The following is a 42,887-nucleotide window of genomic DNA, read 5'->3' on the forward strand; positions in this document are numbered from 1 at the left end:
TCCTCGGCGTGGATGCGCGGATTGCGCCAGTCGATGCGCCAGCGGGCCGTCGCACGGCACCCGGCGCGCGAGCACGTGGTGTCGGTGGCGCCGGTCATGCGGAATCCTTCTCGACGGGCCCGGTCGCGTCGTGCGGGCCCTCGTCGACAGCGCGGGCCTCGTTCAGCCGGATGACGGTGGGACCGCCGGCGGCGGTGGGCGACGCCTGCGACGGCAGGGCGAGCTCGGGCGACTCCGACGTCGTGCGGTTCGTGCTCTTGCTCACGTTGGCCGTGACGACCGCGAAGTAGGGCAGGAACACCGCGGCCGCACCGAGCACCCACGTGTACCAGCCGTAGGGGGTGATCGCGACCATCAGCACGAAGCACGCGACCCGCACGCCCATCGTGATGAGGTAGTGCTTCGCGCGGTCGCTCGTGTCGTCGTGCGGCGACGCGGGGAGCGAAGTCGCAGACTGCCGCGCAGACGAGTTCCTCACCCATCCAGCGTACGCCGCTTCGCCCGCGGCGGATCAGCGGAAAGACGACTGCGTGGCGGCGAAGGGGATGAACGCCAGGAAGAAGAGCACACCCAGCACGAGGAAGGCCAGGCCGACCCAGCCCACGATGACGCCGGCCAGGGCCATGCCGCGACCCTTCTCGCCCGTGCGCGCGATCTGCTTGAGCGAGATGTGACCCATGATGGCGCCGGCGAGCGAGCCGACGAAGGGAAGGATCCAGATGAATCCGGCGATGCTCGCGATCATCGAGATGATGGCGAGGACGTTCGTCTTGACAGCGGCGTAGCCATAGGCGGGAGCGGCCCCGTACGGGCCCGCCGGGGCACCGTACGCGGGCGCGCTGGGATACTGCGGCTGCGCGTACCCGCCGTAGGCGGGGTAGGCGCCGGGCGCCTGCGGGGGTGCGTCCGCCGCGGGCGGCGCCGGCGCTTCGGCCGGAGGAGTGTAGGCGGGCGGCGCGCTGTACGCGGGAGGCGGCGTGTAGGCCGGAGGAGCGTACGTCGGACGCGCGTCGTCGTGGTCGTCGTTAGAGGGGTTCTCCGGGGTGCTCACGGTCGCGCCTTTCGTCGATGCTGCCTCCAGCGTTCCAGCGCGGGCGGCATAGGTCAAACGACGCGCCGCTAGGCTGGGGCGGTTCGTCGTCATCCCGAGGGAGCTGTCATGTTCACCGATCGCGTCGTGCTCGTCACCGGCGGAAACCGCGGCATCGGTCGCGCCATTGCGGAGCGCTTCGTCGCCGCGGGATACCGGGTCGCCGTCACGGCGCGCTCCGGCGAGGGTCCCGAGGGCACGCTGACGGTGCGCGCCGACGTCACGGATGCGGCATCCGTCGATGTCGCCTTCACACAGGTCGAGCAGGAGCTCGGTCCGGTCGGGATCGTCGTGGCCAACGCCGGCATCACGAAGGACATGCTGCTGCTGCGCATGACCGAGGACGACTTCGACTCGGTCGTCGCGACGAACCTCGGCGGTGCGTTCCGTGTCGTCAAGCGCGCATCGAAGGGGATGCTGCGTGCGCGCTGGGGACGCGTCATCCTCATCTCGTCGGTCGTGGGCCTCTACGGCTCGCCCGGGCAGATCAACTACTCCTCGTCCAAGAGCGGCCTCGTCGGGTTCGCCCGGTCGCTCACGCGGGAGCTCGGCGGGCGCGGCATCACCGCGAACGTCGTCGCTCCGGGCTTCGTCGAGACCGACATGACGGCGCAGCTCGCGCCCGAGACGCAGGCGGAGTACAAGAAGAACATCCCCGCCGGCCGCTTCGGGGCCCCCGACGAGATCGCGGGCGTCGTCACGTGGCTCGCGTCGGACGACGCCGCCTACATCTCCGGCGCCGTGATCCCCGTCGACGGCGGCCTCGGCATGGGGCACTGACCCGCACCGACCCCGCCGCGTCAGCGCGCGATCGCCTCGACGATCGCCGCCGCCACCGCACCGGGGCGTGAGAACTGCGGCCAGTGGCCCGTGGGCTCACCGTCGGGCACGATCTGCACGATGTTCAGGTTCTCGAGCGCGGCGAGCTCGGCCGCCCACGCCGGCGCCTGCGCGATGTGCGCGCGGATCTGCGCCTCGGGCACCGTCGAGGTGATCATCGTCGCGGGCACGCTGCGGCGCCGCTCATCCGTGAGACGGATCGGGTCGGTCGGCACGCGCACGGGAACCGTCTGCGCGCCGGCACCGATCGCCGCGCGGAGATCGTCGGCGAGGTCGGCGGTGTCGGAGGCGTCGAAGAAGCTCCAGCCGGGGAAGGGGACGACCCCGTCGACGGCCGGGAACTCCCAGATGGAACCCCCGTCGCCGGGCGGGAAGGTGTCGAGGAACACGATGTGCTGCACGCGCTCGGGGCGGGCGTCTGCCGCGCCGTAGGCGACGTTGCCGCCGCCGCTGTGGCCGACGAGCACGACGGGACCGTCGATCCGGTCGATCTCGGACACCGTCGCGGCGACCCAGTCCGCGATGCCGATGTCGCCCGATGCCGGCGCGGGCTCGCCGACCCCCGGCATCGTGAGCGGATGCGGCGTGTGCCCCGCGCGCTCGAGCGCGGGGGTCACCGCACGCCAGGAGGATGCGTCCAGCCAGAGTCCCGGGATGAGCACGATGTCCATGGCACAGACGGTACGCCGGACCTCGGACATCCGTCAGGGCAGCAGCGGAATGACCTCGCGCAGGTCGACGGGACCGATCACGAGGTCGGCGAGCTCCCGCACGGCGGGCTTCGCGTTGAACGCCAGGCCCAGCCCCGCGGCCGCCATCATGAGCAGGTCGTTCGCGCCGTCGCCGACGGCGATCGTGCGCGACAGCGGGACACCGGCTGCGGCGGCCCATTCGCCGAGTGCGGTGGCTTTGCCCGCGGCATCCACGATCTCGCCGTCGACGAGCCCCGTGAGGGCGCCCTCGGCGGCCTGGAGACGGTTCGCGCGCCAGATGTCGACGCCGAGCTGCGGAGCGACCGTGTCGAGGATCTCGTGGAAGCCGCCCGAGACGACGCCGAACCGGCCGCCGCGCTCGTGCACGGCGGCGATCAGTTCGTGCACGCCCGGCGTCGGCTCGACGCGCGCGAGCACGCGGGCGAACGCCGCGACAGGCACGCCCTCGAGGGTGGCGACACGCGAGCGCAGACTCGTCGCGAAGTCGACTTCGCCGCGCATCGCGGCCTCGGTCGCCTCGGCGACCTCGGCGCCGCGCCCCGCCTCATCGGCGATGAGCTCGATGACCTCGTTGCGGATGAGCGTGGAATCGGCGTCGAGAACGACGAGGAAACGGGCGTCCTGAAGCGGCATCCCTCCACGCTAGCGTCGCGCGAGTGCCGCGCCGGACACGTCAGCGCTCGACGCGGATGCCCTTGCCGACGACCGTGATGCCGCTGTCGGTCACGGTGTAGCCGCGCGCCAGATCGCGTTCGACGTCGACGCCGACGGTCGCGCCGTCGTCGAGGAAGACGTTCTTGTCGAGGATGGCGCGGTGCACGCGCGCGCCCGCCCCGACGCGGACATGGTCGAACAGCACGGAGTCGGTGATCGTCGATCCACCCCCGGCGAGCGTCCAGGGCCCCACGACGCTGCGTTCGATATGCGTGCCCGAGAGCACCGAGCCCAGCGACACGACCGAGTCGATCGCGTTGCCGATGCGTCCGTCCGCGTCGCGCACGAATTTGGCGGGCGGGGAGTTGACGGCCTGCGAGTGGATCGGCCACTGCATGTTGTAGAGGTTGAAGATCGGCAGCGTCGAGATCAGGTCGCGGTGGGCGTCGAAGAACGACTCGATCGTGCCGACATCGCGCCAGTAGTACCGGTCGCGGTCGGTCGAGCCCGGCACGTCGTTGCGATTCATGTCGTACACGCCCGCCTCGCCGCGTTCGACGAAGTACGGCACGATGTCGCCGCCCATGTCGTGGTTCGAGGTCGGCAGCTCGCCATCGGACTCGACGGCCTCGATGAGCGCGTCGGTGTCGAAGATGTAGTTGCCCATCGACGCGAGCACTTCGCCGGGGGAGTCGGCGAGCCCGGTCGGGTCCTGCGGCTTCTCGAGGAACTCGCGGATGCGGCCGGGATCGGCCGGGTCGACGTCGATCACCCCGAACTGGTTGGCGAGCCCGATGGGCTGGCGGATGCCGGCGACGGTCGCCCGCGCGCCGGACTCGACGTGCGCGCCGAGCATCTGCCGGAAATCCATGCGGTAGACGTGGTCGGCGCCGATCACGATGACGATGTCCGGCTTCTCGTCGGTGATGAGGTTGAGGCTCTGCAGGATCGCGTCGGCCGATCCCGAGAACCAGCGCTTCCCGAGTCGCTGCTGAGCGGGTACGGAGGCGACGTAGGAGTCCAGCAGCGGCGACATGCGCCATGTCTGGGAGATGTGGCGGTCGAGGCTGTGCGACTTGTACTGCGTGAGCACGACGATCTGGCGCAGGCCGGAGTTGATCAGGTTCGAGATCGCGAAATCGATGAGCCGGTACTGGCCCGCGAACGGCACCGCCGGTTTGGCGCGATCGGCCGTGAGAGGCATGAGTCGCTTGCCCTCGCCCCCCGCGAGGATGATTCCGAAGACCTTCGGCGCTGCAGGCATGGCACCACCCTAGGGGCGCCGCGCGGCGAGGTATAGCGACTGTCACAGGAACGTCTCGTGTACTAGGTTTCGTGCCATGCGCGTCGACATCGTGACCAAGGAGTACCCGCCGGAGATCTACGGTGGCGCGGGCGTGCACGTGACCGAGCTCGTCGCGGCCCTGCGCCGGAGCATGGACGTGCGAGTGCGCGCGTTCGGGGCAGACCGCGACGAAGCGGGCACGACGTCGTACGGCGTGCCCGCCGAACTGGCGGATGCCAATGCCGCGATCCGGACACTCGGCACCGACCTCGAGATCGTGGGCGATGTCGCCGGTGCCGACGTCGTGCACTCCCACACCTGGTATGCGAACTTCGCCGGGCACCTCGCGTCCCTGCTGCACGGGATCCCGCACATCGTGACGGCGCATTCGCTCGAGCCGCTGCGCCCCTGGAAAGCCGAGCAGCTCGGCGGCGGGTACGCCGTGTCGAGCTACATCGAGAAGACGGCGTACGAGTCGGCCGCCGCCGTCATCGCCGTGAGCGGGGGCATGCGCGACGACATCCTGCGCAGCTACCCGGCGCTGGATGCCGCCAAGGTGCACGTCGTCTACAACGGCATCGACGTCGAGGGGTGGCATCCCGTCGATGATCCCGCCCTGCTCGCCGAGCTCGGGGTCGACGCGTCCCGCCCGTCGGTCGTGTTCGTCGGGCGCATCACGCGGCAGAAGGGACTGCCGTACTTCCTGCGCGCCGCCCAGCTGCTGCCGCCCGACGTGCAGGTCATCCTGTGCGCGGGCGCACCGGACACACCGCAGATCATGTCCGAGGTCGAGGACCTCGTGCGTGGCCTCCAACGCACGCGCGACGGCGTCGTGTGGATCGATCGGATGCTCTCGCGGCACGAGCTGTGCACGATCCTCACGGCGGCCACGACGTTCGTCTGCCCGTCGATCTACGAACCGCTGGGCATCGTCAACCTCGAGGCGATGGCGTGCGGCGCCGCCGTCGTCGGCACCGCGACCGGCGGCATCCCCGAGGTCGTCGTCGACGGGGTGACGGGCCGGCTCGTGCCGATCGACCAGGTGCAGGACGGGACCGGGACCCCGACCGACCCCGACCGGTTCGTCGCCGACCTCGCGCGCGTCCTGGCCGAGGTCGTGAGCGATCCGGCTCGCGCCGCCGGTTACGGTGCAGCGGGGCGCGAGCGCGCGGGCAAGGACTTCAGCTGGGCGCGCATCGCGGAGCAGACGGCGGCGCTCTACGCCGAGGTCGCCGCGTCGGGCCGTTAGGCTGGGCGTCATGCCCCAGGTGCTCGATTTCTCCGACGTCATCGTCCGCCGAAACTCCCGCAACATCGTCGATCGCCTCGACTGGACGGTGGAGGACGACGAACGATGGGTCATCCTCGGCCCGAACGGCGCCGGCAAGACGACGGTGCTGCAGCTCGCCGACACGCTCCTGCACCCCACGTCCGGCGTCGTGACGATCCTCGGTGAGCGACTCGGTCGCACCGACGTGTTCGAGCTGCGTCCGCGCATCGGCTTCGCCTCGTCCGCCATGGCACGCCGTGTGCCGCCGGAGGAGACCGTCGTCGATGTCGTGCTGACGGCGGCGTTCTCGGTGCTCGGGCGCTGGCGCGAAGACTACGAGGACATCGACGAGAGGCGCGCGCTGCGCGTGCTCGCGGAGTGGAAGCTCGACCACCTCGCCGATCGCACGTTCGGCACGCTCAGCGACGGCGAGCAGAAGCGCGTGCAGATCGCGCGTGCCGTCATGACCGACCCCGAGATGCTGCTGCTGGACGAGCCGACCGCGAGCCTCGACCTCGGGGCGCGGGAAGAGCTCCTCGCGCTCCTCAGCGGATACGCGCAGGCGCCCACGACCCCGGCGATGATCATGGTGACCCACCATGTCGAAGAGATCCCGGTCGGCTTCACGCACGTGCTGCTGCTGCGCGACGGACGCGCTGTCGCACAGGGCCCGATCGCCGAAGCGCTCACGGCAGAGTCGCTCACCGAAACGTTCGGCGTGCCGATCATCCTGTCCGAGGCCGACGGCCGGTACGCGGCGCGCGCGGAGTCGGTTTCCTGATAGAATCGCTCCTTGGTGCACTCGCACCACGGACCCTGGTCCCTGGTTCTCAGCAGGGACGCCATCCCCTTAAGGACTTTTCATGAAGACTGACATCCACCCCGAATACCGGGCCATCGTTTTCCGCGACCTCGGTTCGGGCGAGACCTTCCTCACCCGTTCGACGGTCACGAGCGACAAGACGATCGAGCTCGACGGCGTCGAGTACCCCGTCATCGACGTCGAGATCTCGTCGGCATCGCACCCGTTCTACACGGGCAAGCAGCGCATCATGGACTCGGCCGGTCGCGTCGAGAAGTTCAACCAGCGCTTCAAGAACTTCGGCAAGTAACAGCCGACGTGCGAAAGCCCCGCTCCGGCGGGGCTTTCGTCGTCTGTGCGCGTCAGCGCACGGGCCACACGCCGTCGAGGGCGTCGCCGGGGTCGAGACGCCCGATCTGGATGAAGTACTCGGTGAGGCTCGCCGTCTGCGCGCGCGCCCAGGAGATCTGACTCGTGTGCAGCTCGTGCGGTGTGGCGGGCAGGCGCGTGGAGTAGCGCGTGACGAGCGCCTGTGCCACGCGGCCCGCGGCGACGGCGTCGGATGCCGCTTCGTGCGCGCTCGCGAGCGGCACGGCGTAGTGCGCCGCGACGGCCTCGAGCGTGCGCTTGCCGCGGCGATAGCGGTCGCAGTGCTTGTCGATCACGAACGGATCGATGACGGGCGACGGCGTGGCGATGCCGGCGATGCCGTGGCGCTCGGCCTCGTGCTTGAGCAGCGAGAAGTCGTATGCCGCGTTGTAGGCGACGACCGGGATGCCGGCGTCGAGCATCGCGCGGAGCGCTTCGACGACCTCGCCGACGACATCGCGCGCGGCGCGGCCCTCGGCGCGGGCCCGGGCGGTGGTGACCCCGTGGATCGCAGCGGCGCCCTCGGGGATCTCGACCCCGGGATCGGCGAGCCAGTCTCGCGCGCGCACGACGGCTCCCGTGCCGTCGAGCAGTCCCACGTAGGCCGTCACGATGCGATCGGTGCGGACGTCGACGCCCGTCGTCTCGAGATCGAACACGCCCACGGCGGTGGACCAGTGCGGATGCACCGGGGGAGCGGGCGCGGCGTGCGTGGGCTGCATGCCGCCCACGGTATGCGACACCCCCGACATCGCGCGCGAGGCGCTCCGCGTGCGACAGGCGGCCTGGTCCTGCCCGCACTCGTAGACTCGTCCGGTGCCCGCGTTCAACCCCTATGCCGCCCTGCTCGAGCAGATCCCCGTCGAGCGGCATGAGGTCGAGGTGCTCGGTGGCACGACGGCGTACTGGGACTACGGTCCGCACGACGCCGAGACGACGATCATCGCCGTGCACGGGTTCCGCGGCGACCACCACGGGCTGGAACCGGTGATCGCCCAACTGCGCGGCATCCGCGTCATCTCGCCCGATCTCCCCGGCTTCGGAGAGACACCTCCGCTGCCGGGCCGCACGCACGATCTCGAGGCCTACGCCCAGTGGCTCACGCGCTTCGCGCAGACGGTCGCCCCCGGCGCCGTGATCCTCGGGCATTCCTTCGGCTCGATCGTCGCCTCGGCGGCGGTCGCCGGCGGCTTGGCCACGCCCCGCCTCATCCTGATCAATCCGATCGGCGCTCCCGCGCTCGAGGGCCCGCGGGGCGTGCTGACGCGGCTCGCCGTCCTCTACTACTGGGCCGGTGCGAAGCTGCCCGCGGCGATCGGCGAAGCGCTGCTGCGCAATGGCCTCATCGTGCGGGTCATGAGCGTGTCGATGGCCAAGACGAAGGATGCCGCGCTGCGGCGCTTCGTGCACGATCAGCACGACACCTACTTCTCACGCTTCGCCGACCGCGATGTGCTGCACGACGCGTTCGTGACGTCGGTGTCGCACGATGTCCGCGAGGCGGCACCGCGCATCGACGTGCCGACGCTGCTCATCGCCGCCGTGCGCGATGACATCACCCCGATCCAGGCGCAGCGCCACCTCGCGACGCTGTTCGCCGACGTCGAGCTCGTCGAGATCCCCGATGTCGGGCATCTGATCCACTACGAGACCCCGGAACCCGCGGCCGCAGCGATCAGGCGCTTTCTCGCGCCTTCCGTTCCCGGTACGCGATGACGTTCATGCGGTTGCCGCAGTTTCCGGTGTCGCAGTAGCGCTTCGATCCGTTGCGCGAATAGTCGATGTAGACCGCGTCGCAGTCATCGGCCTCGCACACCCGCACGCGATCGTACGAGTCGCTGCGGATCACCTCGACGAAGGCCATCGCCGCTTCGACCATGATGCGCGTCGCGATGGGGGCGTCGTCGGGAGTCGCGTGGATATGCCAGTCGTGTTCGCCGTGGATGACCAGCCGCGGCACGGCCTCGCCGTCGCGCAGCATGTCGTTGATGAGCGGCACGGCTCCTTCGCGGTCGACCTCCCACAGCTTCCGCACCCGGGCGCGCACCTGGCGGATCTCCTCGACCGTCGCTCGATCGCGCCGGACGGTACCCGAATACGGGTGATCGGCGAGGTAGGAATCGAGGTCGGCGACCGTGGTCATGGTGTCCTCGCCGTCGCACAGCGGGAGCGTGTTCACGAGGGCGGCGGCGGCTTCGAGACTCTGTCTCGTGTCACGGATGAAGACCATGTTGACTCCTGACATTCGACTCGGATACTGTCACCAGTGTAATCACCCTTCACTCCTGACAGCCGGATGCCGCCCATGACCTCGACCGCACCCATCCCGATCATCCGCGACATCGCCCCGCCGACGAGACTCAGCACGACGGGCCTCGTCCTGGCGGTCGCCTCGGCCCTCGCCTTCTCATCGAGCGGGCCGTTCATCAAGCCGCTCCTCGAAGCGGGCTGGTCGGTCGGCGCAGCGCTCATCGTCCGGATCGGCCTCGCGGGGCTGCTGCTCTCGCCCGCGCTGTTCGTCGCGATGCGACGACAGCGGTCGTTCCTGCGTCGCCACGGTCTGCTCATGGTCGGGTTCGGGGTGACCGCCGTCGTCGGATGCCAGCTGTTCTACTTCCTGGCGATGCAGCGGATGCCGGTGGCCGTGGCGCTGCTCATCCAGTTCCTCGCCCCCGTCATGCTCGTTCTGCTGGCCTGGGTGCGCACGAAGCGCGCGCCGTCCACGCTCGTCATCGTGGGATCGGTCGTGGCCGTTGCGGGTCTCGTGCTCGTCGTGGACATCTCGGGGGTGAGCTTCGACTTCGTCGGCACGCTCTTCGCCCTCTGCGCCGCCGTCTGCGTCATGGCCTACTACCTGATCGCCGAGAAGTCGCGCGACGATCTGCCGCCCCTCGCGCTCGCGGCGGGAGGACTGCTCGCCGGCGCCCTGTTCATGGGGGTCCTCGTGGTCATCGGCGTCCTGCCGTTCCACGCTCCACCGGTCTCGGTCGAGCTCGCCGGCATCGAGGTGCCGTGGTTCGTGCCGCTGCTGTGGGTCGCGTGCGTCGCGACGACGCTCGGATACGGTCTGGGTGTCATGGCGATCCCGCGCATCGGATCGCGGGTCGGGTCCTTCGTCGGGCTGTCCGAAGTGCTCTTCGCTCTGGGGTTCGCCTGGCTCCTGCTGGCCGAGGTGCCCGCGCCCGTCCAGTTCGTGGGCGGCGCGCTCATCCTCGTCGGCGTCGTGCTCGTGCGCCTCGATGCCTCGGCGGGCACGGGGCGGCGGGGGCGCGCCGGGAAGGCTATCTCTCCCGCCGTGCCAGCTCCATGAGCGGCATCAGGCGGTACGGGATGACCTCGTCCATCACGAGCGATGTCTCGGTGCGCTCGACGCCGTCGATCGCGAGGATGCGCGCGTCCGTATCGAACAGATGCTGGGTGTCTCGACAGGCGACGCGCACGAGCAGATCGATCTGACCGCTCAGTCCGTGCGCCTGCACGATCTCGGGGATCGCAGCGAGGTCTTCCGTGATGCGCGGCAGGTCTGCCTGCCGGACGATGACGCTGATGAACGCCTCGATCGGGTAGCCGAGAGCGGCCGACGAGAGAGCACGCTCATACGACAGGAACACGTCGGCGCGGTCGAGACGCGACATGCGCGCCTGGACGGTGTTGCGTGACAGGCCGAGTCTCTCGGCCAAGGCGACCACGGTCGCGCGCGGGTCGGTCGACAGGGCCGCGAGCAGGTCGAGGTCTACCTGGTCCAGGGTGCTCATAGTGCGCAACGTTAGCACGCCGTATTTTCAAATGAATGCGCAACATGCTCAAGTACTCTTCGTTAGCTTGAGCTAGGTGCAATGTCGACGTAAGGTCTGGCTTGTCGGCGAAGCAGCTGACGACCACGACGAGCCCCCACGAGGATGGCTCCCGAGGAGGGATGACGATGACGCACACCCTGACACCGACCGCCGAGCGAGCGACCGACGTCGACGACGTCGCGCGGCTCGTGAACCCCGACGGGGAGCGGGTCTCCGATCCCGACCTGGAGCGCTGGGTCGCCGACGTCGACGCGACGGCGCTGCGTGAGCTCTACCGCGACATGGTGCTCGTGCGTCGCGTGGACACCGAGGGCGTCGCGCTGCAGCGCCAGGGGCAGCTGGGCCTGTGGGCTCCCTGCCAGGGTCAAGAGGCGACGCAGGTCGGCACCGCTCGCGCATTCCGGGCCGACGACTTCGTCTTCCCCAGCTACCGGGAGATCGGGGTCAACCTCGTGCGCGGCGCGAAGCCGGCCGACTTCGTGCTCGCGTGGCGCGGTGAGTCGCACTCGACCTACAACCCCTACGACATAAACACCGCCACGCCGCAGATCATCATCGGCGCGCAGGCCCTGCACGCCGTGGGCTACGCCATGGGCATCCAGCGCGACGGCACCGACCAGGTCTCGGCGGCGTACTTCGGCGACGGAGCGACCAGCCAGGGTGACGTGAACGAGGCGATGGTCTTCGCCTCATCCTTCCGCTCGCCCGTCGTCTTCGTGTGCACGAACAACCAGTGGGCGATCTCGGAGCCCGTCACGGTGCAGGCGAAGTTCCCGATCGCCGGGCGTGCACCGGGCTTCGGCATCCCCAGCATGCGGGTCGACGGCAACGACGTGCTGGCGTGCCTGGCCGCGATGCGCTGGGCGATCGACAATGCCCGCAAGGGCAACGGTCCCGCCTTCATCGAGGCCGTCACCTACCGGATCGGCCCGCACACGACGTCGGATGACCCGACCCGGTACCGCGACAAGGACGAGGTCGAGCGCTGGCGTCAGCGCGACCCGATCGCGCGCATCGAAGCACTCCTGCGCGCCGAGGGCGCGTTCGACGACGCGTTCGCGGCCGAGGTCGCCGCCGACGCGGACCAGCTCGGAGCCGAGGTGCGCGCCGCCACGCTCGGCGCCGTGACCCGCCCCGCGATCGAGGTGCTCGACGACGTCTACGCCGAGCCGCACACGGGGCTCGCAGAGCAGCGCGAATGGTACGGCGCGTACCTCGGCGGCTTCGACACGGAGGAGACGGCACGATGACACAGCTCACGATGGTGAAGGCGATCAACGAAGGTCTGCGTCGCGCCATGGCCGACGACCCGAAGGTCCTGCTCATGGGCGAGGACATCGGCAAGCTCGGCGGTGTGTTCCGCATCACCGACGGCCTGATCGACGAGTTCGGCGCGCAGCGCGTCATCGACACCCCGCTCGCGGAGTCCGGCATCATGGGCGCCGCCGTGGGGCTGGCGTTCCGCGGCTACCGCCCCGTCGTCGAGATCCAGTTCGACGGGTTCGTCTACCCGGCCTTCGACCAGATCGTCTGCCAGGTCGCGAAGCTGCACTACCGCACGCGCGGCAACGTCAAGATGCCGATCACGATCCGCATCCCGTGGGCCGGGGGCGTGGGCGCCGCCGAGCACCACTCGGAGTCGCCCGAGGCGTACTTCGTGCACACGTCGGGCCTGCGCGTCGTCGCGGTGTCGAACCCGCAGGACGCGCACGTCATGCTGCGTCAGGCGATCGCGAGCGACGACCCGGTCGTCTACTTCGAGCCGAAGCGGCTCTATCACACGAAGGGCGAGGTCGATTTCGACACCGACCTGGCCGACGCGCCGCCGATGGGTCTCGCCCGGGTCGCGCGCGAAGGCAGCGACGTGACGATCCTGACCTACGGCGCCCAGGTGCCGGTCGCCCTCGACGCGGCGATGGCCGCCGAAGACGACGGTCTCTCGATCGAGGTCATCGACCTGCGCTCGCTCTCGCCCGTCGACTACCGCACCGTGACGGCATCCGTCCGCAAGACCGGTCGCGTCGTCGTGACCCACGAAGCGGCGCGCGAAGCGGGCGTCGGCGCCGAGCTCATCGCGAGCGTCACCGAGCGCTGCTTCAACCACCTCGAAGCCGCGCCTGCGCGCGTCACGGGCCACGACATCCCGTACCCGCCGGCCAAGCTCGAGAAGCAGCACGTGCCCGATCTCGACCGGATCCTCGACGCGGTCGACCGCGTGCTCGACCGCCCGAACAGCCTGACAGGAGTGGAGCTGTGATCCAGGACTTCCGCCTGCCCGACCTCGGCGAAGGTCTGCCGGAGGCCGAGCTCGTCCAGTGGCTCGTCGCCGAGGGCGACACGGTCGCCCTCAACCAGACGATCGCCGAGGTCGAGACCGCGAAGGCCGTCGTCGAGCTCCCCAGCCCCCACGCGGGCATCGTGCAGAACCTCCACGCCGCCGCGGGCGATGTCGTCGAGGTCGGCTCGGTGCTCATCTCGTTCCAGCTCGAGGGGGAGCACGCCGCACCCGAGGCGGCGCCCGAGGCGGCGGCATCCGCTCCCGCCGAAGCGGAGGATGCCGGTGAGAAGGCGCAGCCGAACCTCGTCGGCTACGGCGCGGCGCCCCGCTCGTCGGGTCGCCCGCAGCGGCGTGCCCGCGCTGCCGGGGGCCGGAAGGAGCCGGCCGACACCGCCGTGCTCGAAGCGGCCCCGCACGACGCGGTGCACTCGCAAGAGGTCATCGAGCGCCCGCTCGAGCGCCCCCGCTCGACGCCGCCGGTGCGCATGCTCGCCAAGAAGCTCGGCATCGACCTCGCTCTCGTCGAGGCGGGCGGCGCGACGGGCATCATCACGCGCGACGACGTGGAGGCGTACGCCGCCCGCGTCGGGGCCGCCCCGGCCGCCCCCGCTGCGCCTGCGCAGCCGGCGCCGGTCCGCGAGACCGGCGAGCGCACGACCCGCACCCCGATCCGCGGTGTACGCAAGCACACGGCGGCCGCGATGGTGCAGAGCGCCTTCACGGCACCGCACGTCACGACGTTCCTCACGGTCGACGTCACGGCCACGAGCGAGCTGATCGCCTCGCTCAAGGCCGACCGTCGCCTGCAGGATCACCGCATCGGCGTGCTCACGGTCGCGGCGAAGGCCGTGTGCCTCGCGCTGGGCACGCACCCCGAACTGAACTCCAAGTGGGATGAGGCAGCGGGCGAGATCGTCCAGCACCATTACGTCAACCTCGGGATCGCCGCCGCGACGGGCCGCGGCCTGGTCGTGCCGAACATCCGCGACGCCCAGGAGCTGTCGCTCACCGAGATGGCGGACGCCATCCGGGCGCTGGCCGAGACGGCGCGTGCCGGCAAGACCTCGCCCGCCGAGATGATGGGCGGAACGTTCTCGATCACGAACGTCGGCGTCTTCGGCGTGGATGCGGGAACCCCCATCCTCAACCCCGGCGAGGCGGGCATCCTCGCGATCGGCGCGGTGCGCCGTCAGCCGTGGGAGCACCGCGGCGAGATCGCCCTGCGCGACGTCATGACGCTCGCGCTGTCGTTCGATCACCGACTCGTCGACGGGGAGCAGGGCTCGAAGTTCCTCGCCGACGTCGCGGGCGTGCTGCGCGAACCCGGACGCGCGTTGCTTCTGCGCTGACGACGACGGGCCCGCCCGCGACGACCGGGCGGGCCCGTCGTCCTTCGGCGTCAGGCGCTGAGCGCCGCGATCGCCATCGATTCCAGGATGCCGCGGATGTCGGGCGCGTCCGGCGCCGAGCGCAGGCCGTGCACGCTGTGCGGCGTCGAGTTGATGAGACCGAAGCACGCGTGCGCGCGTACGCGCAGGTCGCTCGCGTCCCGGTCGGGATGCAGATCGGTCAGCACGGCGATCCACAGCTCGACGTATTCGCGCTGCAGACGGCGCACGGTGTGTCGATCGTCATCGGCGAGACTCGCGAGATCGCGGTCCTGCACGCGGATGACGTCGGCGTCGGCGAGGGCGAAGTCGACGTGGAAGCGCACGAGCCCTGTCAGACGATCCCGCGCTGTGCGGTGCTCGGCGAGCACGGCGCGTCCGCCCGCGAGGAGTCGCTCGCTGACCCGCACGAGGATCGCCGCGAGCAGGGCCTGCTTGTTGACGAAGTGCCGATAGACGGCGGGTCCGCTGACCCCGACGGCGGCGCCCAGATCCTCCAGGCTCACGCCGCTGTATCCGCGCTCGGCGAACAGCCGCGCCGCCTCGTGGAGGAGCGCGGCCTGACGGTCTGCCTTCGCGCGCTCGCGCTCCGTGACACCGCTTGTCATTTCAGTTAACCCTCGCTAACCTGGTACCTCGGTTAGTGAACACTAACCAGTTCGGATCCTCCACCGCTCGAAGCGTGATCCGATCGTGACGTCGACGGAGATGACATGACCACACTCGGGACCGAGATCGTCGCCGACGAGGCGTTCACCCGAACACGCGAGGCCCAGGCGGACCTCGCGCAGGAACTGCGCGACAAGCTCGCAGCCGCGGCGCTCGGGGGACCGCAAGCCTCGCGGGAGCGCCATGTCGCGCGCGGCAAGCTGCTTCCCCGTGAGCGGGTCGCACGGCTGCTCGACGAAGGCAGCCCCTTCCTCGAAGTGAGCGCACTGGCCGCAGACGGGGTCTACGGCGGAGATGCTCCCGCGGCGGGCGTCATCGCGGGCATCGGCCTCGTGCACGGACGACACGTCATGGTGGTCTGCAACGACGCGACCGTCAAGGGCGGCACCTACTATCCCCTCACGGTCAAGAAGCACCTGCGCGCACAGGAGATCGCCCTCGAAAACCGCTTGCCGTGCGTCTACCTCGTGGACTCCGGCGGTGCCTTCCTGCCGATGCAGGACGAAGTCTTCCCCGACCGCGACCACTTCGGACGCATCTTCTTCAACCAGGCGCGCATGTCCGCCGCGGGCGTTCCCCAGATCGCCGCCGTCATGGGATCGTGCACCGCCGGAGGCGCCTACGTGCCGGCGATGAGCGATGAGACGGTCATCGTGCGCGACCAGGGCACGATCTTCCTCGGTGGTCCGCCCCTCGTGAAGGCCGCGATCGGCGAGATCGTCACGGCCGAGGAGCTCGGTGGCGGCGAACTGCACGCGAAGCGCTCCGGCGTCGTCGACCACCTCGCCGAAGACGACGAGCACGCCCTGCAGATCGTGCGCGACATCGTCGCGACGCTGCCCCCGCCCGCTGAGCCCGCCTGGGAGGTGCGACCCGCGGCAGACCCCACCGTCGACGCGTCCGACCTGTACGGCGTCGTGCCCGTCGACGTCAATCAGCCGTACGACGTGCGCGAGGTGATCGCGCGCATGGTCGACCGCAGCGAGTTCCACGAGTTCAAGCGCGAATACGGCGAGACGCTCGTGACGGGGTTCGCCCGCCTGCACGGCCACCCCGTCGGCATCGTCGCGAACAACGGCGTGCTGTTCAGCGAGTCCGCTCAGAAGGGGGCCCACTTCATCGAGCTGTGCGACCAGCGCGGCATCCCGCTGCTGTTCCTGCAGAACATCTCGGGCTTCATGGTCGGGCGTGACGCCGAGGCCGGCGGGATCGCGAAGGACGGCGCGAAGATGGTCACCGCCGTCGCGACGACGCGCGTGCCCAAGCTCACGGTCGTGATCGGCGGATCGTTCGGCGCCGGGAACTACTCGATGTGCGGGCGGGCGTACTCGCCGAGGTTCCTGTGGACCTGGCCCGCGAGCCGCATCTCGGTGATGGGCGGTCCCCAGGCGGCATCCGTCCTCTCGACGGTCAAGCGCGATCAGATCGAGGCGCGGGGCGAGGAGTGGTCCGCCGAGGCGCAGAGCGACTTCGAGGGGCCCATCCGCGAGCAGTACGAGCGCCAGGGCAGTCCGTATTACGCGACGGCCCGGCTGTGGGACGACGGCATCGTCGATCCTGCCGATACCCGTGACCTGCTGGGGCTCGCGCTCGACGTCGTGTCGCGCACGCCGCTCCCCGAACCGCGCTTCGGCGTCTTCCGGATGTGATCATGATGAACACCGAAGTGAACGCTGTCCCCGAGCTCGTCGAACGGCTCGACGTCGTGCTCGTCGCGAATCGCGGCGAGATCGCGCGCCGGGTCATCCGCACGCTGCGCCGTCTGGGCATCCGGTCGGTCGCGGTCTACAGCGACGCCGACGCCGATGCTCCGCACGTGCGCGAGGCCGACGAGGCCGTACGCATCGGACCCGCCGCCGCATCCGCGTCGTATCTCGACATCGACGCGGTCGTCCGCGCCGCCGTCGAGACGGGCGCGCAGGCGGTGCATCCGGGGTACGGGTTCCTCTCCGAGAACGTCGCCTTCGCGCGCGCCTGCGCTGCCGCGGGCATCGTCTTCATCGGTCCCGGCGAGCGCGCCCTGGACGTCATGGGCGACAAGATCCGCTCGAAAGAGCACGTCATCGGTCACGGCGTGCCGACGGTGCCGGGATTCAGCGCGGCAGGTATGACGGATGCCGCGATCTCGGCCGCCGCCGAAGAGACCGGCTTCCCGCTGCTGATCAAGCCCTCGGCGGGCGGCGGCGGCAAGGGGATGCAGATCGTGCGCGCCGCCGACGAGCTCGCCGACGCCCTCGCGACGGCCCGTCGCGTCGCGCTGGCGGCATTCGGCGACGACACGCTGCTGCTCGAGAGGCTCATCGAGCGGCCGCGCCACATCGAGGTGCAGGTGCTGGCGGATTCCCACGGTGCGGTCATCCACGTGGGCGAGCGCGAGTGCACGTTGCAGCGTCGTCACCAGAAGGTCGTCGAAGAGGCGCCGTCGCCGATCGTCGACGCCCGAACCCGAGAGCGACTGGGAGCGGCTGCCTGTGCCGCCGCGGCATCCGTGGACTATCGCGGTGCGGGGACGGTCGAGTTCCTCGTCGCGGGGGACCGCCCCGACGAGTTCTTCTTCATCGAGATGAACACGCGCCTGCAGGTCGAGCACCCCGTGACCGAGCTCGTGACGGGGATCGACCTCGTCGAGCAGCAGCTGCGGATCGCGGCGGGACTGCCGCTCGGCATCGCGCAGGACGACATCATCCTCGAAGGGCACGCGATCGAAGCGCGCGTGTACGCCGAGAGTCCCGAGCGCGGATTCCTGCCCGCGACGGGTGACGTGCTGCTGTGGGATGCTGCCGACCCGGCCGACGTGCGCACGGATTCCGCCGTCGAGAGCGGTTCGATCGTGGGTTCGGACTACGACCCCATGATCGCGAAGGTCATCGTGCGCGGCGTCGACCGCGCCGACGCGCTCGCCCGGCTCGACGCGGCGCTGGCCGACACCGTCCTGCTCGGCGTCGACACCAACATCGCGTTCCTGCGCGCTCTGCTCGCCGACCCGGCCGTGCAGGCAGGCGACCTCGACACCGGGCTCATCGACCGGCTGCCGCCCTTCGCCGCGCCGGACCCGTCCGCTGCCGCGCTGAGCGCCGTCGCCGCCGTCGACGAGGGCCGGCACCTCGCGGGACTTCAGCAGGGACGCGCCTCAGCGCTGTGGCGCACGGGCTCCGGCTGGCGGATCGGCGATGGCGCGCCCGCGCGCACGGTCGCCGTGCTGGGCGAGGACGGCGAGGTGCGCACGGCTGCCGTGCCGGATCCCGGCCCGCTCGTCTCGGCGGGAGCGGGGGGATGGCGCGCCGTGTCGCTCGGGCGGGCGCTGCCCGCCGGCGCACAGCTGCGGACCGACCGCGAAGGGTGGTCGTGGGTGCACGCCGACGGCGTCACGCACCGCCTCAAGCCGCTGACGCGCCGCGAAGCCCTCGAACGACGTCTCGCGGCGTCGGCACGCGGTGCCGCGGCCGCGGCACCCGAGCTGCGCGCGCCCATGCCCGGTGCCGTCGTGGCGGTGCACGCCGCCGACGGCGACCGCGTCGAGACGGGCCAGCGCATCGTCACGATCGAGGCGATGAAGATGGAGCATCCCGTCACGGCGCCGCACGGCGGCATCCTGCGCCTCGATGTCGCCGCGGGCGACCAGGTGCGCCGTGACCAGGTCATCGCGCACGTGGCGGCCGACCCCTCGACGAGCTCAGAGATCGACTAAGGAGTGACCATGGACCACCACAACCTCACCGATGACGAGCGCGAGCTCGCCGGCCTCGTGCGCGAGTTCGCCGACGAGGTCGTCGCGCCGCAGGCCTACGAGGCCGACCGCACGAAGACGCTCTCGATGGACGTCGTGCGTCAGATGGGCGAGATGGGCCTGTTCGGTCTGCCCTTCTCCGAAGAGGTCGGCGGACAGGGCGGCGACTACTTCGCGCTCGGTCTCGCGATCGAGGCGCTCGCGCGCGTCGACCAGTCGATCGCGATCACCCTCGAAGCAGGGGTGAGCCTCGGTGCGATGCCGATCTACCGCTTCGGCACCGACGAGCAGAAGCAGACGCTCCTGCCCGACCTGCTCGCCGGCACGGCGCTCGCGGGCTTCGGCCTGACCGAGCCCGAAGCGGGGTCGGACGCCGGCGCGACGCGCACGACGGCGCGGCTCGAGGGCGGCGAGTGGGTCATCAACGGGGCCAAGCAGTTCATCACGAACTCCGGCACGCCGATCACACGCTTCGTCACCGTCACGGCGGTCACGGGCGAGCAGAACGGCCGCAAGGAGATCTCGACGATCATGGTGCCGCACGGCACCGAGGGCTTCACGGTCGAGCCGGCGTACGACAAGGTCGGCTGGCACGCCTCCGACACGCACCCGCTGACCTTCCAGGACGCCCGTGTGCCCGAAGAGAACCTCATCGGCGAGCGCGGCCGCGGGTTCGCGAACTTCCTGCACATCCTCGACGAAGGGCGCATCGCGATCGCGGCTCTCGCGACGGGTGCGGCCGAAGGATGCCTCGAAGCGGCGATCGACTATGCCGGCAAGCGCACGGTCTTCGGCGAAGTGCTCTCGACGCGTCAGAGCATCCAGTTCATGATCGCGCGCATGCAGCTGCGCGTGCACAACGCGCGTCTGGCGTGGCACCACGCGGCGCGACTGCGCGATGCCGGCAAGCCGTTCAAGACCGAGGCGGCCATCGCGAAGCTCACCTCGAGCGACGCCGCGATGGACAACGCGCGCGATGCGACGCAGATCTTCGGCGGCAACGGGTTCATGAACGAGTACCCCGTCGCGCGGCACTACCGCGATTCGAAGATCCTCGAGATCGGCGAGGGCACGAACGAGGTGCAGCTGCTCGTCATCGCCCGTTCGCTCGGGGTAGCGTGAGGCTGTGACCGAGATCGTTCAACGCGGACTGTACGTCGACGAGCTCGAAGTCGGTGCGCGATATGCGCACCGACCGGGACGGACGGCATCCGAAGCCGACAACATCCTCTTCACGACGCTCACGATGAACGGCCAGGCGCTGCACCTGGATGCCGCGTTCGCCGAGACGCAGCCGTTCGGGCAGCGCCTCATGAACTCGATGTGGACGCTGTCGACCCTGGTCGGCGCGTCGGTCGGGCAGATCACGCAGGGCACGCTCGTGGCCCAACTCGGGCTCGGCGACATCACGTTCCCCGCGCCGGTCTTCCACGGGGACACCCTCTATAGCGAGACCGAGATCCTCGACAAGCGCCCGTCGAGCTCGCGTCCCGGTCAGGGGATCGTGACGATGGCGCACACGGGTCGCAATCAGGACGGCGTCGTCGTCGCCACGGCGACGCGCACGGCGCTCATGTGGCTGAACGCGGAGTCGCACGCATGACCGGGTTCGATCTCGGGCCCGCGCTGCTGTTCTGCCCCGCCGATCGCCCGGAGCGCTACGCGAAGGCCTTCGACCGGGCCGACGCGGTCATCCTCGATCTCGAGGACGCCGTCTCGCCATCGGCGAAGGCCGCGGCGCGCGGTGCGCTGATCGAGTCCGAGCTGGATCCTGCCCGCGTCATCGTGCGCGTCAATCCGCCCGAGACCGACGAGTTCGCCGCCGACCTCGCGACCCTGTCGCAGACCGACTACCGCCGCGTCATGATCGCCAAGGCCGAGTCGCCCAAGCGGCTCAAGCGCCTCGACGAGCGGTTCGAGATCATCGCGCTGTGCGAGACGGCGAAGGGCATCGCGCAGGCCGACCGGATCGCGGCGCTGGACAACGTCGTCGCGCTCATGTGGGGTGCCGAAGACCTCGTGGCATCCCTCGGAGGAACCTCGAGCCGCGGCGCGGACGGCCGCTATCGCGACATCGCCCGTCACGCGCGCGCCCGGACACTGCTCGCGGCGGGATCGCGGGGCAAGGGCGCGATCGACGCCGTGCACCTCGACATCGCCGACGTGGCCGGCCTTGCCGACGAGGCGACGGATGCCGCGGCATCCGGATTCACCGCCACGGCGTGCATCCACCCGAGCCAGGTCGCCGTCATCCGCGACGCCTACCGGGCCGACGACGCTTCGGTGACGTGGGCGCGGGCGGTGCTCGCTGCGGCGGACGGGGAGCGCGGGGTCTTCGCGTTCGAGGGGCGCATGGTCGACGAGCCCGTGCTGCGGCATGCGCGCGCCGTGCTGCGCCGCGTCGACGGAGCCTGAGGTCGGCTTTCCCGCGCCGTATGCAGGAGCAGGTGTGACGGGAGTGCCCGTGCGGCGCGGTTCGCGCCGTCGGTCCTGCAGGAGGCGTCGGCGCGTCAGACGAGCGGTGAGCCGGCGTACGAGCGCAGGCTCAGCCGCTCGCGCTCGAGCAGGAACGAGAAGCTCGCGCCGTTCGCGAGGCGTTCGCCCGCGGGCGGCATCTCGCCGGCCGTCGCGTGCATGATGACCTCGCGGATGAGCGCGCCGTGCGCGACGACGACGAGGGCGGGCGAGGCGGGAGCCGTCTCGCGGCGCGCCCGCCGCACGGCTCTGCGCAGACCGAGCACGGCACGCAGGCGCAGATCCTCGCGCGATTCGGCGCCCGGGACCTCGGCGGTGTACCAGTCTCCCCACCGCGCGAAGAACTCGGTCGTCTCGAGGCCCTCGGCCTCGCCGTAGGCGCGCTCGCGCAGCTCGGGGTACGCGTGCGACAGCTCGACCCCGAGCCCCTCGGCCACGATCTCGGCGGTCTCCCGCGCGCGGGAGAGGTCGCTCGAGACGACCACGACGGGGGAGCCGTCGAGCTGCTCGCGCACCGACTGCGCGGCATCCCGAGCCTGCTGGCGTCCGGTGTCGTTGAGCGGGATGTCGGTGCTGCCCTGGATGCGTCGCGCGCGATTCCAGTCGGTCTCGCCGTGGCGCATCAGGATGAGGGTCGTCACCCTTCGAGCCTAACCGCGCTCAACGGTCGGGGAGCCCGGCGGCGAGGGCCTCGAGCACGCTGCTCGCGCTGCCGTCGATCTTGACGGTCGCGCGTGGGTCGGCCCGCGTCTCGCCGCGGTTGACGATGACGATCGGCAGGTGCTGGCGGCGGGCGCGTTCGATGAGGCGGATGCCGCTGTTCACGGTGAGCGAGGAGCCGGCCACGAGCAGGGCGTCGCTCGTGCGCACGAGCTGCTCGGCGTGGCGGAACTTCTCGCGCGGGACGAACTCGCCGAAGAAGACGACGTCGGGCTTGAGCATGCCGCCGCACGCGCTGCACGCCGGCACCCGGAAGCCCTCGGTGCTCTCGGGGAGCACGTCTCCGTCGGGTCCGAGGGCGACGGCGTCGGGCAGGGCGATCCAGGGGTTGTCGGCCTCGACGCGGGCGGCGAGGTCGCGGCGGTCGAAGATCTGGCCGCAGTGCGTGCACAGCACGCGGCGCATCGTGCCGTGCAGCTCGACGACACGGCGGCTGCCGGCGCGCACGTGCAGCCCGTCGACGTTCTGCGTCACGACGCCGGTGGCCAGGGCGCGCTCCTCGAGGCGGCTGATGGCGCGGTGCCCGGGGTTCGGCGGCACCGCGGCGAAGGCGCGCCAGCCCAGGTGGCTGCCGACCCAGTACCGCCGGCGGTCGGCCTCGTCGCCGAGGAAGCGATCGACCGTCATCGGCGTGCGCACGGGGGCGCCCGATCCGCGGTAGTCGGGGATGCCCGAGTCGGTCGAGACGCCGGCGCCCGTGAGCACCGCGATCCGGCGCCCCGCGAGGACCTCGACCGCCCGCGCGATGTCATCCGGCTCCGTCATCCGCACCTCCCGCCCTCGCAGTCTAGGTCGCTCGCTTGACCGCGAGACTGCAACGGGGCGCCGAGACTGCGGGGTTCACCCACGGTCTCGCCCTGCCGTTGCAGTCTCGCGGTCAGTGGGGCTGGGATAGTGGAGGGGTGGGGATCGAGATCGAGACGGCGGACGACCCGCGGCTGGCGGACTACCGGGATCTGACCGACATCGCGCTGCGGCGCGTGCTCGAGCCCGAGGGCGGGCTCTACATCGCCGAGTCGGCCAAGGTCATCGCCCGCGCCCTCGCCGCCGGCCACGTGCCGCGGTCCGTCCTGGTGCAGGACAAGTGGGCGGATGCTGCGCGGGCACTGCTCGCCGAACATCCGGGCGTGCCGCTCTACATCGTCACGTCCGAGGTCGCCGAGAGCCTCACCGGCTACGCCGTGCATCGCGGCGCCCTCGCGGCCATGCACCGACCGCCCCTCCCACCGCTCGGCGAGGTCGTCGACGGCGCGCGGCTGGTCGTCGTGCTCGAGGACATCGTCGACCACACGAACGTCGGTGCCATCTTCCGCGCGGCGGCCGGGCTGGGCGCCGACGCCGTCCTCGTCAGCCCGCGGTGCGCCGACCCGCTGTATCGGCGCAGCGTGCGGGTGAGCATGGGCACGGTCTTCCAGGTGCCGTGGACGCGCCTGCCGGAGTGGTCCGACGCGCAGCGTGAGCTGCACGACCGCGGCTTCCACCTCGCGGCGCTCGCGCTCGACGACGACGCCGTGCCGTTGGATGCGTTCGCCGCCGCGGGCCATGACCGCGTCGCGCTGATGCTCGGCTCCGAGGGCGACGGGCTCTCGCGCCGTGCCCTCGCGGCATCCGACTCCCGCGTGATGATCCCGATGGCCGGTGGGGTCGATTCGCTCAACGTCGCGGCGGCCAGTGCCGTCGCGCTGTGGGAACTGCGGACTCAGACCTGATCGCCGCGCGGTTCGGCGGCATCCGCCTCCGGCGCGAGCGTGACGACCGGCAGCGGTTCGGGGCGCTTGGCCGTGACGTGATCGCCGGATGACTGATGCCGCAGACGCCGCAGCACCCAGGGCACGAGATACTCCCGAGCCCACACGAGGTCGTGTGCGCGTGCGGCGCGCCACGTGCGCCCCGGCAGGGGATCGGGCTGCATCGGCTGCAGATCGTTCGGCACGTTGAGCGACCGCAGCACCATGCGGGCGACTTCGTGGTGTCCGAGCGGGTTGTAGTGCAGTCGGTCGTCGTCGAAGAAGCGCATGTCCTGCACTTCCTTCAACGCCCACTGGTCGGCGACGATGCAGTCGTGCCGGTCGGCGATCGCGCGGATGTTCTCGTTGTAGATCGCGACCTTGCCACGGATGCCACGGAACACGGGCGTGAAGTTCGTGTCGATCCCGGTGAACACGACCAGGGTCGCGCCGCCGCTCGACAGCCGCACGACGGCGTCCTCGAACATCTCGGCGACCGCGTCCGGATCCGAGCCGGGACGGATGACGTCGTTCCCGCCCGCGGAGAACGTGACGAGGTCGGGCTTGAGGGCGATCGCCGGTTCGATCTGGTCATCGACGATCTGCCGGATCAGCTTTCCTCGCACGGCGAGGTTCGCATACGCCAGATCTTCGACCTGCGAGCCGAGGACCTCGGCGACGCGATCGGCCCAGCCGCGGTGCTGATCGGTGCCGGGGATCGGGTCGCCGATCCCCTCGGTGAACGAGTCGCCGATCGCGACGTAGCGTCGCCACGGGTGCTTTTCGACATTGGCGACGTAGGGGCTGCGGTGTGCATCGGTGATCGACATGCGCTCCTCCTCAGGTCGCGGCCGCTTTCGAGCGTAGCGCGCGCGCCGATCATGTCGGCGGCACGGATTAGGGTGGTCAATCGTGCTGTCCGCGGCTGTGGGACGGCCGTCGCGGAAAGGGGAGCCAGTGGACGACGCGATCGCCGCTGCCGAACCGGTGACGACCGACGTGCCCGAGCACTTCGGCAGCTTCGCCGCCGAGCAGCTGTCGCCCGCGTATCCGCAGCGTGCCCCGTGGGGTACGGCTCAGCGACTTCGGGCCTGGCAGGCAGAGGCGCTCGACCTGTACTTCGGTCTCGACGGACCTGACGGTCCCGGCGGCGGTCCGCGGGACTTCCTCGCCGCCGCGACCCCCGGCGCCGGCAAGACGACCTTCGCCCTGCGGCTCGCGAGCGAGCTGCTGCGCCGTGGCATCGTGGAGCGCATCGTCGTCGTCGCGCCGACCGAGCACCTCAAGACCCAGTGGGCGGATGCCGCGGCTCGCGTCTCGATCCGCCTCGATCCGCACTTCAGCAACCGCCACGGTCTGCCGTCGCGGCAGTTCCACGGCGTCGCGGTCACCTACGCGCAGGTCGCCGTCAAATCGTCGGTGCACGAACGGCTCATCCATGACCGGCGCACGCTGGTGATCCTCGACGAGGTCCACCACGGCGGTGACGCGCTCAGCTGGGGCGACGCGCTGCGCGAGGCGTACGGCCGCGCGACGCGGCGGCTGCTGCTGTCGGGGACCCCGTTTCGCAGCGACACCGCACCGATCCCGTTCGTCGAATACCACCCCGACGACAAAGGCATCCGCGTCTCGCGCACCGATTACAACTACGGGTACCGTCGTGCGCTCGAAGACGGCGTCGTGCGGCCCGTGCTCTTCCTCGTCTACGCCGGCCAGATGCGCTGGCGCACCAAGACGGGCGACGAGATGGAGGCGCAGCTCGGGCAGGACAACACGAAGGACGTCACGGCGCAGGCGTGGCGCACGGCGCTCGATCCCGAGGGGGAGTGGATTCCCGCCGTACTGCGCTCGGCCGACCGGCGCCTGAGCGAAGTGCGCGAGCAGGTTCCGGATGCCGGTGGCCTCGTGATCGCGACGGATCAGACCGCCGCACGGGCCTATGCCGAGATCCTCGACCGGCTCACGGGCGAGCCGACGACCGTCGTGCTGTCCGACGAGGAGGGCGCGTCGGCACGCATCGAGCAGTTCGCGAACAACACCCGGCGTTGGATGGTCGCCGTCCGCATGGTGTCGGAGGGTGTCGACGTGCCGCGACTGGCGGTCGGCGTGTATGCCACCAGCGCCTCGACGCCGCTGTTCTTCGCGCAGGCGATCGGTCGCTTCGTCCGCGCGCGGCGCCGCGGCGAGACGGCGAGCGTCTTCCTGCCGAACGTTCCGCAGCTGCTCGCCCTCGCCAACGCCATGGAGGTCGAACGCGATCACGCCCTCGACCGCGAGAGCGAGGATGACGAGTGGGCGCTCGATGACGACCTGCTCGACGCCGCCGAGCAGGGCGACAGCGCTTCGGATGCCCTGACGTACGAGTTCACCTACCAGGCGCTCGGATCCCTCGCCCACTTCGACCGCGTGCTCTACGACGGCAAGGAGTTCGGCCAGCTCGCTGTGCCCGGCACTCCCGAAGAAGAGGAGTTCCTGGGGCTGCCCGGCCTGCTCGAGCCCGAGCACGTGCACGAGCTGCTCGTGCAGCGTCAGGCACGTCAGAGCCGCCACCGTCGGGTTCGCGAATCGCAGCAGCCGGCGCCCGACGATCCCGCGCCGGATGTCCCGCCGGCGGCCCTGCACCGCACGCTGAAGGAGCAGCGCCAGCTGCTGAACAGCCTCGTGGGACTGTATGCGCGGCAATCCGGCGAGCCGCACGGTGCCGTGCACGCCGAGCTGCGCCGCGTGTGCGGAGGCCCGAGCGTCGCACAGGCGACCGTTGCGCAACTGCAGGCCCGCATCGACCTGCTGCGCGCCCGCGTGCGGTCGTGAGCGGCGTTCGGGGGTCCGAAATGCTGGTAATCCGCGCTCTCGCGCCCTCGTCGCCGTCACGGCGTCGCTAGCGTGGAGGCATCCGTCACCCTGCCCGGAGGCCTCGATTGACCGCGCCCGCTGAACCGACCGCCCGCGACCGACGACGGTGGGCACGGTATCTCGTGAACGAGCGCGCCGAGGCCCAGGTCTACCGTCAGCTCGCGACGCGCCGCGATGGTGAAGAGCGCGACATCCTGCTGGCGCTCGCCGAGGCCGAAGGGCGGCACGAGGCGCACTGGCTGCACCTGCTCGGGGGCGAGCCCGTCCATGCGCCCCGGCCCGAGACGCGCACGCTCGTGCTGGGCTGGATGGCGAAGCGGTTCGGGTGGATCTTCGTGCTCGCCCTCGCCCAGAACGCCGAAGCGCGCTCGCCGTACGACGACGAGCCGTTCGCGACACCTCGCATGGCGGCGGATGAGCGCATCCACCACGAGGTCGTGCGGGGGCTCGCCGCGCGCGGGCGCCGCCGTCTGTCCGGCACGTTCCGCGCAGCGGTGTTCGGCGCGAACGACGGACTCGTCTCGAACCTCGCCCTGGTGCTCGGCATCGGCGCGACGGGAGTGGATTCGCGGTTCGTGCTGTTCTCCGGCATCGCCGGCCTCCTCGCGGGTGCCCTGTCGATGGCGGCGGGCGAGTTCGTGTCGGTGCGCTCGCAGCGTGAGCTGCTGGACGCCACCGAACCCAGCGAATATACGGCCGCCGCGCTGCTGGACCTCGACCTCGACGCGAACGAACTCGCGCTGGTGTACCGCACGCGGGGGATGCCCGAGATCGAGGCCCTCGACCGTGCTCGGCGCGCCGTGGCCGCAGCCCAGGCCGGCGACGAGGCGCCCGTTCGACCCGAGCGGGCCCGCGCGCACGACGTCGTCGGAAACGCGTGGAGCGCCGCGCTGTCGAGCTTCCTGTTCTTCGCGTCGGGAGCGATCATCCCCGTGCTGCCGTGGCTCTTCGGGCTGTCCGGGCTCGCGGCCGTGGTCACCGCGCTCGTGCTCGTCGGTGCGGCGCTGCTGTGCACGGGCGCCACGGTGGGGCTGCTGTCCGGCGCGCCGCCGTGGCGGCGTGCTCTGCGCCAGCTGGCGATCGGGTTCGGTGCGGCCGCTGTCACCTACGCGCTCGGTCTGGCCTTCGGCGTCACGCTCGGCTGAGGTCGCTGTCTCGTGCCGCGCACTCTGCTCCGTCGCGGTACTCCGTCGGTGTCACCCCGAAGCGGCGCATGACGTGCACGCGCAGACGGGATGCGCTCGTGAAGCCGGACATGAGCGCGACCTCGGTGATCGACAGGTCGGACTGTTCGCGCAGCAGGTCGCACGCCGTGGCGAGGCGGCGCTCGGCGAGCATGGCGGCGACGCCGTCTCCGCGCGCGAAGCGGTAGAGCTGGCGACGGCTGAAGTGCAGTCTCTGTGCGATGCCGTCCACATCCAGCAGCGGGTCGCGGTGGTGGGCGTCGATGAACGCCTCGAGCTGGGCGGTCAGCGACGAGTCGTCGACCTCGTCGCTTCGGCTCGCGTGCTGCAGCACGACGGCACGGATGAGGCTCAGAGCCACGTCTTCCACGTGCTCGAGATGGTCGCGCTGCGCTGCCAGGTCGCGCTGCAGGCTGCGCAGCATCGAGCGTGAAGCCCGCACGAGCGGGGTCATCGGCAGATGCACCAGGGTCGGAAGAACGTGCAGTCCCACACGTTCCCGCGGCACGGCGAGCGCGACGGCGGGATCGTCGCCGGGCACGGGGAGGGGCAGGTCCGTCTGCGAGAAGAGGAACGTCGACACGATGGGCCGGCTCGGATCTCGCACGTGCTGTCGCTGACGCGTGTGCACCAGCGCGATCTGCGGCAGTGTCAGGTCCCGAGCGGCGCGCACCACGCTCGCCGCCGTTCCCGCCAGGAGGGCGCACGCGGACGAACCGACGAAGAAGGTGGCCTTGGGGATGCTCATCGTCGTCATTACAGCGCGGACGCGCGGTGACCGCCATCGGAGAACCGATGTGTCAGGAGCGGATACACGAAGCAGGGCGTCCCAGCAGCGCCGAGGGGGCGATCCCGTATGCCGCCCGGAAGTGCCCGGCGAACTCGCCGGGGTGGAAGAACCCGCACGCATTCGCGATCGAGGTCACCGTCGTCGATGCCGGGTCTGCCGCCGTGAGCATTCGGTGGGCCCGTTCGAGGCGCTTCGTGCGCAGCCACGCCGACGGTGTCGTGCCGACCGCCTTGCGGAACGCGAGCTGCAGTCCGCGCGGACTCACACCGACCGCCGCAGCGACGGCGGCGAACGAGACGGGCTCGCTCACGCGGTCGAGCATGTACTCCATCGCGGCGCGGACACGCGCGGAACGGACGTCGCCGCGGGCGGGCAGCCGTTCGCGGAAGGACGGGACGCTCAGCAGCAGACTCTCCAGTGCGACGTCTTGCAGTCGATTCCGCAGGTCGGGATCGCCGAGCGGTCCGGTCTCGTCGACGAGGAGAGCGAGTGCTTCCAACATGCGCAGCACGGCGTCGGGTAGGTCGAAGGTCGTCAGCGGCATATCGAGGACGTCGCCGACGTCACCGAGCAGGAGGGATGCCGCGACCCGCTCGATCCGTGAGCGCGATACCGCGACGAGGACCTGCTCGTAATCGGCGTCGATGTCCGAGCGGAACTCGCGGTACGGCGCGATGACCGTCGTATCGCTCGACGCGATCGGTACGCTCTCGTTGCCGTAGCGAAGTCGCGCCGTGCCCGCCATCGAGAGCGGGAACAGGAAGCTGTCGGGCTCGTCGTCGCCCGGGATGACCGAGACATCGGCGCCGTAGGTCACTCGGCTGACGGCGATGTCCCCGAGGGGCAGTGCGGTCAGCCGCGCATCGAGACGGGCGTCGGGCGAGCGGGGCAGGATCGTGTGCGGGCGGGTGACGCGCGTCGCGATCTCGGCGAACTCATCGGCATCGTGCACGTCTTCCACGAGCGTGATTCCTCGGGTATCGACGATCTCGGCAAGACGGGTCACACTCACGGCGCGCATCACTTCTCGGCTCGCTGCCATGATCGCGGTCCTCCCGACCGGCCGCAACCCGGTGTGCGCGACCTGTCCCTCACGAGGGTTCGCGACCGACCCGCGGGGACAAAACAAAAAGGCCCCCTTTCGGGGGCCTTTTCATTTTGTGCGCGAGGGGGGACTTGAACCCCCACGCCCTATACGGGCACTAGCACCTCAAGCTAGCGCGTCTACCAATTCCGCCACCCGCGCGAGGTGGTTTTCGGTTTCGCAACCGAGGGTCGACATTAGCACGTTCCGGCGGACGAAACCGAATCGAGCGGGCAGGTAGGTTAGTCCGCATGCCCACACCCGACACGACGCTGCCGGAGGTCGTCGCGGTCGCACGCGATCTCATCCGCATCGACACGACCAACCACGGCGAAGGCAACGCCCGGGGCGAGCGTGAAGCGGCTGAATACGCCGGGTCATACCTCGAGGGGCTCGGTCTCACGACGCAGTACTTCGAGCCCGTTCCGCGCCGGACCAACGTGTGCGCGCGCGTGCCCGGGCGGGATCGGTCTCGTCCCGCACTCGTGCTGCACGGTCACCTCGATGTCGTACCGGCCATCGCCGAGGACTGGAGCGTCGATCCGTTCGCCGGCGAGATCCGCGACGGCATGCTGTGGGGCCGCGGCGCGGTCGACATGAAGGACATGGACGCCATGATCCTCACCTCGATCGGCGACATCCTGCGCGCGGGGGAGCAGCCCGCGCGCGACATCATCGTGACGTTCTTCGCAGACGAAGAAGCCGGGGGCGCGGAAGGATCCGCGCTCGTCGTGCGCGACCGACCGGAATGGTTCGCGGGCGCGACCGAGGCCATCAGCGAGGTCGGCGGGTACTCCATCGCGACAGGCGACAAGCGCGCCTACCTGCTGCAGACGGGGGAGAAGGCGCTGTGCTGGATCCGACTCCGCGCTCACGGGCGTGCCGGGCACGGCAGTCGAGTGCACCCGGACAACGCCGTGACGCGGCTCGCCGAAGCGGTCGCCGCCCTCGGGCGCACGTCATGGCCGCTCGCGATGACGCCGACGACGCGCCGCATGGTCGACGACCTGGCGATGCTCGCCGATGCCGACCCCGCCGATCCCGATGCCGTCGCCGAGCGGTATGGCGCGGCATCCGCTTTTCTGCGCTCGACGTTCCGCACGACGGCGAACCCGACCGGACTCACTGCCGGATACAAGCACAACGTCATCCCCGACACGGCCGAAGCGCTCATCGACGTGCGCACGCTTCCCGGGCAGGAGGACGCCGTCCTCAGTGAGATCCAGCGCATCGTCGGAGCCGACATCGACGTCGAGACCGTCGTGCGCGACGTCGGCCTCGAGGCATCCTTCGAGGGCGGGCTCGTCGACGCGATGGTCGCCGCCCTCGGCCGCCACGATCCGGGCGTCCCGGTGATCCCGTACCTGCTGGGCGCCGGAACCGACAACAAGGCGCTCGCGAAGCTCGGCATCGCCGGCTACGGCTTCGCGCCGCTGCGGCTGCCCGCCGATCTGGATTTCACCGGCATGTTCCACGGTGTCGACGAACGTGTTCCGCTGGACGCGCTCGTCTTCGGGCAGCGCGTGCTGACCGACCTGCTCCGCACCTACTGAAGGACCCGAATGCACCTTTTCGAGGCGATCATCCTCGGACTCGTCCAGGGACTGACCGAGTTCCTCCCGATCTCGTCCAGCGCCCACCTGCGGATCCTCGGCGAGCTCCTGCCGTCTGCGGAAGACCCGGGCGCGGCCTTCACGGCGATCACGCAGATCGGCACCGAGGCGGCGGTCGTCGTGTTCTTCTGGCACGACATCGTGCGGATCATCGGCAATTGGTGCAGGGCGCTGGCAGGGCGCATCCCGCACAGCGATCCGGACGCCCGGATGGGCTGGCTGATCATCATCGGCAGCATCCCGATCGTCGTGCTGGGGCTGCTGTTCCAGGACCAGATCGAGACGACGTTCCGGTCGCTGTGGCTCGTCGCGGCGATGCTGATCCTCTTCGGTGTGCTGCTGGGCATCGCCGACCATGTCGGGGCGAAGAAGCGCAAGCTCCGCCAGCTGACGGTGGGAGACGGCGTCGTCTACGGGTTCGCGCAGTCGCTCGCGCTCATCCCGGGTGTGTCACGCTCGGGGGGCACGATCACCGCGGGGCTGTTCATGGGATATGAGCGCGCGGCGGCCGCACGCTACGCCTTCCTGCTGGCCATTCCGGCCGTCTTCGGCAGCGGCTTCTATCAGCTGTTCAAGAGCTGGGGCGAGCCGGCGGTGTTCACGCTCGGTGAGACGGCCATCGCGACCGGTGTCGCGTTCGTCGTCGCGCTCGGCGTCATCGCGTTCTTCATGAGCTGGATCTCCAAGCGCAGCTTCCTGCCGTTCGTGATCTACCGCGTCGCGCTCGGCTCACTCGTCCTCGTGCTGCTGAGCACGGGGGTGCTGCAGGCGCAGTGATCGTCCGCCGCTAACGGCGCGGGTCGTCGCGCCCGGGCTTTCCGGGGCCCTCGGACCCCCGGCGCAGGTACTTCTCGAACTCCTGCGCGATCGCGTCGCCCGAGGCCTCGGGTGAGTCCCATGTGTCGCGCGTGTGCTCGAGTTGGCGGATGTACTCGGTCATCTCGTCGTCGTCCGCGGCGGCGGCATCGATCGAGGCCTCCCACGCGGCAGCCTGCGCGGGCAGCTCACCGGGCGAGATCTCGGCCGACGTGAGCTCGCCGAGCCGCTCGAGGAGCGCGAGAGTCGCTTTGGGAGAGGGCGTGTGGCCCGCGACGTAGTGCGGCACGCTCGCCCAGAGGCCGGCAGAGGGGATGCCGGCGGTGTCGGCGGCGTCGGTGAGCACGCTCATGATGCCGACGGGGCCCTCGTACGTGCTGCGTTCGAGCTTGAGCGCCGCACGCAGGCTCTCGTTCTCGCTGCCCGCGAAGATCGAGATCGGTCGTGTGTGCGGCACGTCGGACATCATCGAGCCGAGGCAGACGAGCCCCGAGACGTCTTCTCGCAAAGCGACATCGATGAGTTCGCCGGCGTAGGCCTGCCATGCCCGCGCGGGCTCGACGCCCGTGAGCAGCCACAGCTCGGTGGATCCCGTCGCATGCGTTGGCCGCAGGAGCGTCGTCTCGGGCCAGCGCAGCGACCGCCGGCCCTCGCCGTCGGCCTCGATGTGCGGCCGCGTGTACTGGTAGTCGAAGTACAGTTCGGGGTCGACGGAGAAGACGGGTTCGTACTCGCCCGCCGCACGCAGATGGGCGATGGCCGACGAGGCAGCCTCCCCGGCGTCGTTCCATCCGTCGAACGCAGCGACGACGACTCTCCGACCCAGTCCGGACACACGGCCTCCTCCGCCCGCGGCGCGGGCTTTTACCAGGATAGGCGCCAGCCCCGGCCGCCCGGCAGCCGGTACGCCGCTGGATACGATGGAACGATGACCTCTGCACCTCTTGCCGCCGTCCTGTGGGACATGGACGGAACCCTCGTCGACACCGAGTCGCACTGGATGGCGGCCGAGGCCGCGCTCGTGGGCCGCTTCAGCGGTGAGTGGACGCCGGAGCAGGCGCTGAGCCTGGTGGGACTGGGGCTCGCCGATGCTGCGCGCATCCTGCAGGACGCCGGCGTACGCATGAGCGTCGAGGACATCGTCGACCACCTGACCGACACGGTCATGAGCACCATCGCCGCCGAGGGCGTGCCGTTCCGGCCCGGCGCACGCGAGCTGCTGCGCGATCTGCGCGCCGCCGGAATCAAGACCGGGCTCGTCACGATGTCGATGCGCCGCATGGCGAGCGCGATCGCCGACCTCATCGGCGACGACATGTTCGACGTCGTCGTCGCCGGAGACGACGCCACACGACCGAAGCCCTTCCCCGACCCCTACCTGCAGGCATGCGAGGCGCTCGGGGCCGCCCCCGAGCAGACCGCCGCGATCGAAGACTCCCCGAACGGGATGCGCTCGGCTGTCGCGTCGGGCGCCACGTCGATCGGCGTGCCGCTCATGGTGTCTCTCGAGGGGGTCGGCGCCCACGCGATCTGGCCGACGCTCGAGGGGCGCACGACCGCCGACGTCTCGGCCGTCCACATGTCGCGTCGCACGAGCGGAGACGCCCCGTGACCGAGCAACCCCGCGGGCCCTTCCGGCTCGGCGACCGCGTTCAGCTGACCGGTCCCAAGGGGCGTCTGCACACGATCACGCTGCGCGAGGACGGCGAGCTGCACACCCACCACGGAGTGCTGCCGCACAGCGCGCTCGTCGGGCTGCCGGACGGTTCGGTCGTGGCCAACAGCGCCGGGCACGAATACCTCGCCCTGCGTCCTCTGCTGCGCGACTTCGTCATGTCGATGCCGCGCGGCGCCGCGATCGTCTACCCGAAGGATGCCGCGCAGATCGTCACGCAGGCCGACGTCTTCCCCGGATCCGTCGTCGTCGAAGCGGGTGTCGGGTCGGGTGCGCTGTCGCTGTCGCTGCTGCGTGCGGTCGGCGCGACGGGGCGCGTCGTGTCGTTCGAGCGCCGCGAGGAGTTCGCCGAGGTCGCCACGGCCAACGTCAGCACATTCCTCGGCGGAACGCCCGAGAACTGGCAGGTCGTCGTGGGCGACCTGGTGGCGTCCTTGCCCGCCGCGGTCGCCCAGGGCTCCGTCGATCGCGTCGTGCTCGACATGCTCGCCCCGTGGGAGTGCATCGACGTCGTCGCCGAGGCGCTGACCCCCGGCGGCGTCGTGCTCTGCTATGTCGCGACGGCGACCCAGTTGAGTCGCGTCGCGGAGTACATCCGCGGCACGGGACTGTTCACCGAGCCCGACGCGAACGAGACGATGGTGCGCGGCTGGCACGTCGAGGGACTGGCTGTGCGGCCCGATCATCGCATGGTCGCGCACACCGGCTTCCTGATCTGGGCGCGACGACTGGCCCCCGGAGCAGTCCTGCCCGAGGTCAAACGTCGTGCGTCGAAGTCGAGCTACGGCGACGAGGACGTCGAGCTGTGGACTCCCGGAGCGGTGGGGGACCGCCAGATCTCCGACAAGAATCTGCGCAAGCGCGTGCGCGAGGCGCAGAAGGCCGCCGACGGCGCGCGCATCGCCGCCGAGGGACGCGCGCCCGGCGAGACCACGTCTTCCACTTAGGATGTCCAGGTGCGCAGATTCCCACTGATCCCCGCGGCCGTCTCGGTTCTCGGCCTCGCCGCCGTCGGCCTCGTCGGGTGCACAGCGCCCTCGAGCGCGGCATGCGAGCGTCCTGACCTGGACCGTGCCGTCCTCGACGCGGTGACGGTCTCGACCGACATCGACACCGCCGCCGAGATCTCGGTGTACCCGCAGTTCCGTGCGACCGACATCGCCGTGCGCGACGTCGTGACGGGCGAGGGCATGGCGGTCGAGAACGACGGTCAGCTCGTCGGGCTCAACCTCACGATCGTGAACGGCCGCACGGGCGAGCCCGCTCTCGAGCAGGCCTACAACCCGATTCCGCTCACGGTGCTGCAGGGTGCGATCCCCGCTCTGCCCGAGATCCTGCACTGCGCGACCGAAGGCACCCGCACCGTCGTCGCACTCGCACCCGGTGACATCGAAGAGGGTTCCGCCACCTCGATCGGCATCGGCCCTGACGACTCCGCCGTCGCCGTCATCGACGTACGCACCGTGTACCGCGCCAAGGCCGACGGCGCCGATGTCTTCCAGTCCGGCTTCGGTCTTCCGAGCGTCGTGCGTGCGACCAACGGGCGTCCCGGTGTCACGATCCCGGACGCGGCGCCCCCGACCGAGGTCGTGGTGCAGACGATCAAGCGCGGCACCGGTCCCGTCGTGACGGGGGAGCAGCCCGTGCGCATCCATCTCACGGGCACCGTCTGGGAGACCCGCGAGGAATTCCAGTCGACGTGGGAGAGCGAACCGCCGTCCATCACGCTCGGCTCGTTCCTGCCGGCGCTCGATGAGGCGCTCGAGGGCGAGACGGTCGGCTCCCAGGTGCTCGTCGTCGTTCCGCCGTCGGAGGGCTTCGGAAACGAGGCGCAGGGCGCCGTCCCGGCGAACTCGACGCTCGTGTTCGTCGTCGACATCCTCGGGCTCGACGACGCACCGACGCAGTAGCCACGGCTCCGGCCCCGACCGCGGCACCGACCCTAAGATGAGGAGGTGCCCGCGAACGCCCCTGCCAAGAGTCCGCCCGAAGAGCGGCTGGTCAATCTCGTCGTGGCGCTGATGGCGACCGAGCAGGGGCTGACGAAGGACACGATCCTGCGCTCCGTCGCGGGGTACCGGGAGCAGGCGGATGCCGGTGCCTCCAAGGACGCGCTCGAGAAGATGTTCGAGCGCGACAAGGAGAACCTGCGCGGTCTCGGCATCCCGATCGAGACGATCGGCGACTGGGCGGATCCCGATGACCTGCGCGAAGCCCGGTATCGCGTGCCCACGGCGGAATACGAACTTCCGGAGGACATCGTCTTCACACCCGCCGAAGTCGCGCTCCTGACCCTCGCGGGCGGTGTGTGGAGCGAGAGCTCGCTGTCGGCCGATGCGCGCAGCGGTCTGCGCAAGATCCGGGCACTCGGGATCCCCGTGGACGAGCCGATCATCGGGTTCTCTCCGCGCATCAGCGTGCGCGAGCCGAGCTTCACCGCCCTGCAGCGGGCGATCGAGCAGGCGCGCGTCGTGCGCTTCTCCTATCTCAAGCCGGGCGAGAAGACCGCGCGCCGACGTCGCATGCAGCCGCTCGCGCTCGTCGAGTACGAGGCGCGCTGGCATGTGTACGGCATCGACACGGATGCCGCGGCCGAGCGCACGTTCCTGCTCTCGCGCATCGTGGGCGATGTCGAGCTGACAAGGGAGTCCTTCGATGCGACATCGCGTGAGCGGGCCGGCGAGCGCGCACTGACCGGCCTCAACGACGTCGCGGCGCGCAACGTCGCGCTGCTCGAGGTCACTCCGGGAACCGAAGCGGCCCTGCGGCTGGGTCGGCGCGCGACGCCGGCCGAACAGGGCATCCGCGTGTCGTTCGTCGACGTCCACTTCTTCGCCGACGAACTGGCCTCGTACGGCCCCGAAGTGCGTGTCGTCGAGCCGCACGATCTGCGCGAGCACGTCATCGCGCGGCTCGAGGCCGCCGCCGCCCTGCACGGAGCCGACCGATGACGCACCGTAAGCCGCTCGTCGCGACCGACCGCGCCGCCCTCCTGCTGCAGCTCGTGCCGTATCTCGTCGGCAAGGGCGAGGTCTCCGTCGCCGAGGCCGCCGAGGAGTTCGACGTCGACCCCGAGCAGATGCGTGGCATGGTCGAGAAGCTCACCGTCATCGGGCTGCCCGGCGACGGCGGATATTGGCAGATGGCGAACGATCTGTTCGACATCGACTGGGATCTGCTCGACCGGCACGGCGTCATCTCGATCACGAACGCCGTCGGTCTCGAGCGCGCGCCCCGGCTCACCGCCCGTGAGGCGGCCGCGCTGCTGGCCGGGCTGCAGCTGGCGCGCACGATCCCCGGCGTCGGCGACACCGAGCTGTTCTCGGCCCTGCTCGCCAAGCTCGCCCGCGGCGCGTCGGCGACGCCCGCCGACGTCATCGTCGCCCCGGGCCCCGTCGATGCCGTGCGCGACGTCGTCGCGGCGGCGCTGCAGCGGCGCGTCGCGGTGTCGTTCACGTACAAGGCTCCGGATGCCGCGCCCACGACCCGTACGGTCGATCCTGTCAAGGTCGTCATCGCGGACGGACAGTGGTACCTGCAGGGCTGGTGTCACCTGCGCGAGGGCATGCGCACGTTCCACCTCGACCGCGTCAGCGACCCCGAACTCACCGACATCGCCACGACCCACGGCGAGGACCGGGTGCCGGACTGGTTCGAAGAGGGCGAAGGCCGTGATGTCGTGACCCTGCGCTTCGCGCAGGACGTCGCCCCCCTCGTGGGCGACTACCTCGCCCGTGCGACGCTGAAGACGACCGACGGCGTGACGCTGGCGACGATGCGTGTCGCCGACGAGGTGAGCGTGCGCCGGCTCGTCACACGTCGCGGCGGCGCCGTCGAGGTCGTCGAGCCCGAAGCGGCCCGCCGTGCGGCGGCGGATTGGGCCGCGGCCGCACTCGCGCTCTACCGGTGACACCACCCGCGCAACTCGCCCGTCACGGGCGTCGCATAAAGTCGGCGGGGTTACACTGGGGCGACGACATCCTGGAAGAAGGACACTCATGGGAATCCAAGGCTGGCAGTGGCTCCTCATCCTGGCCGTGATCCTTCTGCTCTTCGGCGCGGCCAAGCTCCCGGCGCTCGCCAAGAGCATGGGCCAGTCGGCTCGCGTGTTCAAGGGCGAGATGAAGGCCATGAAAGAGGACGACAAGGCGACGGACTCCGCGACGACCAGCTCCGTCGCCGATCCGTCCCACTCTGTACCTGCATCACCGACCGAGAACTCCTCGAATTCGGGTGGGGCATCCAACCCCAAGCAGTAGTCGTCCGTGGTGACGGCTGAGCAACCGCACGCACGCGGACGCAGACCTTCGCGCCGTGACCGGCGGATGTCCCTGGGCGGCCATCTCGTCGAACTGAAGAACCGCCTCATCATCTGCGCCGCGGCGCTCGTGGTCGCGATGGTGGTCGCGTTCCTGATCACCGATCCGGTGCTTCACGTCATCACCGAACCCATCCGCATCGTCGCGGAGTCGCGCGGTGACGCGTCGCGCGTCGAGCTGATGTACAGCACCGTCACTTCGGGATTCGACCTCAAGCTCCGGATGGCCTTCGCGATCGGCATCCTGCTGTCCGCACCGATCTGGCTCTGGCAGATCTGGGCCTTCATCATGCCGGGGCTTCGCCGCAAGGAGATCATCTACACGGTGTGCTTCGTGTGCGCGGCCGTGCCGCTCTTCTTCGCCGGATGCGCGACGGGCCTGTATGTCATGCCCAACATCGTGAAGCTGATGGCCGAGTTCGTGCCCGAGGGGGCTGCGGCCTTCTACGACGCCATCTACTACTACGACTTCGTCTTCAAGCTGCTCGTGTTCGTCGGTGTGGCCTTCGTCCTGCCGATCTTCCTCGTCGCGCTGAACGTCGCCGGGGTCATGTCGGGCAGGGCGATCCTGAAGGGATGGCGGGTCGCGGTGCTCATCGCGGTCACCTTCGCCGCCATCGCCACGCCGCCCGCCGACGTCGTCACGACGCTCTTGCTCGCCGGCATCCTGATCCTGCTCTTCTTCGCCGCTGCGGGGCTGTCCATGCTGTTCGATCGGCGCAATGCCAAGCGCAACGCCACGCTGCTCGATCCGGAGGCACAACCATGAGCGACGTCGGTCCCGCCGAGCGCTATGCGCGGGCGCGCGAACGGTCTTCACGCGAGCGTCACAGTCCCGTGACGGCGGCGTTCGCGCAGGCGCAGCGCTTCGAGCTGGATCCGTTCCAGATCGCGGGATGCGAGGCACTCGAGGCCGGGCGCAGCGTTCTCGTCGCCGCACCCACGGGGGCGGGCAAGACGATCGTCGGCGAGTTCGCCGTGCACCTGGCGATGCGCGAGCCGGGCGACAAGGCGTTCTATACGACGCCCATGAAGGCCCTGTCGAACCAGAAGTTCCGGGAACTGCAAGAGGTCTACGGCGCCGACGAGGTGGGGTTGCTCACGGGCGACACCAACATCAACGGCAATGCGCGCGTCGTCGTCATGACGACCGAAGTGCTGCGCAACATGCTGTATGCCGACTCGCCCGCTCTGCGGGGCCTGCGCTTCGTCGTGATGGACGAAGTGCACTACCTCGCCGATCGCTTCCGCGGGGCGGTGTGGGAAGAAGTCATCATCCACCTGCCGCCCGCCGTGCGGCTCGTGTCGCTGTCGGCGACCGTGTCCAACGCCGAGGAGTTCGGCGACTGGCTCGACACGGTGCGCGGGGACACCGAGGTCATCGTCTCCGAGACGCGCCCCGTGCCGCTCGAGCAGCACGTTCTCGTGCGCGGTGACCTGCTGCCCCTCTTCGACGATCGGGCCGGGATCGCGACGGCGCAGGTCAACCAGGAGCTGCTGCGCATCCGGTCTGCGAAGGGCCCGGCGTTCACCGACCGTCGCCGAGGCCAGCGGCGTCAGCCACGCCCGCGGGACGCGCAGCGCGTCGAGCGGATCGACCGCCCCGAGGCGGTCGAGCTGCTGGGCCGGGCGAATCTTCTGCCCGCGATCTTCTTCATCTTCAGCAGGGCGGGCTGCGACGCCGCCGTGCAGCAGGTGCGTCGCGGCGGCGTGCGGCTGACCTCGCACGAGGAGCGTCTCGAGATCCGTGCGATCGTCGAAGAACGCACGCGCACGCTCCTCGACGAGGACCTCGAGGTGCTGGGGTACTGGCAGTGGCTCGACAATCTCGAGCGAGGCGTGGCATCCCACCATGCCGGTCTGCTCCCGGCGTTCAAGGAAGTCGTCGAGGAGCTGTTCCAGCGCAAGCTCGTCAAGGTCGTCTTCGCGACCGAGACGCTCGCGCTCGGGATCAACATGCCCGCCCGCACCGTCGTGCTCGAGAAGCTCGAGAAGTTCAACGGCGAAGCACGCGTCGCCATCACGTCGGGCGAGTACACGCAGCTGACCGGTCGCGCGGGGCGTCGCGGAATCGACGTCGAGGGGCACGCCGTCGTGCAGTGGACCGAGGGTCTGGATCCGCAGGCCGTCGCCGCCCTCGCCTCGCGACGGACGTATCCGCTCAACTCGAGCTTCCGCCCCACCTACAACATGGCCGTCAACCTGATCGATCAGTTCGGGCGCGCCCGCGCACGGCAGATCCTCGAGTCGTCCTTCGCGCAGTTCCAGGCCGACCGCGCCGTCGTGGGGCTCGCCCGCCAGGTGCGCGAGCAGGAGCAGTCGCTCGCCGGCTACGAGAAGTCGATGACGTGCGATCGCGGCGACTTCGCCGAATATTCCGGCATCCGTCGCGAGCTGAGCGACCTCGAGAAGCTCAACCGCAAGGACGCCACGGCCTCGCGGGCGACGCGCGACAAGCGCCAGCGCCAGATCTCGACCCTGCGCACACGCATGCAGCGGCACGCGTGCCACTCGTGTCCCGAGCGAGAGGACCATGCGCGCTGGGCGGAGCGGTATTGGAAGCTCAAGCGCACCGTCGGCAAACTGCGTCGCCAGATCGAGACGCGCACGGGGGCCGTCGCCCGTGTCTTCGACCGCGTCGTCGACGTGCTCAGCGAGCTCGACTACGTGCGGATCGAGGACGACGGCTCGACGACGCTCACGGGCGCGGGCCGTACCATGCGGCGCATCTACGGCGAGCGCGACCTGCTCGTGGCCGAGTCGCTGCGCCAGGGCATCTGGGAAGAATTGGATGCCGCCGCGCTGGCGGCGCTCGCGTGCTCGATCGTGTACGAGCCGCGCCGCGACGATGCGATGGCGGGGGAGCACGACCTGCCCCGCGGTCCCTTCCGCCAGGCTTTCGCCGACACGCTGACGCTGTGGCAGCGTCTGGACGATCTCGAGCGCGCGCACGAGTTGCCGGGATCCGAGCCGATCGCTGCGAGCCTTGCCCGCGCGATGGCTTCGTGGGCGAACGGGCTGCCGCTGGAGCGTGTCCTCGATCAGGCGGACATGGCGGCGGGAGACTTCGTGCGCTGGGCCAAGCAGACGATCGACCTGCTCGACCAGCTCTCGCTCGTGGCCGACGCGAAGCTCGCCCGCACGGCGCGCAAAGCCCTCGACGGCGTACGGCGCGGCATCGTGGCGTACTCGTCGGTGTGAGCGTTCGAATGCCGCCGACGCCCCGCACCCGCCCGCTGCTGCCCCTGTGGGCCGCGATCATCGTGTCCGCCGCGGGTGGCGCCATCCTCGATCTCGCCTTCCCGTCGGTCGGCTGGTGGCCGCTCGCGTTCGTCGGCGTGGGTCTGTCGCTCGTCGCGCTCATCGGCCGCGGCGCCTGGAGTGCGCTGCTGGTCGGTCTCGTGTTCGGCGCGTCGTTCTATCTGATCCACATCATGTGGATCACGCGCTACCTGGGCGTCGTCCCGTGGTTCGCCCTCTCGGGCATCGAGACGCTCTTCATGGGGGTCGGATCGATCCCGATCGCCCTGGCCTACCGATGGATGCCGCGGGCCCTTCCCGGGCGCTGGTGGCGCCTCATCGGGCTTCCCGCGCTCGTCGGCGCCCTGTGGACGGGGCGCGAACTGTTCATGGGCTCCTGGCCGTACACGGGATTCCCGTGGGGGCGCATCGGGATGAGCCAATCCGAGAGCCCGCTCGCGCACATCACGTCGTGGGTCGGCGTGGCCGGCCTCACGTTCCTCATGGTCTTCTTCACGGCGGCCGTGATCGAGTGGGTCCGGCTGCGGCGCTTCCGCGACGTGCGCACGGCGATCCCGTCCGCGGCCCTGGCCGTGCTGCTCGTCGCCGTCCCCGCTTTTCCCACGGCGGCTGCGGGCGACCTGAGGGTCGGCGCCGTGCAGGGCAACGGCCCGTCGGGATACTTCGACGAGCGCCCCCGCAATGCGGTGCTGAACGCTCAGCTCGCGGCATCCGCTCCGCTCTTCGGGGAGGACATCGACGTGCTGCTGTGGCCCGAGGGCGGGATCGACTCGGATCCGCTCGCGAACACGACGACCGCCTCGGTGCTCGACCGCCTTGCCGCGCAGGTCGACGCGCCGCTCATCGTGAACGCCGCGACGCAACGCGGTGACGACACGTTCAACACGTCGATGCTGTGGGTACGGGGCGAGGGCGCCGTTCAGCTGCACGACAAGGCCAACCCGGTGCCGATGGGGGAGTACGTTCCCGACCGGTGGTTCTTCGAGGCCATCGCGCCCGATCTCATCGGGCTGATCCAGCGCGAGTACACGCCGGGCTCGAACGCACCCTTCTTCGATCTCGATGGGATCGGCGTCGGGCTGGCGATCTGCTTCGACGTCATCTACGACGACGTCATCTGGCGGGGCGCGCGCGAGGGCGCCGAGGTGTACATGTTCCAGACGAACAACGCGGACTTCCGCGACACCGACGAGAACCTGCAGCAGCTCGCGTTCGCGCGTATGCGGGCGATCGAGACGGGGCGCGCCGTGGTGAACCTCTCCACGGTCGGAACGAGTCAGGTCATCGCGCCGGACGGCTCGACGATCGACGGCCTGCCGGCGGGCGAGGCGGGGCACATGGTGACCGACGTGCCGCTGCGGACGGGCTTCACGCCCGCCGTCGTCGTGGGCGGCTGGGTGCAGCTGGTCGTCGGCTGGGGCGGGCTGGTCGCCCTGATCGCCGTCGGTGTGCTGGCCCTGGTGTCTCGTCGCACAACGAAGACGACGCC

44 protein-coding genes and 1 tRNA gene (1 of these 45 cut by a window edge) are annotated in these 42,887 nt (G+C 70.2%); 28 read left to right on the plus strand and 17 right to left on the minus strand.

The window, feature by feature from the left end; genetic code table 11:
* The 3 genes in view from ACFC3F_RS02870 to ACFC3F_RS02880 are tightly spaced (at most 33 nt apart) and all read right to left on the minus strand, a layout consistent with a single transcriptional unit that may run on beyond the window.
* Positions 1-98, minus strand: the beginning of a protein-coding gene (locus tag ACFC3F_RS02870) for a hypothetical protein (protein ID WP_376126400.1). 109 nt of this gene lie to the left of the window's left edge; only the first 98 of its 207 coding nucleotides appear in the window; its start codon is at positions 96-98; the stop codon falls past the left edge of the window.
* Positions 95-478 carry a DUF3099 domain-containing protein gene (locus ACFC3F_RS02875; RefSeq protein ID WP_376126402.1) on the minus strand — a complete coding sequence of 128 codons (384 nt, stop codon included), beginning with the start codon at positions 476-478 and terminating at the stop codon, positions 95-97. Before ACFC3F_RS02875 ends, ACFC3F_RS02870 begins: the two co-directional genes overlap by 4 nt.
* A gap of 33 nt (positions 479-511) precedes the next feature.
* Entirely contained in the window at positions 512-1,051 is a 540-nt protein-coding gene (locus ACFC3F_RS02880; RefSeq protein WP_376126404.1) for a DUF4190 domain-containing protein, read from the minus strand.
* Positions 1,052-1,159: 108 nt separating this feature from the next.
* On the opposite strand from ACFC3F_RS02880, the gene ACFC3F_RS02885 reads away from it, so the two are divergent.
* On the plus strand, positions 1,160-1,870 hold the full coding sequence (locus tag ACFC3F_RS02885) for a beta-ketoacyl-ACP reductase (protein WP_376126406.1): 711 nt from the start codon (positions 1,160-1,162) through the stop codon (positions 1,868-1,870).
* A gap of 20 nt (positions 1,871-1,890) precedes the next feature.
* Here the strand turns inward: ACFC3F_RS02885 and ACFC3F_RS02890 are convergent, their stop codons facing one another.
* Genes ACFC3F_RS02890 through ACFC3F_RS02900 form a run of 3 tightly spaced genes read right to left on the minus strand, consistent with a single transcriptional unit; the run spans position 1,891 to position 4,561 of the window.
* A complete protein-coding gene (locus ACFC3F_RS02890; RefSeq protein WP_376126408.1) occupies positions 1,891-2,601 on the minus strand; it encodes an alpha/beta fold hydrolase in 711 nt (236 codons plus the stop codon).
* A 33-nt stretch (positions 2,602-2,634) separates the two neighbouring features.
* The gene (gene serB / locus ACFC3F_RS02895) at positions 2,635-3,276 is read right to left on the minus strand and encodes a phosphoserine phosphatase SerB (RefSeq protein WP_376126410.1); all 642 of its coding nucleotides are present in this window, start codon (positions 3,274-3,276) and stop codon (positions 2,635-2,637) included.
* A 40-nt stretch (positions 3,277-3,316) separates the two neighbouring features.
* On the minus strand, positions 3,317-4,561 hold the full coding sequence (locus ACFC3F_RS02900; RefSeq protein WP_376126412.1) for a glucose-1-phosphate adenylyltransferase: 1,245 nt from the start codon (positions 4,559-4,561) through the stop codon (positions 3,317-3,319).
* A 76-nt stretch (positions 4,562-4,637) separates the two neighbouring features.
* Between ACFC3F_RS02900 and glgA the strand changes: the two genes are divergently transcribed.
* The 3 genes from glgA to ACFC3F_RS02915 all read left to right on the plus strand — a co-directional run bounded on the left by glgA (position 4,638) and on the right by ACFC3F_RS02915 (position 6,964).
* Complete coding sequence (gene glgA / locus ACFC3F_RS02905; RefSeq protein WP_376126415.1) at positions 4,638-5,831, plus strand: glycogen synthase; 1,194 nt, start codon at positions 4,638-4,640, stop codon at positions 5,829-5,831.
* A 10-nt stretch (positions 5,832-5,841) separates the two neighbouring features.
* The gene (locus ACFC3F_RS02910) at positions 5,842-6,633 is read left to right on the plus strand and encodes an ABC transporter ATP-binding protein (protein WP_376126418.1); all 792 of its coding nucleotides are present in this window, start codon (positions 5,842-5,844) and stop codon (positions 6,631-6,633) included.
* An 82-nt stretch (positions 6,634-6,715) separates the two neighbouring features.
* The gene (locus ACFC3F_RS02915) at positions 6,716-6,964 is read left to right on the plus strand and encodes a type B 50S ribosomal protein L31 (RefSeq protein ID WP_376126420.1); all 249 of its coding nucleotides are present in this window, start codon (positions 6,716-6,718) and stop codon (positions 6,962-6,964) included.
* 52 nt (positions 6,965-7,016) lie between these two features.
* Here ACFC3F_RS02915 and ACFC3F_RS02920 read toward each other — a convergent pair whose 3' ends face one another.
* Positions 7,017-7,745, minus strand: coding sequence for an exonuclease domain-containing protein (locus tag ACFC3F_RS02920; protein ID WP_376126423.1), 729 nt, complete (start codon positions 7,743-7,745; stop codon positions 7,017-7,019).
* Positions 7,746-7,839: 94 nt separating this feature from the next.
* Between ACFC3F_RS02920 and ACFC3F_RS02925 the strand changes: the two genes are divergently transcribed.
* Complete coding sequence (locus ACFC3F_RS02925) at positions 7,840-8,739, plus strand: alpha/beta fold hydrolase (protein ID WP_376126426.1); 900 nt, start codon at positions 7,840-7,842, stop codon at positions 8,737-8,739.
* Here ACFC3F_RS02925 and ACFC3F_RS02930 read toward each other — a convergent pair.
* Positions 8,699-9,253 carry a CGNR zinc finger domain-containing protein gene (locus ACFC3F_RS02930; protein WP_376126429.1) on the minus strand — a complete coding sequence of 185 codons (555 nt, stop codon included), beginning with the start codon at positions 9,251-9,253 and terminating at the stop codon, positions 8,699-8,701. The two genes, ACFC3F_RS02925 and ACFC3F_RS02930, sit on opposite strands and share 41 nt — an antisense overlap.
* A 75-nt stretch (positions 9,254-9,328) precedes the next feature.
* Between ACFC3F_RS02930 and ACFC3F_RS02935 the strand changes: the two genes are divergently transcribed.
* On the plus strand, positions 9,329-10,333 hold the full coding sequence (locus tag ACFC3F_RS02935) for a DMT family transporter (RefSeq protein ID WP_376126432.1): 1,005 nt from the start codon (positions 9,329-9,331) through the stop codon (positions 10,331-10,333).
* Here ACFC3F_RS02935 and ACFC3F_RS02940 read toward each other — a convergent pair.
* A complete protein-coding gene (locus ACFC3F_RS02940) occupies positions 10,305-10,778 on the minus strand; it encodes an Lrp/AsnC family transcriptional regulator (RefSeq protein ID WP_376126434.1) in 474 nt (157 codons plus the stop codon). The genes ACFC3F_RS02935 and ACFC3F_RS02940 overlap by 29 nt on opposite strands.
* 161 nt (positions 10,779-10,939) lie before the next feature.
* Between ACFC3F_RS02940 and pdhA the strand changes: the two genes are divergently transcribed.
* The 3 genes from pdhA to ACFC3F_RS02955 are packed head-to-tail and all read left to right on the plus strand — an operon-like array spanning position 10,940 to position 14,447.
* Entirely contained in the window at positions 10,940-12,070 is a 1,131-nt protein-coding gene (gene pdhA / locus ACFC3F_RS02945; protein WP_376126437.1) for a pyruvate dehydrogenase (acetyl-transferring) E1 component subunit alpha, read from the plus strand.
* On the plus strand, positions 12,067-13,077 hold the full coding sequence (locus tag ACFC3F_RS02950) for an alpha-ketoacid dehydrogenase subunit beta (protein ID WP_376126440.1): 1,011 nt from the start codon (positions 12,067-12,069) through the stop codon (positions 13,075-13,077). The genes pdhA and ACFC3F_RS02950 overlap by 4 nt, the downstream gene beginning before the upstream one ends.
* A complete protein-coding gene (locus tag ACFC3F_RS02955; RefSeq protein WP_376126443.1) occupies positions 13,074-14,447 on the plus strand; it encodes a dihydrolipoamide acetyltransferase family protein in 1,374 nt (457 codons plus the stop codon). The genes ACFC3F_RS02950 and ACFC3F_RS02955 overlap by 4 nt, the downstream gene beginning before the upstream one ends.
* A 50-nt stretch (positions 14,448-14,497) precedes the next feature.
* Here the strand turns inward: ACFC3F_RS02955 and ACFC3F_RS02960 are convergent, their stop codons facing one another.
* The gene (locus ACFC3F_RS02960) at positions 14,498-15,094 is read right to left on the minus strand and encodes a TetR/AcrR family transcriptional regulator (protein WP_376126446.1); all 597 of its coding nucleotides are present in this window, start codon (positions 15,092-15,094) and stop codon (positions 14,498-14,500) included.
* 105 nt (positions 15,095-15,199) lie between these two features.
* Between ACFC3F_RS02960 and ACFC3F_RS02965 the strand changes: the two genes are divergently transcribed.
* The 5 genes from ACFC3F_RS02965 to ACFC3F_RS02985 are packed head-to-tail and all read left to right on the plus strand — an operon-like array spanning position 15,200 to position 21,297.
* The gene (locus ACFC3F_RS02965) at positions 15,200-16,804 is read left to right on the plus strand and encodes a carboxyl transferase domain-containing protein (RefSeq protein ID WP_376126449.1); all 1,605 of its coding nucleotides are present in this window, start codon (positions 15,200-15,202) and stop codon (positions 16,802-16,804) included.
* Between the two features lie 2 nt (positions 16,805-16,806).
* Positions 16,807-18,843, plus strand: coding sequence for an acetyl/propionyl/methylcrotonyl-CoA carboxylase subunit alpha (locus tag ACFC3F_RS02970; RefSeq protein ID WP_376126452.1), 2,037 nt, complete (start codon positions 16,807-16,809; stop codon positions 18,841-18,843).
* Between the two features lie 9 nt (positions 18,844-18,852).
* The gene (locus tag ACFC3F_RS02975; RefSeq protein WP_376126455.1) at positions 18,853-20,004 is read left to right on the plus strand and encodes an acyl-CoA dehydrogenase family protein; all 1,152 of its coding nucleotides are present in this window, start codon (positions 18,853-18,855) and stop codon (positions 20,002-20,004) included.
* 4 nt (positions 20,005-20,008) lie between these two features.
* Entirely contained in the window at positions 20,009-20,485 is a 477-nt protein-coding gene (locus ACFC3F_RS02980) for a MaoC family dehydratase (RefSeq protein ID WP_376126458.1), read from the plus strand.
* Positions 20,482-21,297 carry an HpcH/HpaI aldolase/citrate lyase family protein gene (locus ACFC3F_RS02985; RefSeq protein ID WP_376126461.1) on the plus strand — a complete coding sequence of 272 codons (816 nt, stop codon included), beginning with the start codon at positions 20,482-20,484 and terminating at the stop codon, positions 21,295-21,297. The genes ACFC3F_RS02980 and ACFC3F_RS02985 overlap by 4 nt, the downstream gene beginning before the upstream one ends.
* A 95-nt stretch (positions 21,298-21,392) precedes the next feature.
* Here the strand turns inward: ACFC3F_RS02985 and ACFC3F_RS02990 are convergent, their stop codons facing one another.
* Both ACFC3F_RS02990 and ACFC3F_RS02995 read right to left on the minus strand, forming a co-directional pair.
* Positions 21,393-21,998 (minus strand): histidine phosphatase family protein, encoded by a 606-nt coding sequence (locus ACFC3F_RS02990; RefSeq protein WP_376126464.1) that lies wholly within the window; start codon positions 21,996-21,998, stop codon positions 21,393-21,395.
* A 19-nt stretch (positions 21,999-22,017) separates the two neighbouring features.
* Positions 22,018-22,842, minus strand: a complete 825-nt coding sequence (locus ACFC3F_RS02995; RefSeq protein ID WP_376126466.1) for a Sir2 family NAD-dependent protein deacetylase — start codon at positions 22,840-22,842, stop codon at positions 22,018-22,020.
* Positions 22,843-22,979: 137 nt separating this feature from the next.
* Between ACFC3F_RS02995 and ACFC3F_RS03000 the strand changes: the two genes are divergently transcribed.
* Entirely contained in the window at positions 22,980-23,786 is an 807-nt protein-coding gene (locus ACFC3F_RS03000) for a TrmH family RNA methyltransferase (protein WP_376126527.1), read from the plus strand.
* On the opposite strand, the gene ACFC3F_RS03005 is transcribed toward ACFC3F_RS03000, so the two are convergent.
* Positions 23,777-24,634 (minus strand): SGNH/GDSL hydrolase family protein, encoded by an 858-nt coding sequence (locus tag ACFC3F_RS03005; protein ID WP_376126469.1) that lies wholly within the window; start codon positions 24,632-24,634, stop codon positions 23,777-23,779. The genes ACFC3F_RS03000 and ACFC3F_RS03005 overlap by 10 nt on opposite strands.
* 127 nt (positions 24,635-24,761) lie before the next feature.
* Between ACFC3F_RS03005 and ACFC3F_RS03010 the strand changes: the two genes are divergently transcribed.
* Positions 24,762-26,615 carry a DEAD/DEAH box helicase gene (locus tag ACFC3F_RS03010; protein ID WP_376126472.1) on the plus strand — a complete coding sequence of 618 codons (1,854 nt, stop codon included), beginning with the start codon at positions 24,762-24,764 and terminating at the stop codon, positions 26,613-26,615.
* A 107-nt stretch (positions 26,616-26,722) separates the two neighbouring features.
* Positions 26,723-27,802, plus strand: coding sequence for a VIT1/CCC1 family protein (locus ACFC3F_RS03015; RefSeq protein WP_376126474.1), 1,080 nt, complete (start codon positions 26,723-26,725; stop codon positions 27,800-27,802).
* Here ACFC3F_RS03015 and ACFC3F_RS03020 read toward each other — a convergent pair.
* The 3 genes from ACFC3F_RS03020 to ACFC3F_RS03030 form a co-directional block, all read right to left on the minus strand.
* The gene (locus ACFC3F_RS03020) at positions 27,789-28,589 is read right to left on the minus strand and encodes a helix-turn-helix domain-containing protein (RefSeq protein ID WP_376126477.1); all 801 of its coding nucleotides are present in this window, start codon (positions 28,587-28,589) and stop codon (positions 27,789-27,791) included. The genes ACFC3F_RS03015 and ACFC3F_RS03020 overlap by 14 nt on opposite strands.
* Positions 28,590-28,641: 52 nt before the next feature.
* Positions 28,642-29,673 (minus strand): helix-turn-helix domain-containing protein, encoded by a 1,032-nt coding sequence (locus tag ACFC3F_RS03025; protein ID WP_376126480.1) that lies wholly within the window; start codon positions 29,671-29,673, stop codon positions 28,642-28,644.
* Between the two features lie 119 nt (positions 29,674-29,792).
* Positions 29,793-29,877 (minus strand) — tRNA-Leu (locus tag ACFC3F_RS03030).
* 89 nt (positions 29,878-29,966) lie between these two features.
* Here ACFC3F_RS03030 and ACFC3F_RS03035 point away from each other — a divergent pair.
* Positions 29,967-31,268 (plus strand): M20/M25/M40 family metallo-hydrolase, encoded by a 1,302-nt coding sequence (locus ACFC3F_RS03035; protein WP_376126483.1) that lies wholly within the window; start codon positions 29,967-29,969, stop codon positions 31,266-31,268.
* A gap of 9 nt (positions 31,269-31,277) precedes the next feature.
* A complete protein-coding gene (locus tag ACFC3F_RS03040; RefSeq protein WP_376126486.1) occupies positions 31,278-32,105 on the plus strand; it encodes an undecaprenyl-diphosphate phosphatase in 828 nt (275 codons plus the stop codon).
* Positions 32,106-32,115: 10 nt separating this feature from the next.
* On the opposite strand, the gene ACFC3F_RS03045 is transcribed toward ACFC3F_RS03040, so the two are convergent.
* Complete coding sequence (locus tag ACFC3F_RS03045) at positions 32,116-32,979, minus strand: PAC2 family protein (protein ID WP_376126489.1); 864 nt, start codon at positions 32,977-32,979, stop codon at positions 32,116-32,118.
* A 93-nt stretch (positions 32,980-33,072) separates the two neighbouring features.
* Between ACFC3F_RS03045 and ACFC3F_RS03050 the strand changes: the two genes are divergently transcribed.
* From ACFC3F_RS03050 to lnt, 9 genes are all read left to right on the plus strand, one after another.
* Complete coding sequence (locus tag ACFC3F_RS03050) at positions 33,073-33,756, plus strand: HAD family hydrolase (RefSeq protein ID WP_376126492.1); 684 nt, start codon at positions 33,073-33,075, stop codon at positions 33,754-33,756.
* Complete coding sequence (locus ACFC3F_RS03055) at positions 33,753-34,766, plus strand: tRNA (adenine-N1)-methyltransferase (RefSeq protein ID WP_376126495.1); 1,014 nt, start codon at positions 33,753-33,755, stop codon at positions 34,764-34,766. Before ACFC3F_RS03050 ends, ACFC3F_RS03055 begins: the two co-directional genes overlap by 4 nt.
* A 9-nt stretch (positions 34,767-34,775) precedes the next feature.
* Complete coding sequence (locus tag ACFC3F_RS03060; RefSeq protein WP_376126498.1) at positions 34,776-35,729, plus strand: FKBP-type peptidyl-prolyl cis-trans isomerase; 954 nt, start codon at positions 34,776-34,778, stop codon at positions 35,727-35,729.
* Between the two features lie 45 nt (positions 35,730-35,774).
* Complete coding sequence (locus ACFC3F_RS03065; RefSeq protein WP_376126501.1) at positions 35,775-36,770, plus strand: helix-turn-helix transcriptional regulator; 996 nt, start codon at positions 35,775-35,777, stop codon at positions 36,768-36,770.
* Positions 36,767-37,729, plus strand: coding sequence for a helix-turn-helix transcriptional regulator (locus ACFC3F_RS03070; RefSeq protein ID WP_376126504.1), 963 nt, complete (start codon positions 36,767-36,769; stop codon positions 37,727-37,729). The genes ACFC3F_RS03065 and ACFC3F_RS03070 overlap by 4 nt, the downstream gene beginning before the upstream one ends.
* A gap of 88 nt (positions 37,730-37,817) precedes the next feature.
* Positions 37,818-38,078 carry a Sec-independent protein translocase subunit TatA gene (gene tatA / locus ACFC3F_RS03075; RefSeq protein ID WP_376126507.1) on the plus strand — a complete coding sequence of 87 codons (261 nt, stop codon included), beginning with the start codon at positions 37,818-37,820 and terminating at the stop codon, positions 38,076-38,078.
* A 66-nt stretch (positions 38,079-38,144) separates the two neighbouring features.
* Positions 38,145-38,906 (plus strand): twin-arginine translocase subunit TatC, encoded by a 762-nt coding sequence (gene tatC, locus ACFC3F_RS03080; protein WP_376126509.1) that lies wholly within the window; start codon positions 38,145-38,147, stop codon positions 38,904-38,906.
* Positions 38,903-41,338: a DEAD/DEAH box helicase gene (locus tag ACFC3F_RS03085; protein ID WP_376126512.1), complete on the plus strand. Its 2,436-nt coding sequence runs from the start codon at positions 38,903-38,905 to the stop codon at positions 41,336-41,338. Before tatC ends, ACFC3F_RS03085 begins: the two co-directional genes overlap by 4 nt.
* Before the next feature lie 8 nt (positions 41,339-41,346).
* The coding region (gene lnt, locus ACFC3F_RS03090; protein WP_376126515.1) for an apolipoprotein N-acyltransferase at positions 41,347-42,887 on the plus strand (1,541 nt) is incomplete at its 3' end.

The organism is Microbacterium sp. NPDC055910, from assembly GCF_042271185.1.
In the GTDB taxonomy this organism is placed as follows: Bacteria; Actinomycetota; Actinomycetes; order Actinomycetales; family Microbacteriaceae; genus Microbacterium.

Coding starts and splice junctions, on each gene's coding strand:
- ACFC3F_RS02915 (WP_376126420.1), top strand. CDS start 6,716: ATGAAGACTGACATCCACCCCGAATACCGGGCCATCGTTTTCCGCGAC.
- ACFC3F_RS03050 (WP_376126492.1), top strand. CDS start 33,073: ATGACCTCTGCACCTCTTGCCGCCGTCCTGTGGGACATGGACGGAACC.
- ACFC3F_RS02970 (WP_376126452.1), top strand. CDS start 16,807: ATGATGAACACCGAAGTGAACGCTGTCCCCGAGCTCGTCGAACGGCTC.
- ACFC3F_RS03005 (WP_376126469.1), bottom strand. CDS start 24,634: ATGTCGATCACCGATGCACACCGCAGCCCCTACGTCGCCAATGTCGAA.
- serB (WP_376126410.1), bottom strand. CDS start 3,276: ATGCCGCTTCAGGACGCCCGTTTCCTCGTCGTTCTCGACGCCGATTCC.
- glgA (WP_376126415.1), top strand. CDS start 4,638: ATGCGCGTCGACATCGTGACCAAGGAGTACCCGCCGGAGATCTACGGT.
- tatA (WP_376126507.1), top strand. CDS start 37,818: ATGGGAATCCAAGGCTGGCAGTGGCTCCTCATCCTGGCCGTGATCCTT.
- ACFC3F_RS03035 (WP_376126483.1), top strand. CDS start 29,967: ATGCCCACACCCGACACGACGCTGCCGGAGGTCGTCGCGGTCGCACGC.
- ACFC3F_RS03025 (WP_376126480.1), bottom strand. CDS start 29,673: ATGGCAGCGAGCCGAGAAGTGATGCGCGCCGTGAGTGTGACCCGTCTT.
- ACFC3F_RS02950 (WP_376126440.1), top strand. CDS start 12,067: ATGACACAGCTCACGATGGTGAAGGCGATCAACGAAGGTCTGCGTCGC.
- ACFC3F_RS02930 (WP_376126429.1), bottom strand. CDS start 9,253: ATGGTCTTCATCCGTGACACGAGACAGAGTCTCGAAGCCGCCGCCGCC.
- ACFC3F_RS02900 (WP_376126412.1), bottom strand. CDS start 4,561: ATGCCTGCAGCGCCGAAGGTCTTCGGAATCATCCTCGCGGGGGGCGAG.
- ACFC3F_RS02960 (WP_376126446.1), bottom strand. CDS start 15,094: ATGACAAGCGGTGTCACGGAGCGCGAGCGCGCGAAGGCAGACCGTCAG.
- ACFC3F_RS02965 (WP_376126449.1), top strand. CDS start 15,200: ATGACCACACTCGGGACCGAGATCGTCGCCGACGAGGCGTTCACCCGA.
- ACFC3F_RS02975 (WP_376126455.1), top strand. CDS start 18,853: ATGGACCACCACAACCTCACCGATGACGAGCGCGAGCTCGCCGGCCTC.
- ACFC3F_RS02890 (WP_376126408.1), bottom strand. CDS start 2,601: ATGGACATCGTGCTCATCCCGGGACTCTGGCTGGACGCATCCTCCTGG.
- ACFC3F_RS03020 (WP_376126477.1), bottom strand. CDS start 28,589: ATGAGCATCCCCAAGGCCACCTTCTTCGTCGGTTCGTCCGCGTGCGCC.
- ACFC3F_RS02995 (WP_376126466.1), bottom strand. CDS start 22,842: ATGACGGAGCCGGATGACATCGCGCGGGCGGTCGAGGTCCTCGCGGGG.
- ACFC3F_RS03085 (WP_376126512.1), top strand. CDS start 38,903: ATGAGCGACGTCGGTCCCGCCGAGCGCTATGCGCGGGCGCGCGAACGG.
- ACFC3F_RS02885 (WP_376126406.1), top strand. CDS start 1,160: ATGTTCACCGATCGCGTCGTGCTCGTCACCGGCGGAAACCGCGGCATC.
- ACFC3F_RS02935 (WP_376126432.1), top strand. CDS start 9,329: ATGACCTCGACCGCACCCATCCCGATCATCCGCGACATCGCCCCGCCG.
- ACFC3F_RS03070 (WP_376126504.1), top strand. CDS start 36,767: ATGACGCACCGTAAGCCGCTCGTCGCGACCGACCGCGCCGCCCTCCTG.
- tatC (WP_376126509.1), top strand. CDS start 38,145: ATGTCCCTGGGCGGCCATCTCGTCGAACTGAAGAACCGCCTCATCATC.
- pdhA (WP_376126437.1), top strand. CDS start 10,940: ATGACGATGACGCACACCCTGACACCGACCGCCGAGCGAGCGACCGAC.
- ACFC3F_RS02985 (WP_376126461.1), top strand. CDS start 20,482: ATGACCGGGTTCGATCTCGGGCCCGCGCTGCTGTTCTGCCCCGCCGAT.
- ACFC3F_RS02940 (WP_376126434.1), bottom strand. CDS start 10,778: ATGAGCACCCTGGACCAGGTAGACCTCGACCTGCTCGCGGCCCTGTCG.
- ACFC3F_RS02920 (WP_376126423.1), bottom strand. CDS start 7,745: ATGCAGCCCACGCACGCCGCGCCCGCTCCCCCGGTGCATCCGCACTGG.
- ACFC3F_RS02910 (WP_376126418.1), top strand. CDS start 5,842: ATGCCCCAGGTGCTCGATTTCTCCGACGTCATCGTCCGCCGAAACTCC.
- ACFC3F_RS03040 (WP_376126486.1), top strand. CDS start 31,278: ATGCACCTTTTCGAGGCGATCATCCTCGGACTCGTCCAGGGACTGACC.